General features: G+C 54.1%; 54 protein-coding genes and 1 other RNA gene (2 of these 55 cut by a window edge). 30 read left to right on the top strand and 25 right to left on the bottom strand.

Translation table 11 applies throughout. The features are described 5' to 3' along the window. The 3 genes from BC440_RS00540 to BC440_RS00530 all read left to right on the top strand — a co-directional run. On the top strand, nt 1-77 hold the 3' end of the coding sequence (locus tag BC440_RS00540; protein ID WP_071239358.1) for a DUF2470 domain-containing protein. 343 nt of this gene lie to the left of the window's left edge; the window shows 77 of its 420 coding nt (coding positions 344-420); its start codon lies beyond the left edge, outside the window; its stop codon occupies nt 75-77. Between the two features lie 209 nt (nt 78-286). Beyond that, the gene (locus BC440_RS00535) at nt 287-1,912 is read left to right on the top strand and encodes a phosphoenolpyruvate carboxykinase (protein ID WP_071239357.1); all 1,626 of its coding nucleotides are present in this window, start codon (nt 287-289) and stop codon (nt 1,910-1,912) included. Nucleotides 1,913-2,033: 121 nt separating this feature from the next. After that, nucleotides 2,034-2,414, top strand: a complete 381-nt coding sequence (locus tag BC440_RS00530; RefSeq protein WP_139192055.1) for a hypothetical protein — start codon at nt 2,034-2,036, stop codon at nt 2,412-2,414. Between the two features lie 50 nt (nt 2,415-2,464). Here the strand turns inward: BC440_RS00530 and BC440_RS00525 are convergent, their stop codons facing one another. Next, nucleotides 2,465-4,150 (bottom strand): EAL domain-containing protein, encoded by a 1,686-nt coding sequence (locus tag BC440_RS00525; RefSeq protein WP_071239355.1) that lies wholly within the window; start codon nt 4,148-4,150, stop codon nt 2,465-2,467. A gap of 427 nt (nt 4,151-4,577) precedes the next feature. Between BC440_RS00525 and BC440_RS00520 the strand changes: the two genes are divergently transcribed. The 4 genes from BC440_RS00520 to BC440_RS00505 all read left to right on the top strand — a co-directional run bounded on the left by BC440_RS00520 (nt 4,578) and on the right by BC440_RS00505 (nt 8,729). After that, nucleotides 4,578-5,276 carry a pyrimidine 5'-nucleotidase gene (locus tag BC440_RS00520; RefSeq protein ID WP_063093248.1) on the top strand — a complete coding sequence of 233 codons (699 nt, stop codon included), beginning with the start codon at nt 4,578-4,580 and terminating at the stop codon, nt 5,274-5,276. A gap of 191 nt (nt 5,277-5,467) precedes the next feature. Continuing rightward, nucleotides 5,468-6,313 (top strand): 2,3,4,5-tetrahydropyridine-2,6-dicarboxylate N-succinyltransferase, encoded by an 846-nt coding sequence (dapD, locus tag BC440_RS00515; RefSeq protein WP_007091836.1) that lies wholly within the window; start codon nt 5,468-5,470, stop codon nt 6,311-6,313. Between the two features lie 143 nt (nt 6,314-6,456). Then, the gene (gene dapE, locus BC440_RS00510; RefSeq protein WP_071239354.1) at nt 6,457-7,602 is read left to right on the top strand and encodes a succinyl-diaminopimelate desuccinylase; all 1,146 of its coding nucleotides are present in this window, start codon (nt 6,457-6,459) and stop codon (nt 7,600-7,602) included. 41 nt (nt 7,603-7,643) lie between these two features. After that, nucleotides 7,644-8,729: a 2OG-Fe(II) oxygenase gene (locus BC440_RS00505; protein WP_247643505.1), complete on the top strand. Its 1,086-nt coding sequence runs from the start codon at nt 7,644-7,646 to the stop codon at nt 8,727-8,729. A gap of 7 nt (nt 8,730-8,736) precedes the next feature. Here BC440_RS00505 and BC440_RS00500 read toward each other — a convergent pair whose 3' ends face one another. Further along, nucleotides 8,737-9,438, bottom strand: coding sequence for a TetR/AcrR family transcriptional regulator (locus tag BC440_RS00500; RefSeq protein ID WP_071239352.1), 702 nt, complete (start codon nt 9,436-9,438; stop codon nt 8,737-8,739). A gap of 170 nt (nt 9,439-9,608) precedes the next feature. Here BC440_RS00500 and BC440_RS00495 point away from each other — a divergent pair, with 170 nt between their 5' ends. Further along, entirely contained in the window at nt 9,609-10,277 is a 669-nt protein-coding gene (locus BC440_RS00495; RefSeq protein WP_071239351.1) for a glutathione S-transferase family protein, read from the top strand. A 135-nt stretch (nt 10,278-10,412) separates the two neighbouring features. Here the strand turns inward: BC440_RS00495 and BC440_RS00490 are convergent, their stop codons facing one another. Beyond that, nucleotides 10,413-11,021 carry a glutathione S-transferase family protein gene (locus tag BC440_RS00490; protein WP_071239350.1) on the bottom strand — a complete coding sequence of 203 codons (609 nt, stop codon included), beginning with the start codon at nt 11,019-11,021 and terminating at the stop codon, nt 10,413-10,415. Nucleotides 11,022-11,162: 141 nt separating this feature from the next. Here BC440_RS00490 and BC440_RS00485 point away from each other — a divergent pair, with 141 nt between their 5' ends. From BC440_RS00485 to BC440_RS00475, 3 genes are all read left to right on the top strand, one after another. After that, nucleotides 11,163-12,044, top strand: coding sequence for a LysR family transcriptional regulator (locus BC440_RS00485; protein WP_071239349.1), 882 nt, complete (start codon nt 11,163-11,165; stop codon nt 12,042-12,044). 43 nt (nt 12,045-12,087) lie between these two features. After that, entirely contained in the window at nt 12,088-12,675 is a 588-nt protein-coding gene (locus tag BC440_RS00480) for a DUF1801 domain-containing protein (protein ID WP_071239348.1), read from the top strand. 70 nt (nt 12,676-12,745) lie between these two features. Then, the gene (locus BC440_RS00475) at nt 12,746-13,126 is read left to right on the top strand and encodes a DUF1636 domain-containing protein (protein ID WP_065701888.1); all 381 of its coding nucleotides are present in this window, start codon (nt 12,746-12,748) and stop codon (nt 13,124-13,126) included. A gap of 20 nt (nt 13,127-13,146) precedes the next feature. On the opposite strand, the gene BC440_RS00470 is transcribed toward BC440_RS00475, so the two are convergent. Together BC440_RS00470 and nudC are read right to left on the bottom strand one after the other, a co-directional pair. Beyond that, the gene (locus tag BC440_RS00470) at nt 13,147-13,941 is read right to left on the bottom strand and encodes a transporter substrate-binding domain-containing protein (protein ID WP_175484447.1); all 795 of its coding nucleotides are present in this window, start codon (nt 13,939-13,941) and stop codon (nt 13,147-13,149) included. An 85-nt stretch (nt 13,942-14,026) separates the two neighbouring features. Further along, nucleotides 14,027-14,953 carry an NAD(+) diphosphatase gene (gene nudC / locus BC440_RS00465; protein WP_071239346.1) on the bottom strand — a complete coding sequence of 309 codons (927 nt, stop codon included), beginning with the start codon at nt 14,951-14,953 and terminating at the stop codon, nt 14,027-14,029. Between the two features lie 197 nt (nt 14,954-15,150). Here nudC and ffs point away from each other — a divergent pair. From ffs to recR, 4 genes are all read left to right on the top strand, one after another. After that, nucleotides 15,151-15,245: signal recognition particle sRNA small type (gene ffs / locus BC440_RS00460), an RNA gene on the top strand. Nucleotides 15,246-15,400: 155 nt separating this feature from the next. Then, complete coding sequence (locus BC440_RS00455; protein WP_071239344.1) at nt 15,401-17,302, top strand: DNA polymerase III subunit gamma/tau; 1,902 nt, start codon at nt 15,401-15,403, stop codon at nt 17,300-17,302. Then, nucleotides 17,299-17,622 carry a YbaB/EbfC family nucleoid-associated protein gene (locus BC440_RS00450; RefSeq protein WP_007091823.1) on the top strand — a complete coding sequence of 108 codons (324 nt, stop codon included), beginning with the start codon at nt 17,299-17,301 and terminating at the stop codon, nt 17,620-17,622. The genes BC440_RS00455 and BC440_RS00450 overlap by 4 nt, the downstream gene beginning before the upstream one ends. 127 nt (nt 17,623-17,749) lie before the next feature. Beyond that, nucleotides 17,750-18,343, top strand: coding sequence for a recombination mediator RecR (gene recR / locus BC440_RS00445; RefSeq protein WP_071239383.1), 594 nt, complete (start codon nt 17,750-17,752; stop codon nt 18,341-18,343). 1,141 nt (nt 18,344-19,484) lie between these two features. Here the strand turns inward: recR and BC440_RS00440 are convergent. The 7 genes from BC440_RS00440 to BC440_RS00410 form a co-directional block, all read right to left on the bottom strand. Next, nucleotides 19,485-19,934, bottom strand: a complete 450-nt coding sequence (locus tag BC440_RS00440; protein WP_071239341.1) for a type II 3-dehydroquinate dehydratase — start codon at nt 19,932-19,934, stop codon at nt 19,485-19,487. 28 nt (nt 19,935-19,962) lie between these two features. Beyond that, entirely contained in the window at nt 19,963-21,846 is a 1,884-nt protein-coding gene (locus BC440_RS00435) for a sugar phosphate isomerase/epimerase and 4-hydroxyphenylpyruvate domain-containing protein (RefSeq protein WP_071239339.1), read from the bottom strand. An 86-nt stretch (nt 21,847-21,932) separates the two neighbouring features. Next, nucleotides 21,933-22,586, bottom strand: coding sequence for a GntR family transcriptional regulator (locus BC440_RS00430; protein ID WP_071239338.1), 654 nt, complete (start codon nt 22,584-22,586; stop codon nt 21,933-21,935). Between the two features lie 11 nt (nt 22,587-22,597). Beyond that, nucleotides 22,598-23,446, bottom strand: a complete 849-nt coding sequence (locus BC440_RS00425; RefSeq protein ID WP_071239336.1) for a shikimate dehydrogenase — start codon at nt 23,444-23,446, stop codon at nt 22,598-22,600. Nucleotides 23,447-23,457: 11 nt separating this feature from the next. Then, entirely contained in the window at nt 23,458-24,726 is a 1,269-nt protein-coding gene (locus BC440_RS00420; protein WP_065701884.1) for a TRAP transporter large permease, read from the bottom strand. Further along, nucleotides 24,723-25,208 carry a TRAP transporter small permease gene (locus BC440_RS00415; RefSeq protein WP_037989435.1) on the bottom strand — a complete coding sequence of 162 codons (486 nt, stop codon included), beginning with the start codon at nt 25,206-25,208 and terminating at the stop codon, nt 24,723-24,725. The genes BC440_RS00420 and BC440_RS00415 overlap by 4 nt, the downstream gene beginning before the upstream one ends. A 139-nt stretch (nt 25,209-25,347) precedes the next feature. Continuing rightward, entirely contained in the window at nt 25,348-26,373 is a 1,026-nt protein-coding gene (locus tag BC440_RS00410; RefSeq protein WP_007088248.1) for a DctP family TRAP transporter solute-binding subunit, read from the bottom strand. A gap of 416 nt (nt 26,374-26,789) precedes the next feature. Between BC440_RS00410 and BC440_RS00405 the strand changes: the two genes are divergently transcribed. The 3 genes from BC440_RS00405 (at nt 26,790) to BC440_RS00395 (ending at nt 30,456) form a co-directional block, all read left to right on the top strand. Next, nucleotides 26,790-27,524, top strand: a complete 735-nt coding sequence (locus BC440_RS00405) for a Crp/Fnr family transcriptional regulator (protein ID WP_110252833.1) — start codon at nt 26,790-26,792, stop codon at nt 27,522-27,524. Continuing rightward, nucleotides 27,508-28,884: an adenylate/guanylate cyclase domain-containing protein gene (locus tag BC440_RS00400; protein ID WP_071239334.1), complete on the top strand. Its 1,377-nt coding sequence runs from the start codon at nt 27,508-27,510 to the stop codon at nt 28,882-28,884. The genes BC440_RS00405 and BC440_RS00400 overlap by 17 nt, the downstream gene beginning before the upstream one ends. 96 nt (nt 28,885-28,980) lie before the next feature. Beyond that, entirely contained in the window at nt 28,981-30,456 is a 1,476-nt protein-coding gene (locus BC440_RS00395; protein ID WP_071239333.1) for a DUF4139 domain-containing protein, read from the top strand. A 17-nt stretch (nt 30,457-30,473) separates the two neighbouring features. On the opposite strand, the gene BC440_RS00390 is transcribed toward BC440_RS00395, so the two are convergent. After that, a complete protein-coding gene (locus BC440_RS00390; RefSeq protein ID WP_007088252.1) occupies nt 30,474-31,085 on the bottom strand; it encodes a hypothetical protein in 612 nt (203 codons plus the stop codon). A 171-nt stretch (nt 31,086-31,256) separates the two neighbouring features. Here BC440_RS00390 and BC440_RS00385 point away from each other — a divergent pair, with 171 nt between their 5' ends. Then, nucleotides 31,257-31,832: a hypothetical protein gene (locus BC440_RS00385; protein ID WP_007088253.1), complete on the top strand. Its 576-nt coding sequence runs from the start codon at nt 31,257-31,259 to the stop codon at nt 31,830-31,832. A 44-nt stretch (nt 31,833-31,876) separates the two neighbouring features. Further along, on the top strand, nt 31,877-32,833 hold the full coding sequence (locus BC440_RS00380; RefSeq protein ID WP_007088254.1) for a D-glycerate dehydrogenase: 957 nt from the start codon (nt 31,877-31,879) through the stop codon (nt 32,831-32,833). A gap of 38 nt (nt 32,834-32,871) precedes the next feature. Here BC440_RS00380 and BC440_RS00375 read toward each other — a convergent pair whose 3' ends face one another. Continuing rightward, nucleotides 32,872-35,382, bottom strand: a complete 2,511-nt coding sequence (locus tag BC440_RS00375) for a PAS domain-containing sensor histidine kinase (protein WP_071239332.1) — start codon at nt 35,380-35,382, stop codon at nt 32,872-32,874. A gap of 275 nt (nt 35,383-35,657) precedes the next feature. On the opposite strand from BC440_RS00375, the gene BC440_RS00370 reads away from it, so the two are divergent. The 3 genes from BC440_RS00370 (at nt 35,658) to BC440_RS00360 (ending at nt 39,002) form a co-directional block, all read left to right on the top strand. Then, nucleotides 35,658-36,899: an HD domain-containing protein gene (locus BC440_RS00370; RefSeq protein WP_037989370.1), complete on the top strand. Its 1,242-nt coding sequence runs from the start codon at nt 35,658-35,660 to the stop codon at nt 36,897-36,899. Nucleotides 36,900-36,977: 78 nt separating this feature from the next. Further along, nucleotides 36,978-37,655, top strand: coding sequence for a TrkA family potassium uptake protein (locus BC440_RS00365; protein ID WP_007088257.1), 678 nt, complete (start codon nt 36,978-36,980; stop codon nt 37,653-37,655). 3 nt (nt 37,656-37,658) lie between these two features. Then, nucleotides 37,659-39,002 (top strand): TrkH family potassium uptake protein, encoded by a 1,344-nt coding sequence (locus BC440_RS00360; protein ID WP_139192054.1) that lies wholly within the window; start codon nt 37,659-37,661, stop codon nt 39,000-39,002. Between the two features lie 17 nt (nt 39,003-39,019). Here BC440_RS00360 and BC440_RS00355 read toward each other — a convergent pair whose 3' ends face one another. Together BC440_RS00355 and BC440_RS00350 are read right to left on the bottom strand one after the other, a co-directional pair. Next, on the bottom strand, nt 39,020-39,349 hold the full coding sequence (locus tag BC440_RS00355) for a DHCW motif cupin fold protein (RefSeq protein WP_007088259.1): 330 nt from the start codon (nt 39,347-39,349) through the stop codon (nt 39,020-39,022). A 154-nt stretch (nt 39,350-39,503) separates the two neighbouring features. Then, a complete protein-coding gene (locus BC440_RS00350; RefSeq protein ID WP_146216720.1) occupies nt 39,504-40,007 on the bottom strand; it encodes a hypothetical protein in 504 nt (167 codons plus the stop codon). A 326-nt stretch (nt 40,008-40,333) separates the two neighbouring features. On the opposite strand from BC440_RS00350, the gene BC440_RS00345 reads away from it, so the two are divergent. Next, nucleotides 40,334-41,269: a DUF294 nucleotidyltransferase-like domain-containing protein gene (locus tag BC440_RS00345; protein ID WP_071239329.1), complete on the top strand. Its 936-nt coding sequence runs from the start codon at nt 40,334-40,336 to the stop codon at nt 41,267-41,269. Nucleotides 41,270-41,289: 20 nt separating this feature from the next. On the opposite strand, the gene BC440_RS00340 is transcribed toward BC440_RS00345, so the two are convergent. The 9 genes from BC440_RS00340 to BC440_RS00295 all read right to left on the bottom strand — a co-directional run bounded on the left by BC440_RS00340 (nt 41,290) and on the right by BC440_RS00295 (nt 49,890). Further along, nucleotides 41,290-41,658, bottom strand: a complete 369-nt coding sequence (locus BC440_RS00340; RefSeq protein WP_071239328.1) for a 5-carboxymethyl-2-hydroxymuconate isomerase — start codon at nt 41,656-41,658, stop codon at nt 41,290-41,292. 111 nt (nt 41,659-41,769) lie between these two features. Beyond that, on the bottom strand, nt 41,770-43,065 hold the full coding sequence (gene ahcY, locus BC440_RS00335) for an adenosylhomocysteinase (protein ID WP_007088263.1): 1,296 nt from the start codon (nt 43,063-43,065) through the stop codon (nt 41,770-41,772). 246 nt (nt 43,066-43,311) lie between these two features. Further along, complete coding sequence (ptsP, locus tag BC440_RS00325) at nt 43,312-45,108, bottom strand: phosphoenolpyruvate--protein phosphotransferase (protein ID WP_063092124.1); 1,797 nt, start codon at nt 45,106-45,108, stop codon at nt 43,312-43,314. 82 nt (nt 45,109-45,190) lie between these two features. Then, on the bottom strand, nt 45,191-45,466 hold the full coding sequence (locus tag BC440_RS00320) for an HPr family phosphocarrier protein (protein WP_007088265.1): 276 nt from the start codon (nt 45,464-45,466) through the stop codon (nt 45,191-45,193). A 95-nt stretch (nt 45,467-45,561) separates the two neighbouring features. Then, nucleotides 45,562-45,966 carry a PTS sugar transporter subunit IIA gene (locus BC440_RS00315; protein WP_037989365.1) on the bottom strand — a complete coding sequence of 135 codons (405 nt, stop codon included), beginning with the start codon at nt 45,964-45,966 and terminating at the stop codon, nt 45,562-45,564. A gap of 18 nt (nt 45,967-45,984) precedes the next feature. Further along, nucleotides 45,985-46,920 carry an RNase adapter RapZ gene (gene rapZ / locus BC440_RS00310; RefSeq protein WP_063092123.1) on the bottom strand — a complete coding sequence of 312 codons (936 nt, stop codon included), beginning with the start codon at nt 46,918-46,920 and terminating at the stop codon, nt 45,985-45,987. Beyond that, complete coding sequence (locus tag BC440_RS00305) at nt 46,917-47,357, bottom strand: HPr kinase/phosphatase C-terminal domain-containing protein (RefSeq protein WP_063092122.1); 441 nt, start codon at nt 47,355-47,357, stop codon at nt 46,917-46,919. Before BC440_RS00305 ends, rapZ begins: the two co-directional genes overlap by 4 nt. 94 nt (nt 47,358-47,451) lie before the next feature. Then, complete coding sequence (locus BC440_RS00300) at nt 47,452-49,110, bottom strand: stimulus-sensing domain-containing protein (protein WP_063092121.1); 1,659 nt, start codon at nt 49,108-49,110, stop codon at nt 47,452-47,454. A gap of 63 nt (nt 49,111-49,173) precedes the next feature. Continuing rightward, nucleotides 49,174-49,890 carry a response regulator transcription factor gene (locus BC440_RS00295; protein ID WP_007088270.1) on the bottom strand — a complete coding sequence of 239 codons (717 nt, stop codon included), beginning with the start codon at nt 49,888-49,890 and terminating at the stop codon, nt 49,174-49,176. 324 nt (nt 49,891-50,214) lie between these two features. Between BC440_RS00295 and BC440_RS00290 the strand changes: the two genes are divergently transcribed. From BC440_RS00290 to BC440_RS00265, 6 genes are all read left to right on the top strand, one after another. Further along, a complete protein-coding gene (locus tag BC440_RS00290) occupies nt 50,215-52,011 on the top strand; it encodes an ATP-binding protein (RefSeq protein ID WP_063092120.1) in 1,797 nt (598 codons plus the stop codon). Beyond that, nucleotides 52,011-53,426, top strand: a complete 1,416-nt coding sequence (locus tag BC440_RS00285; protein ID WP_063092119.1) for a sigma-54 dependent transcriptional regulator — start codon at nt 52,011-52,013, stop codon at nt 53,424-53,426. The genes BC440_RS00290 and BC440_RS00285 overlap by 1 nt, the downstream gene beginning before the upstream one ends. Before the next feature lie 553 nt (nt 53,427-53,979). Next, a complete protein-coding gene (locus BC440_RS00280; RefSeq protein ID WP_063092118.1) occupies nt 53,980-54,945 on the top strand; it encodes a TAXI family TRAP transporter solute-binding subunit in 966 nt (321 codons plus the stop codon). Beyond that, complete coding sequence (locus BC440_RS00275; RefSeq protein WP_063092117.1) at nt 54,942-55,451, top strand: DUF1850 domain-containing protein; 510 nt, start codon at nt 54,942-54,944, stop codon at nt 55,449-55,451. The genes BC440_RS00280 and BC440_RS00275 overlap by 4 nt, the downstream gene beginning before the upstream one ends. Nucleotides 55,452-55,456: 5 nt before the next feature. Then, nucleotides 55,457-57,472 (top strand): TRAP transporter permease, encoded by a 2,016-nt coding sequence (locus tag BC440_RS00270; RefSeq protein ID WP_063092116.1) that lies wholly within the window; start codon nt 55,457-55,459, stop codon nt 57,470-57,472. 174 nt (nt 57,473-57,646) lie between these two features. After that, nucleotides 57,647-57,671, top strand: the 5' end (the start) of a protein-coding gene (locus tag BC440_RS00265) for an MFS transporter (protein ID WP_063092115.1). The gene runs 1,250 nt beyond the window's last position; the window shows 25 of its 1,275 coding nt (coding positions 1-25); the start codon lies at nt 57,647-57,649; its stop codon lies beyond the right edge, outside the window.

Raw genomic sequence — 57,671 nt, 5'->3', positions numbered from 1 at the left:
AAACAATCCGCAGCCCCGGCGAAGCGCGCGATATTCTGGTCGAAATGTGTAAAAAATCGCGCGGTCAGGTGTCCTGAATTTGGCAACGAAGATTTAATTATCACTTTCGAAAGGTGACTTTTCGCAAACGCAAAAACGTCTACGTTTTCCTTGGTATTGAGCCAAAGGACAGGTTGCTTTTGAGACACCTTTGTAACAATATGTCGCGACGCAAACGGTTAACCCACATACCGATTGTGTAGAATTGACTATTAACCCCAGACTCAATTCCCACCAGGAGAGATCCGTGCTGCAATCAGGACCCGTTGTCAGCCGTGTAGGCCTTGAAACCCATGGCCTCAAGAATCTTGGCGCCGTTCACTGGAATTTGGACGCTGCCGGCCTCTACGAACATGCAATCCGTCGTCAGGAAGGTAAAATTGCCAAGGGTGGCGCATTTGTTGCGCTGACAGGCGAGCATACCGGACGTTCCCCTCTGGATCGCTTTATCGTCGAAGAGGCAGGCACCAAGAATGACATCGACTGGGGCGACGTTAACCGCCCGGTCAGCCCGGAAGTGTTCGAGCGCCTGTATCAAAAAGTGCGCGCTTACTTCCAGGGCACCGAACTGTTCGTTCAGGACTGCTATGCCGGTTCGAATCCGCGTTTCCGCCTGCCGGTTCGCGTGATCAACGAAAATGCATGGCACAATCTTTTTGCGCGCAACATGTTCATTCAGCCGCAGAAAGAAGAACTTCGCGACTTCGCACCGGAATTCACCGTTCTGCACGCTCCTGGCCTGCAGGCTGATCCGGAAGTCGACGGCACCCGTTCCGAAGTATTCGTCGTCGTTTCGTTCGAACGCAAAATGGTGATCATCGGCGGCACCTGGTATGCCGGCGAAATGAAGAAATCGATCTTCTCTGTTCTTAACCATATTCTTCCGGCCAAAGGCGTCATGCCGATGCATTGCTCGGCCAATATGGGCAAGGACGGCGACACCGCGATCTTCTTTGGTCTGTCGGGTACCGGCAAAACCACCCTGTCGGCCGACGCATCACGCACGCTTATCGGTGACGATGAACATGGCTGGGGCGAAGATGGCGTCTTCAACTTCGAAGGCGGCTGCTACGCCAAGGTGATCAAGCTTTCCAAAGAGGCAGAACCGGAAATCTATGCCACAACCCAAACCTTCGGGACGGTTCTGGAAAACGTTGTGATGAATAAACAATCGCGCGAGCTTGACCTCGACGATGCCCGTCACACCGAAAATACCCGCTCAAGCTATCCGATCGAATTCATCCCGAATGCATCGGAAAACGGTCGTGGTGGTCACCCGAAAAACATCATCATGCTCACCTGCGATGCGTTTGGCGTTCTGCCGCCGATCGCCAAGCTGACCTCGGCACAGGCGATGTACCACTTCCTGTCGGGTTACACCGCAAAAGTTGCTGGCACCGAAAAAGGCGTCAAGGAACCGACCGCGGCGTTTTCCGCCTGCTTTGGCGCACCGTTCATGCCGCGTCATCCGTCGGTTTATGCCAAGCTGCTTGGCGAACTGATGGAAAAACATCAGGCAAATTGCTGGCTGGTCAATACCGGCTGGTCCGGTGGTGCGTATGGTGTCGGTTCGCGCATGAAAATCGCCTATACCCGCGGCCTTCTGAACGCGGCGCTCAATGGCGAACTCGAAAATGCCGACTTCGCGACCGACCCGTATTTCGGTCTGGCATACCCGACCGCGTGTGGTGACATCCCCGCCGAAGTCCTTAACCCGCGTGAAAGCTGGTCAGACAAGACTGCCTATGACAAAGCCGCCGCGAACCTGACCAGCCTGTTCGAAAAGAACTTCGCGAAGTTCGAAGAACATGTCGCTGCCGACGTTCGCGATGCTGCAATCCGCAGCAACGCCGAAGTCAAAGCCGCCGAGTAAGGCGACTGACACCCGTTATTTAAGAAAGGCCGGTGCATGCATCGGCCTTTTTGCTGAAAACAGAAAATTGATTCTCGTTTCAACCGACGGAACTGCCCGAGCTGTGCCGTCCTAAAATACGTTGACGTTTTTTCCTGAAGCCAGCGGTCGATCATCCGCTGGCTTTTTGATGCACGCTTTCTGTTGTTTGCATTGCCAGAGCGATCTGCGTGCAACACTGGCAAAGCTGCGTGCGCAGAAAGCCGATTTGACCCAATCGGTGCTTTTGATGGAAGAGATGGGGCAGACGCAAGTGGTTGTCGACTACAATTTTCAGTCGGCGGTAGATGACCCCCACGGACTAATTGCCCATCACGCGGTGACACAGGCGACATCGTACCAGAACGAATTAAATCAACATTCTGGGGGTCAAAAACATCATCGAAAGGCTCTCGCTCTTCCCGGCAAAATGAAAACACTCTCGCTTATGCAAAACCCCGCTAACAATCTAACGGGGTTTTGACACAGGCTCAGAATGGCGACCTTTACGGTGACTAACGGATACTGAACTTACTACCGTTTGGGATCATTAATATTGCGCCAGTAAAGCGTAATGTCCTTTTCGGGCTTACCGAAAAGATATCCTTGGGCATAGTCAAAACCGACCTTGGTGACCATTTCGCGCATGGTTTCGGTTTCGATCATTTCGGCCACGACCTCGACCTTCAGTTCATGACAAAGATCGACCAGCGATTTCAGGAATGCACGGCCTTTGGTTGCCTTCAATGACTGTCGGATCGATTCCCCGTCTATTTTGACATAATCAACATCCAACGCACTGAGATATCGGAAATTCGATGCTCCTGTACCGAAATCATCCAGACAGATTTCAACACCAAAATCGCGGAACCGTGAAATCCAGGTTGATGCGGTATCGATATCCGTAATCTCGGCCGTTTCGGTAATCTCGATCATCAACTGCCCCATCGTGTCGCGATTGCGTTCAAACAGTGCAATCACAGACCGGCAGAAATCCGGGTTTTCGATGCTATGACCCGAAACGTTGACCGCCACACGTGCATCGATGCCCTCGTCCAGCTGGTTACGGATCCATTTGAGGGTCCGGCGCATCATCGCCAGATCCAGCCTGTGGATCATATTGACCTGTTCGGCAAAGCTGATCAGTCGTTCCGTCGGAATAAGATTACCATCGTCATCATAAAAGCGCGCCAAGACCTCGAAATGATGGATTTCCGCAGATGGCAACCGCACGATCGGCTGATAAACCGCATCGAATTTCAGACGGTCAACCCGCATGCCGAAATCGCGCATTGCCGAAAAGGTATCATTCACCAGATTGGGGGTCTGGCCTATCAGGCGCGAAAATGTAAATCCGTGCTCCTGCCGGTCGCAGAACCGGCGGATAGAATAAAGCACCCCGCGAGCAAGATCGCCGGGCGGGATCATTTCGGCCGTAAAGTCGGTAACAGACGTGGAAATCTCCACCCCCTTGCCTTCCGGATCGGCGTCCCGCGCACAATCGGCAATCCGATCTTCAAGTTCGCCAACTGGCACATCGGGCCGGTGCAACATACCGAACTGATTGCCATTCAGGCGGCCCGCAGTATCCCCGGCAACGGAATGCGCCCTTAGAAATGCACCGATACTGGATAGCATTTCATCCCGTTCGATCTGCTCCATGCGTTTGCAAAGCGGATCAAAGGCATTCAATGTCATCAGGGTGAATTTGTGTTCTGCACCGGTTTCGCGTTGCGCCATCAGGCGTTCGGTCACCACCCGGGACAGACTTTCCTCGTCCATCAGTCCGGTTGCCTCATCGCGCCTGATTGATCGCGCCACATCATGGGGTAGCGTATTGATCGCAACGCGCAGGGCAACAAAGAAATGATCGCCAAGATCGGGCAGGAAATAACCACTCATGGAAACCGGGGCGCTTAACTGCTCATCCGGGCGAATAAACCGCACCTGGATATTGTCCATACGGCCACGACGGCGCGCCACATACAGCATTTCCTGAACCAGCGGCCGGAATTGCGAGGCCAGAACCGATTGCAGACTATGTCCTTCAAGGTCGGCTGCGGACCGGCCCATCATGCCATCTGCCGCCCCGGATGCGAACACGATCCTCAGATCGTCATCCAGTTCAAGCAGAAGATCCCCCCACACAAACGCAAGTGCAGCGAAACGATTCCGTTCGTTCCGAAGTGCCGTCGTTCGACTTTTGAGAAGCTTTTCCAAAGGGTCCTCTTGCGCTGCCTCGAAATCCTTGCGCCTTCCTGCCCCCAATTCAGGAAGTCACATCATCCGCAAAGACGAATTCGCCTATCATCTGCATGGCACCCTTAATAACGCCTTTACAGCACCGACAGATTTCGAACTTCGCGAATACATTTCCGGGTGCGTAACGCGCCGAAATTCGGAACATTCCCCTGGCACCGCCCGGTTCCAAACACAGATTGACTATATCTTTGTTCAGGCTGCGCTTTTTAAACCCCTACCCCGAATTATTCGAGCCTGAAATTGTTGCAAAAACCGCATGCCTACAATGCTGGGCCATGAAATCACCGTCGGCACCTTTGCAAACCGGATGTAATCCCATAATAAAGAATGTCGTGAACGCCGCGTAGCTTTGTGCCGCCATCGCCCATAACCGGAATGCTTCAACATGCCCTCGATCGTTTCTGCCACTGCTGTCATTCCGCGTATTGCGCCGGACAATGTCCTGATCTTTGATCTCGACAACACGCTCTATCCCTCGGCATGCGACCTGTTTTCGCAGGTCTCGAATCTAATCGGGCAATATGTGCGTGATACATTACGGATTCCGGCGGACGAGGCCTATGTGATCCAGAAAAGCTATTTTCACCGCTATGGCACGACGCTGCGCGGTCTGATGACCGAACATGACATTGATCCGGCGGATTACCTTAACAAGGTTCACAATATTGATCTGTCCGTGATGGATCCTGCGCCGGAACTGGCGGCTGCTTTGGATGCGCTGCCATGCCGCAAGGTGATCTTCACAAACGCGTCGCGCGGGCATGCCGAACGGGTGATGGATCGCCTTGGCATTGCCAGCCATTTCGAAACCATCTTTGACATCGTCGACGCCGACTATATCCCCAAACCCGAACGCCAGCCCTATGACCGATTGCTTGCGCGCGATGCAATTGATCCAACGCGCGCGATCTATTTTGAAGACATGGCCAAAAATCTGCTTCCGGCAAAGGACATGGGCATGACGACCGTATGGGTCCATACTGACGAGGAATGGGCGCAGGTTGGCCGCGACGATCCCAGGATCGACCACGAAACCAACAATCTGGTGCATTTCTTACGCGAACTGGGCAAGGGTCCGGCCTAAAACCGGGTTCGGGCAAATTTGTCATGGTTCCAAGATTGAGCTTGGTGCCGTGATCGGGTAATTCTTGCGCGGGTCAGAATCAGGGAACCCAAAAGCCGGAACTACGTAAACTGGCGGAGTTGACTTCACAGCAGGCTTTGACCATTCTCCGCCCGACATGAAATTAAGGCTGACCGCAAGGACTTCTGAAAATGGACAGAACAGAACTTGAAGGCGTGATCAACGTCGCATGGGAAAACCGCGACGAAATCGGCTCCGCCACCCAGGGTGAAATCCGCAAGGCCGTCGACCAAACGCTTGCCGCACTTGATAGCGGCAAACTGCGTGTTGCCGAAAAGACAGACGGCAAGTGGATTGTCAATCAGTGGGCCAAGAAGGCGGTTCTTCTGTCCTTCCGTCTCAATGACATGACCACCATTTCCGGCGGCCCCGGCGAAAACACCAACTGGTGGGACAAGGTCCCGTCAAAATTTGAAGGTTGGGGTGAAGCTGAATTCAAAAATGCTGGCTTCCGGGCCGTACCGGGCAGCATCGTGCGCCGTTCGGCCTATGTCGCACCGGGCACCGTTCTGATGCCGAGCTTTGTGAATCTTGGTGCCTATGTCGATACCGGCGTGATGGTCGATACCTGGGCAACTGTCGGTTCCTGCGCACAGATCGGCAAAAACGTTCATCTTTCCGGTGGTGCCGGTATCGGTGGCGTGCTTGAACCCCTTCAGGCCGGTCCGGTCATCATCGAAGACAACGCCTTTATCGGGGCGCGTTCGGAAATCGTCGAAGGTGTTATCGTCGAAGAAGGTGCCGTGATTTCGATGGGTGTATTTATCGGCGCTTCAACCAAGATCATCGACCGCACCACTGGCGAGACCTTTGTCGGCCGCGTTCCGGCATACTCGGTTGTGGTTCCGGGCAGCATTCCGGGCAAGCCATTGCCCGATGGCAAACCAGGGCCGAGCCTGTATTGCGCGGTCATCATCAAACGTGTTGATGAAAAAACCCGTTCGAAAACCTCGATCAACGAATTGCTGCGTGACTGATTTCTATCACCGGATTTTCTAATGATCTATAAGGGGCGAAGCGGAATGCCGTTTCGCCCCTTTGCACATCAAATGTTTCACTTGAAACATCCATGATGGATTTTTAATCCTACTCATTCATCAAGAAGCCAAGAGAATATCAAATGTCCGCCGCCCTTGATCTTGCCCAATCCCTGATCCGCTGCCCGTCCGTTACCCCTGCGGATGCCGGTGCGCTTGATGTCTTGCAGACAGCCCTTGAAGCACGCGGTTTTGACTGCAAACGGAAAGTGTTTCACGAAGACGGCTGGGACAGCATAGACAACCTTTATGCGCGGCTGGGAACCAAAGGGCGCAATTTTTGTTTTGCCGGGCATACTGATGTGGTTCCGGCGGGCGATGTCGCGGCCTGGACGGTTGATCCATTTGGTGGCGAAATCAAGGATGGCCGTCTGTTCGGGCGCGGCGCGGTTGATATGAAAACCAACATTGCCTGTTTCGTTGAATCCGTTGACGCCTTTCTGGCGACCCATCCCGATTTTGACGAAAGCATCAGCTTCCTGATTACCGGTGATGAAGAAGCCGATGCGGTGAACGGCACGATCAAGCTGCTGGACTGGTGTGGCAAGCATGGCGAGAAACTTGATGTCTGCCTTCTTGGCGAGCCGACCAATCCGACATATCTCGGCGAGATGATGAAAGTCGGTCGCCGCGGTTCCATCACCGGCTGGCTGACGATCTATGGCGCTCAAGGCCATGTTGCCTATCCACACCTGGCAGATAACCCGGTACCGCGCATGTTAAAGGTCCTCAATGCACTGACCACGCATGAACTCGATCAGGGCACCCCGCATTTCCAGCCAAGCAATCTGGAAGTTACCACCATCGATGCCGGGAATCCGGCGACCAACGTGGTTCCGTCAAAGGTCAGTGCTGCATTTAATATCCGTTTCAATGACCTGCATCAGGGCGTCGATCTGGAAAAATGGATCCGTGAAACCTGTGCTGCACATGCCGGTCCCCATGATCTTAAAGTCAAGATTTCCGGCGAAGCCTTTGTATCCGAGCCGGGCAGACTGGCAGCCCTTATTTCCGATGCCTCGGAAAAAGTCACCGGCCACCGACCGGATATGAGCACAACAGGTGGCACTTCGGATGCGCGCTTCATCCACAAATATTGCGAAGTCGCGGAATTTGGCCTTGTCGGGCAAAGCATGCACAAGGTCGATGAGCATGCGATGATCAATGATATCGAAAAACTGGTCGTGATTTACGCCGATATTCTTTCGGGGTACTTTGCGAAAGTCTGATAAAGGCCGGATAGATTTAAATGGATCGGGGGATCAGGGAAATGGCAGAAACACCAAAGGCTGCAACCAGTTCAACTCGGATTGCCAAAGGTGACATTGTCCCGAAAATCGTCCTGCCCGATACCGCCGGACAAACGGTCGACCTGACAGATCAACTGATCGCGGGAAACACACTTGCGCTTTGGTTGCTGGATGAAAAACCGACCAAGGAAACATGGCAGGAAATTGATCGGTTTCTCGATCAGGTCGCGGGTTGCGAGACCCTGACTTTTCTGATCATCGGCGGCACTAAAAGCCCCAGGAAGGCAGCAAAGTCAAACGCCAAGGCAACCGAGCTTTATGACGCGGAAAACGCGGTCAAAAAGCTGTTTGGCGTTACTGGCCCCTCAATGCTTCTGATCGATCCAAATCATCGGCTGGTGTTCAACGCATCGTTTGCGGATGTTGATAACGGCATTGACGTCTGCAAGGCAATCCACGCCGGAAGCAAATCAGACGTGATCAATCGCCAGGCACCGGTCATGTTGCTGCATGACATTCTGGAACCGGAATTGTGTCAGGAACTGATTTCCTATTGGGAAGCCGGTGAAAAGCGTGCGGATGGTGTATCCAAGGGGACGGAAAACAGCAGCACGGCGAAATCCGACATCAAAAAGCGCAATGACGTTGTCCTTCTGGATGAAGTGCTGTTTGAGAAAGTCAAAAGCCGACTTGTGGGGCGGGTTATCCCGGAACTGTTCAAGGCATTCCAGTTCAGAACTGCAAGCATGGAAGCCCTAAGGATCGGGTGTTATGACGCCGCTGACAAGGGACATTTCGGTCGCCACCGGGACAATCGCACCGCATTTACCGCACATCGTCGATTTGCAGTGTCGCTGAACCTGAACCCGATAACTTACGAAGGCGGGCAGGTTCGTTTTCCCGAGTATGGTCGCGGCCTTTACGCGCCGCCTGCCGGGGGTGCCGTCGTATTTTCCTGTTCACTGTTGCATGAAGCAATGCCGGTGACCAAGGGACGCCGATTCGGGATATTTACCTTCCTAACCGATGAAGCCGGTGCGATTGCAGAACAGAAAATGATTGCACAACGCAAAGGCCAGGTTGCAGCACTTGCGATGAAACGCTGATCGATCGTTAGATAGGGCTTTCAGCGGATTGGCGCGCAGTATTGTCCACGCTTTCTTGTAGTGACTTGAGACGCGGCACGGATTTTCGCACGGAGTTCAGGATCAGTTCGGCCGTTTCGTCATCGACAGCCCGGCCAAGCACCATCGCACCAACCATCATCGACAGCATCGCGGTTGCATTGATGCGGTGTTCCTTGCTGATTTCATCAAGTGGCGGGTTTTCAAACCATTCATCGGCTTCTTCGCGGGTCATCGGGGCTATACCGCGTTCTTCGAGTGCGAGTTTTCCGGCAAGCCTGCCACACGCCCCGCGGATCACCTTGGAAAAGGCTTTTTGCGCCCGCTCGCCCGACCGGGCAACTTCGGTTGAAAGCGTCGGCAACGCACATCCCTTGCCAGGATGATTGAGGTGCTGGTTCGACAGATATAGATCAGCAAAGGCCGTGGTCCAATCAAGGCCGAATTTTTCTGCTTTGCGCAAACGCGACAGGATCGGTTCTGACAAAAGGTTAATACCGCTATCTACAGTGGCGACAAACAGGTCTTCCTTGTTTTTGAAATGCGCGTAAAACCCGCCGCGCGTCAGTCCCGCATTGGCCATCACCTGATCGATCGTCACATTTTCATAGCCGACCGTTTTGAAAAGCTTGGCTGCTGATCGGATTATTTTCAGCCGCGTCTTTGGTTTGTGATCCGGACTGTAAGGCATGATCTGGCTCCGATTGAGGTGACGGGAAACAAGGCTCGCACATTTTTATAATATGTTCTTGAACATATTATGTCGTGCGTAATCCTGTTGGCAACTCTCGCGCAGCGGGGCGCTGATTCAGAGCCGCGCAACCGCAACGACACGCCACTATAGATGCAAAGGATTTTGCGATGTCCAAGGTGATCATCTACGGCATGCCGCGCAGCAGTCTCTCGCGCACGGTACGGATTGCCTGTATCGAGAAACAGATTTCGTTCGAGTTCCGCACCAAAGGCATTCAATCCCCAGGCGCAGAGCCGACACCGGAATTGCTGCAATTCAATCCGTTCGGCAAGGTGCCGGTTCTGGTTCATGACAATCTGGTTCTGTACGAAACCAGTGCGATCTGCCGTTACATTGATGATGCGTTTGACGGACCGCTATTGCGTCCGGTGCGAAAGGACAAAGTGGCGCGCATGGAACAATGGATCAGTGTCGCCACGACGCGGCTGGATACACAAATCCTGCGGCAATTTGTCATCCCGATGGTTTTTGCCGATACAGAACAGCGCAATGACCCGGGTTTTGCGGTCCGAATGAAGCGCATGGGCGATCTTATTGCTCATGACCTTAAAATTCTTGATCCGCATTATGATGATGGCTGGTTATTCGGCCAGCGTTTCACCATTCCAGATATGCTGATCATGCCCATGATCCACTATCTCAAAGCAATGCCCGGGGGACCGGAAATTCTGGCAGAAGTACCAAATCTGGATACGGCGTTCAAAAATTTTCAGGCACGCCATTCTGCGGCTGTGACCGACCCGCTGTTACCGGACCGTATTTTGCGGACGGCATAGAGGCCCCCCGCACCTTCCTTTTCCTTACCCCTTTGCGCTAACTGGATCGCGCATTTGGTGTTGCAGCCGCCCCATTCCGGATTCCCCCAATATGTTTTCCGGCGTCGGGGCGGTTGCTTTTTTATCCCCGGAAAATCAGGGCTTCCACGTGATCGGAATATAGCCCGGCAAGGCCGCAACACGATCAAGCCACGCACGGATGCCTGGATATACCGAAAGGTCGATATCGCCTTCTTCAGCGACATGAGTATAGGCATACAGGGATATGTCTGCGATCGACAGTGCGTCCCCGACCAGCCAGTTATGCCCCGACAACCGCTTTTCCATCAGATCCAGCGCCTTTTTCGCACCAGCCCGCTTCATCGGCACCAGAATATCGGCATGTTCAGGCATGCCCTTGACACCGACCCATGAGCGCAAAACAGCAATCGTTGGTTCATGATCATATTGTTCAAAGAACAGCCATTGCATGACCTCGGTGCGTTCCCACGCATCGGTCGGCAAATAAGGTGTTCCTTCGGCAAGGTGGATCAGGATCGCATTGCTTTCGACCAGAACCCGGCCATTGTCAAATTCCAGCGCAGGGATTTTGCCATTGGTATTGATGCGCGACAGAAATTCGGGCGTGCGGGTTTCACCCTTGGTGATGTCATGTTCGACCAGATCAAATGATTTGCCAAGCAGGGTCAGCAGCAACCGAATCTTGTAGCCGTTTCCCGACGGTAAAAAATCGTGAAGTATCATTCCGGTATTCCTTTGGCACATACGGTTTCGTATTGGCCGGCCGAGGGAGATAATTGGTTCTGGCCCAGGATCAAACAATCGAATAGTTTTGACCTGACTGTTCAATTTTATTGATCTTTTTTACTGATCAAAGGAAGTCACATGGATTCCGATCTGCTCCGAAGCTTTGTCGCCTTTGCCGAATGTGGCAGTTTCAACCGTGCTGCGGATCGGATCGGCCGCACTCCATCGGCATTTTCCATGCAGATGAAACGGCTGGAAGATCTTGTCGGAAACAAGCTGTTTGAACGGGAGGGCCGCAATGTTTTGCTGACAGCGGACGGCATCACCTTTGTCGGTTATGCAAGGCGAATGCTGTCGTTGCAGGACGAAGCCATGGGAAAGATGCGCGGTCATGATAGCAGCCGTCCGATCCGGATCGGATGCCCGGATGATTACACTCAGAAAATCCTGCCGGTGGTGCTGCGTGCAATACGCAAGGTCCATCCCGATGCCAAATTCTTCATTTCCGTCAACCCGACGATATTGCTGCGCCGGATGCTCGACCAAGGAGAACTTGATATATCCGTCATCAGCCGGTCGGAACAGGGTGAAGAAGGATATTTCTTGCGTCATGAGCCCGGTGTCTGGGTTTCATCCCCCATCCACCGACAACATCTGGCAAACCCATTATCGCTTGTTCTGCCTGCGGAGGATTGCAAATTCCATGCATGGGCAATTGATGCGATTTCCAAGGCAGACCGGCCATATACCTTGCTTGCGACCACACGACAGGCCGCATCGCTTTTGCATCTGGTGCGTGACGGTTTGGGTGTCGCCGCCCTTGCAGCGGCAAGCGTCACCGATGAGTTTCAGATTCTTGAAAGTCGCGACGGTTTCCCACCATTACCCGCAGTCGGTGTAGCCCTGATGATGTCAGATACGTCCCATCCGCTAGTGGATCGCCAGCTTGCCGCAACAATACAGAATTTTGTAAGCGACCATGTGGTTGATGACAGCTTGACCAAACGCGCAGCAAGCTGATTTTATTCCGACTGGGAGACGCATCCACCGGAGATTCAACAAAATGAACAGTCTGACATCAAAGATTGAGGCCTTTCTGGCACAGGAAAAATGGCACGAAGAACGCAAGGCCCTGCGAACGATCATTCTTGAATCGGGCCTGACCGAAGACGTGAAGTGGGGTAATCTTTGCTACACGTCGGAGGGCAAAAATATCCTTATGATTTACGGGATGAAAGATGATTGCGCGCTTGGATTTTTCAAGGGCGCGTTGATGGAGGACCCTGAGGGTGTTCTTGCGAAACCGGGTGAAAATTCGAAGGCAATGCGCCGCATTCATTTTACGTCGGCTGAAGAAATCAGAGCAAAAGAAAATGCTCTGAAGGCCTATATCAAAGCGGCCATCGAAGTCGAAAAATCCGGCCTGAAGATTGATTTCAGCGAAAAGGAAAATCTTGAGCTTCCGGCTGAACTTTTGGATGAATTTGCAAAAAATCCTGATCTTGAAAAAGCGTTCAAGGCCCTGACGCCGGGTCGGCAGCGGGGATACAATCTTTATTTTTCTGGTGCCAAACAATCGGCCACACGCAGATCCCGAATTGAAAAATCTGTTGCCGGAATTCTTGTGGGCAAAGGTCTTCAGGGTCGATAGAACCACCAGATGATTGCTTGACCCGATAACCGGCAAGCTGGTTTTATGCGCCCCCGCAAACACCATAATCATGACGGATACCATGTCCCCAAAAGCCCGCCTGAATATCTGCACGACCTGCACCGCATCCTCGACCGAAGGGGCAACGGAGCCACGTCACGGTCGGATACTGTTTGATAAAATGGTCGAAAACGGGGCGACGCTGGACATACCGTTTGAAATCAGGGCAGTTGAATGCCTGACCAATTGCAAGTCGGGCTGTTCGGTTGCGCTGAATGGCAAGGGAAAATGGGGTTATGTTTACGGAAATATTGATCCGGAAAACATGATCGCTGATCTGCAGGAACTTGCCACAAAATACGCGGAAACCGATGACGGCATTGTGCCGTGGCGTGAACGCCCTGAAAGTCTGCGTCGCAATGTGATTGCCCGAATCCCGCCACTAGACTGACGGCAATTGAGGCCAAAAGCTTAACCTGTTGGCAAATTTCCGTGCATATCGCGCCATTCCTGCGCGATATTTCCTTCCCTTTTCACTATCCGGATTAAATCATTGAACTCAGCCAGCGATATCGCCGACTGTTTTGAAAGAACCGCAACCAGCTCGTAGCTGAAATCAGGGCTTGGTCCAATAAATACTCTCTGACTCAGTTCCGGATTTTTTGCATAGGCTCTTGCCAGAAATCCTGCCGAAACAATGCCAACGTCACCTTCTCCGTCCAACAAATGGTCGAACAATTGTTGTTCGTCATAGTGGAACAAAACACCGAAATGATCTTGCAAATACTCAGGATTGGCGTTGAAAGAGGCAAATTTATAGTGGAACCCCAGTACGCAAAGAAGCTCATGTCGGGTTATATCGTCGAACCAACCTGGCCCCGGAACGTCCTCCTTGCGGGCAATGAATAAATCATATTCGACAACAATGGGATCAGAAAACAGAACATCCTGATCTCTCCAATCCCAGTCGGGACTTTCCATCAAAATGAGATCGAAGCCCCCCATCGCAAGATCGTTGTAGCGACGACGTGACGATGTTTCGACCAACTCGAAAAAGTATTTCGATTGGATGGCATTGAGGTCTGCAATCAATTCCGGGGTGAAACCTGAAGGTTTATCATTTTCAAAAAAATAGACGACGCCATATTCATAGGCGCCAACCTTAACAGGTATCGCGTTCTTGGTGTCAGCATTGGCTACTGTGGCAACTACCCAACAAACCAATACGCTCGACATATGACAAAACCAACGAGATATCCCCTGCATCAGAAGCCTCTCCCTTTTCGCACACTTTAGATCGCCAATGCGCGTCGGCCCCGGATTTTGCATCAGGATATGACGCTGATCCCTTCTATATGCGGCCTTCGCGCCAATTTTCCAGAAGGTAACGTGCAATAGAAATCGGACGGGGAAGGTTGATGCCCTTTTCGGGAAGCCCGGCAACATCGTCGCGATGCACCCACATCGCAAATTCAATTTCCTTTTCATCAATGACGATGTCGGTCGTTTCTGCCTCGGCGACGAAACCCAGCATCAATGAACCGGGGAAAGGCCATGGTTGAGATGCAATATAACGCGCACGTTTGATGCGTATCCCGACTTCTTCGAACACTTCGCGCGCAACGGCCTGTTCAAGGGTTTCGCCCGGCTCGACAAACCCGGCAAGCACGGAAACGGTCCCTGGAAGAAACTGTGGTGAGCGCGCCAGCAACACATGATCATTGTGATGGATCAGCATGATGACCGCAGGATCAGTCCGCGGGAAATGCGGTGTGCCACATGCCGGATTACTGCATTGCAAACGGTAACCGGCTTCCATCACATGGTTGGGGTGACCACAAACACCACAAAAACGGTGCTTGTGGTGCCAGTTGAAAATGGCACGGGCCTGGGCAGCCAAGGCGGCTTCGTCTTCCGAAAGGGCTGCCATGCGGCTTCGCATATCGCCAAAACCGCCCCCAAGCCGACGAATGGCATCATCACGGTCGGAAATAACCGGTTCGATATCAATGGCAATGACCGCTTCGCCGCCCTGTCGACCGATATAGATCCAGTTTGCCCGTTCGATTTCGAGATCAAGATGCGGCAAGGCCGGGCCGCCCACAACGACCAATTCATGCTCGTTCATATCTTCAGGCCAGGCAAAAAGCGGATCACCACCATGACAGATCAGGATTTTGACGTTTTTCTCGGCCAGCAACAACTCGCGCCAGTTTTCCCGGGTGCGCAACTGGGCATCGCGATCCAGATCTGTTGCTTCGTAAAACAGCCTGTCCATTTCGGGGCAATTCCTTGGTTGGGTCCACCAGAGACGGGATCGAGTCCCGTAATTCAATATGGTGGGTCAGCATATTCAGGTGACGGGTACCGACATTAGCGCGACCAAACCCGCCGTCAAAGCCACGATCATGCGATTTATCAAAAAATCAAAGCCGGGCCTTGCGTTTTATGGTTCCTTGCGCGATATAGGGGGCGAGAGGCTGGCCGTGGACGGACCGCTCGCCAACCCGGTCAGGACCGGAAGGTAGCAGCCGTAACGAGTTTTTCCGGGTCGCGGTTCAGTCTCTCACCCTTTATATCCCCCCAAAAATCACCTGTTTCCGCCATGCTTTGCAGCATCATGCCTGCTATGGAATTTTGTGCGGGAAATTTCCCACTTGGTCTTTCCCATGCGGGGGCGAAGCTGCTAAAACCAAAGCACATTGAAACATGCCGGACCGGATGAATGACGGATCAGATCGACAACGCCGAAACGTCAGCACCAGAAACGCCCGAGGCTGAGGCGCCAGAGCTTGATATGGAGCAGGAACCCGCCGCGGCGGCACCTGCATCTGTGACTGCGCCAAAGGCCGAAGAGGCGCCCAAAAGCGAATATCAGGTTCTTGCCCGCAAATATCGCCCGAAAACCTTTGACGAGCTGATCGGCCACGGGCCGATGGTCAAGACGCTGTCGAATGCGCTTGAAAGTGGCCGACTGGCGCATGCCTTTGTTCTGACCGGGGTGCGCGGGATCGGTAAAACCACAACCGCCCGCATCATTGCGCGCGCGCTGAACTGCATCGGACCGGATGGCAAAGGCAATGCCACCATCGAGCCATGCGGTGTTTGCGAGCATTGCCGCGCGATTGCCGAAGACCGTCATGTCGACGTTCTGGAAATGGATGCCGCGTCACGCACGGGTGTTGACGATATTCGCGAACTGATCGAAGGCGTCCGTTATCGCCCGACATCGGCGCGCTACAAGATTTACATCATCGACGAAGTGCACATGCTGTCGAAAAGTGCGTTCAACGCGCTTTTGAAAACGCTGGAAGAACCGCCAGAGCATGTGAAATTCATCTTTGCGACCACCGAAATCCGCAAAATTCCGATCACCGTTCTGTCGCGTTGCCAGCGTTTTGATTTGCGCCGGGTTCAGACCGATGAACTGGCCGCCCATTACAAACGCATCGCAACCCTTGAACATGCCGATATCGAGGACGAGGCGCTGGCCCTGATCGCGCGTGCTGCTGACGGATCGGTTCGTGACGGTATGAGCCTTCTGGATCAGGCGATTTCGCATGGTGCGGGCAAAGTCACCACCCAGCAGGTCCGCGATATGCTGGGCCTGTCAGACCGGTCGCGGATTTTTGATCTGTTTGATCAGACCATGAAGGGCGCAATCAACGAAGCGCTGGAATTGCTGGGGGCGCAATATGCACTGGGCGGTGATCCGGCGGTGATGTTGCAGGATATGCTTGATCTGACCCATTGGCTGACACGGGTGAAGCTGTCGCCCGAGGCGGCAAATGATCCCGGCGTGTCGCAGATCGAACGTGACCGCGGCAAGGAAATTGCCGCCAAGCTTGCCATGCCACAATTAACCCGTGCGTGGCAGATGCTGCTTAAAGGGCTGGAAGAAACACGCATTGCACCAAGCCCGATCCAGGCTGCCGAGATGATCCTGATCCGGCTGGCTTATGCCGCGGAAATGCCGCCACCCGGAGATCTGATCAAGAAACTGCGCAATGATCTGAATAAATCCGGCAATGCCCCGCAAGGCGGCGGTGGCGGCAATGGTGGCGGCGGACCAGGGCCGCGCATGCAGGTGGTTAATGGCGGTGCTGCGGCAGTTGCCCATGCGCGTCCCGATCCGCTGGGTGAGCCAGAACAGGCCCCGCAGCAGGTTTATGCCAAGCTGCCCGAAACCTTTGCCGAAGTCGCCGAATTGCTATCGAAAGAGCGGGAAACAACCGCACTTGCGATCCAGCTTAAAAATTATATGCATCTGGTGAAATATGAACCGGGTCGCATTGAATTCCGTCCGGCGCTCGGCGCGCGTGCGGATTTGGCAAGCCAGTTGATCAAGACCCTGAACAATCTGACCGGTCATCGCTGGATGGTCAGCGTTTCGGAACGCGAAGAAGGTGCGCCGACGCTTAAGGAACAGGAACTCGAGGACCTTGAACAGCGCAAGGCGGATGCATCACTTGATCCGCTGGTCAAGGCGATCCTTGACGGATTACCCAAGGCAAAAATCGTTGCCGTCCATCTGCCACCGGGACAGGAAGAAACCGAGGGCGAGCAGGATGACAGCGGTTCCGTTTACGATGATGCGTTTTATCTCGAAGGAGACGACGAGCTATGAAGAACCTTGCAGGGATGCTGAAACAGGCCCAGCAAATGCAGTCCAAAATGCAGGAAATGCAGGAAGGACTTGTGGCACTTGAAATCGAAGGCCAGTCCGGGGCGGGCATGGTCAAGGTCATGCTGAACGGCAAGGGCGAGATGCGCGGCCTGAAACTCGACAAAAGCATTGTCGATCCCGAGGATACCGAAGTCCTCGAAGACCTGATCGTCGCGGCCTATAACGATGCCAAGGTCAAGGTCGAAGCCGCTGTTCAGGACAAGATGAAGGATGTCACCGGTGGACTGAACCTGCCGGAAGGTTTCAAACTTCCGTTCTGATCGGCAAAACCGATATCAAATTGCGGTCATGCCGCATAAATCAAAGGGTGGCATTGCGCCGCCCTTTGTTTTTGATACAAGCTACCAGAGACACCAATCAAAAGATCAACCGCAAGACGGGACCATCATGAACGGACGGGAAATCGAAAATCTGATCAAGCTTCTGTCACGCCTACCGGGGCTTGGCCCGCGGTCAGCACGGCGTGCGGTTTTGCAGATGCTCAAAAAGCCCGAAACCCTGATGATCCCGTTGTCCCACGCACTGGAAGAAACCGCGAATGCCATGACCAATTGCGGCATTTGCGGCAATATTGATGTTGTCGATCCGTGCCATATTTGTGCTGATCGCAATCGCACCCACGATGCGATTTGCGTGGTCGAGGAAGTTCAGGACCTTTGGGCACTTGAACGCGCCGGGGCGTTCAAGGGGCAATATCACGTTCTGGGCGGGACATTGTCGCCGCTTGACGGGGTTGGGCCGGATGATCTGCGTATCGACCAGTTGATCGAACGGGCACGCGACGAAGCCGTGACCGAAGTAATCCTTGCGACCAACGCGACCGTTGATGGCCAGACCACCGCACATTACATTACCGAACGCCTGATCGAAACCGGGGTCAAGGTTACACGCCTGGCGCACGGCGTCCCGGTTGGCGGCGAACTTGATTACCTTGATGACGGCACGCTGGCCGCAGCCCTTCGATCACGCAGCGCAGTTTGATCGCGAACCGTTCCTGAAAACAGAAGGGCAGCATTCAATTCTGCCTAGGATATTGATAAATATATCTTTTTGGTCACGCAGAGCATCGGCCGAGAACTTTTTCCGTTTTTTTTGAAAAAAGTTCTTGATTTGTTCTTTTCGTTATGTCATAAAGATGAAGTCAACAGGACAAATGGGTCCGGAGACAAAACCCGCAAGGCGTGATCCGCTTTTGCGGGTTTTTGCGTTTCGGGCGGCAAAACAGGAATGAGACGATGACAGGGCAGCGATCTGACGGGATGAAAAGGCGGCGGCGGCGTCGCCAAAGGGACGTCAATGGCGCATGGAAAAGCCATTACGGCGGTGGTGTGTTCTTGCCGTAAGGCCACGCGAAATTTGCGAAAAACGGGTGTTTATCATGACGGGAGAAATGTGTCCTTAGGGCAAGGGCGTTTGTTCGGGGCAGCGAGAGCCGGGGCGAAGTTAGCCCGGTCCGTTCAGTCCGGTCGGTGAAGCGTGACAATGACGAGAATCAGCAGGCCCGAATTGCGCCCGGATTGGATCGGCACGGGATCGGCGGCCGGGGAGCCGGGATTGCTGGCGGGATCGATTGCCATCGAACCGATGGATCGTTCGGAGAGGCCAAAAGACCGATCATCGATGGTGGGACGAGTGCCTGACGTGCGACAACGCCGTTGCCCTTGGGGTGAGGTGCGTTTGCGATGTAAACCGGGAGCAGCGGGTGTTTGGAGCAGCAGGGTCCGGGGCGGGGTCCGTCCGTTCGGTGACGTTTGGCGATGCCGGGGGCAACGACTTGGCTTGGCGGGATTGGGCCGGTTTGCCCGGAGCGGCGGGCTGGATTGGATTGGTGGCGGGGCCGATGGTGCGTTCGGACGTACCGAAAGGTCGGTCATCGATGGCGGCTTGTGGGCTTGGCTGGCGCGATTGGTTTGGCGATGGATCAAAACCGTCATTCCGGGCGGAGCAGAGCGCAGACCCGGAATCCATACCCTGTTGCAGGAGACGAGATTGCCGCCCCCGCTTTCACGGGGGCAGGCTTTACGGGAATTGTGTCTTGAAGGAATGTTATCTGTGAGCTGTTCAGCAGTCCGAGGCAGCATTCGATGCTGCCTTTGTTGTTTCGGACCGGGGCACCATCATCCTATTTGGTCTGCGCAATCTTTTCCGCGGCAAGACGCGTTGCCAGTTCATAACCATAGGCACCGGCACCTGCCATCACGGCATTGGCAGCCGGGCTGATCCAGCTGTGGTGGCGGAATTCTTCACGGGCATGCGGGTTGGAAATATGCAGTTCGATGATATAGCCATCGAATGTTTTAAGCGCGTCATGAATGGCGGCCGATGTATGGGTATAGGCCCCGGCATTGATGATGATCGCCGCCGATTTTTGCCGTGCATCATGGATGAAATCGACAATGCTGCCTTCGTGGTTTGACTGTTCAAACCGGACGGAAACCCCCAGCGTTTCGGCAAGGGACGCGCATTTATCCGCGATACTTGCCAAAGTGTCATAACCGTATATTTCCGGCTGCCGCTGCCCCAGAAGGTTAAGGTTCGGGCCGTTAATGACAAGAATTTCCGAAACGCTCATGGTTTCCTGATCCCCTGAAATGGTTTGCTTATTTCGACGTCTGACTGCGTCGGTTCATACGGGTTTGCGAAGCAAGGCGGATCGGTGCATTGGCCGCACCAAACCCGCGATAATCGCGACGTTCGACCAGTTCAAAGAAGAACCGGTTGGCGAAGGTCTTGGTATAGACCTGAAAATACTCGCCGTCATCATCACGATCATAAAGGATGTTGGCAGCCTTCAGTCGATCCAGAAGATCGGGATCAAGTCCAAAGCGCGCCTCGATGTCATCATAGTAATTTTCCGGGATTGGCAGAAATTCAACACCATTTTTCCGGCAAAAATCGGCACTGGCAAAAATATCGCCACTTGAAAGTGCGATATGTTGCACGCCGCTTCCAAAGAATTCGCTTAGGAATTGTGAATGCTGGGTATGGGGGCTTTGCGATCCGTTCAGGATCAGCCGCACCCCGCCATCCTCACCCTGAACCACCTGACTTTGCACAAGCCCGCCGGGATCGGGCACATCGACCGTTGGCATTTTACCAAGATCGAAGATCGAGGTGAAATACAGCACCCAGGTCAGCATTTCCTCGTACTGCATCGAATAGGACACATGATCGACTGCCTTCAGGCTGGCGTCATTTGCCGGTTTGTCGGCAGTTTTCGATGCTTCGAATTCGACATCCCAGATGCGCGCCAGTTCGCTTTGATCATCAAGAAAATAGACCAGACTGCCGCCCACACCGCGGATGGCGGGCATTTCGATTTCGCCCGGGCCAACGGACTGGACAAAGGGTGATGCCAAAAGGGATTGCGCGCGTTTAAGCGATGCGTTTGCATCATCGACCTTAAGCCCCACCGCGCAAACCGACGGGCCATGCACGATGTTATAGGAATGCGCGAAACCATCCTTGTCGCAATTGATCACAAGATTGATATTGCCCTGCTTCCACCATGTGACGGCCTTGGATTTATGGCTGCCGCGTTTTTCAAATCCAAGCCCGGTAAACAGGGCCGCAAGCTTTTCGGCGTTTTCTTCTTCGACCGCGAATTCAACAAACTCGACATTGCGGGCATGCGCCTTTGGCGGCAGGGCAACCGCCTTTTCCCCGACTTTTACACCCTCAATGCCATCCCCCAGATAAATCAGGGAACGCAAGCCATCCTTGGCAACGTTTTTGGTCGAGCTTGAGCGGAACTGGTCATTGAAAATTTCAAGTGATAGCGGCCCGTCATACCCGGTCCGGGCCAGATTGCGCATGAATTCATCAAGGGGAAAATCGCCCTGCCCCGGAAAGCACCTGAAATGGCGGCTCCATGACAACGGGTCCATTTCAAGGATCGGCGCATCGGCGACCTGCACAAGAAAGATCCTGTCGCCGGGGATCGATGCAATCGCATCAAGGGGCACCTTGCGCGCCATGATGTGGAAGGTATCAAGTACCAGACCAACATTGGGGTGATTGGCGCGCCGCACAACTTCCCAGCTATCGCGATAGTCGCTGATATGTTTGCCCCAGGACAGGGCTTCGAACGCAATGCGAAGCCCACGTTTTGCCGCGCGGTCGCCAAGTTCGGCCAGATCTTTTGCCGCACGATCAAGCCCGCCAAGTGAATGTGGCGAGACGTTCGAGCAAACCATCAAAAGATCGGTACCCAGTTCTTCCATCAGGTCGAACTTGCGTTCGGCACGTTCAAAGGCCCGGGCCCGTTGGGGTTCGGGCATGCCTTCAAAATCACGGAAGGGCTGGAAGGTTACCAGCTTCAGACCAAGGTCACGGATGGTCTTGCCAACATCTTCGGGGGAGCCATCAAAGGTCAGAAGATCATTTTCAAAAATCTCGACACCGTCAAAACCAGCAGCGGCAATGGCATCAAGTTTTTCCTGAAGATCGCCTGATAGCGATACGGTCGCGATGGAAGTCAGCATTTTATCCCTCCGGGATGGTCGTGTGGCGCATCGGCACCGTCGCGCGGAAGGACTTCCGGGCACGTTGCCCGGCAGGATCGGTTCGATCAGTCCTGCGAACGGCGCCGATATGTTTCAATGTGATCGGTCAGTTTTGCCAGTGCGGCAGTTTTGTCGCGTGCCAGTGCCAGATCACAGATGCCTCGATGTTCATCAATTATCTCCTCGGCACGGAAACCGTGCGTTTTCAGTTCGATCACCACGTAACGGCGGAACTGGTCAAAGATTTCACGATGCATCCGCAAATGCAGATCCGACCCACAGGCAGAGATCAGCGCCTGATGAAATTCGCGGTCATACTGGCTCCAGCGTACTGTCAGTTCTCGGCTTTCTTCGGTCAGCATGCGTTTTTCGATGGCGGAAAGTTTGTGATGGGCGGCAGCAACACGGCCTTCCCATTCGACATCCCCGGCATCAATTGATTTCGCAAGCCCGTTGGTTTCAAGCAGCAACCGCATTGCGGTCAGTTCCTTGAAATTCGAGGGCGATGTTTCGACAACCCGAAAGCCTTTCTGGCCTTCGACAAAAACAAATCCCGACGCGACAAGACGGTTCAGCACCTCGCGGAGCGTGTTGACCCCGGCATTATAACGATCCCGCAACGCATCAAGCTTCAGCTTCACACCCGGCTGGAGTTCGCCATACAGGATGTCATCGCGGATTTCGTTATAAACGGTCTCGGCAACTGTGCTGCTGCTCATGGACTTTCCCCTTACCCCGTCAATGCCTCGGGATAGGCATTGAAATATTCGACCCGGGCCGCATCCCCGTCGATCTGCGTGCCACTGAAAACCTCGAATGCTTCAATACCCTGAAAAAAGAACAGTTCAAAGCCGGTCATGACAGAAAGCCCCGCCTTTTGCGCGGAATGAAGGAACGCGGTTTCAACCGGTGTATAAACCGCGTCAAACGCCCATTTCTGTCCGCCCAGCAAGGCAGCATCAATCGGACTGCCCGGATACTGGTTCATTCCGACCGGGGTGCAATTGATCAAGCCGTCCGCACTGCGGATCGCATCGGAAAGTTCAGGTTCGGTAACAAAGGCAACGTTGGCCCCGCCCGCCTTCAGGGTCGCAACCAGCGTATGGCCGCGATCGGCATCCTTATCATGGATAAGGATGCGTTCCGCACCAAGCCCGTGCAACCCGAATGCCGTGGCAAGGCCGACGCCGCCCGCCCCCATCTGCAAAACCGTACCCGGTGCCTGATCACCAAACTGCCCGCGATAACCGCGCATGAACCCGACATAGTCGGTATTGTCCCCGCGCCAGCCATCTTCGCGGAACACCACCGTGTTCACCGCACCAAGGGCTTCGGGCAGACGTTTGCGACGCTGGATCAGCTTGCGGGCCTCGGTTTTGTAGGGATGGGTAACATTCACCCCGGCATAACCAGCCTTGGCACAGGTTGCAAGTTGCCCGATCAGATCGAAATCGGCGATCTTTTCACTGTCGAGATAGTCATAGGTCACATCAATTCCGCACATCCGGCCAAGCAAGACATGCAGTCTGGCCGATTGGCTGCGTGATATGCCTTTACCGATAAGACCGAGTTTCAACATGGGGCGAAATCCTAAAATCCGAACAGGTTGGGCATGAAAGTGACAAGTTGCGGCACAAAAGTGATCAGGATCAAAACCGCCAATTCAACCAGGAACAACGGCATGATCGATTTGATCATCCGGGCCATACCAACATTGGCGATGGCATCCGCAACAAACAGGCAAAGCCCCATTGGTGGTGTGATCAGCCCGATCATCAGGTTGAAGATCACGACAATGCCGAAATGGGTCGGATCAATACCAAGGCTGATCGCAATCGGATGCAGGATCGGCACCAGAACCAGCATTGCGGCAATGCCTTCAAGCACCAGACCGACACCAAGCAACATGATGTTGATCAGGATCAGGAACATTGTCGGGCTATCTACATAGCCTAGCACAAACGAACTGACCGCCTGCGGAATCCCGGCAAAGGTCATGAACCAGTTCGCCGCGGCGACCGTGCCCATAATGATCAGGATGCTTGAAGAATCACGCATTGAGTTGGCAAAAATACCCGGCAGGTCTGATGGTTTGAGTTCGCGAAACACAAACAGTCCGACAACCAGTGCATAAAAAACGGCAAAGCTTGCGGCCTCGGTCGGGGTCACGATCCCCGCCAGGATTGATCCGATCACGAAGACCGGCATGAAAAGCGGGATCAATCCATCCCAAAGGGCGCGCATCTTTTGGCGCATATTCATCCGGCCACGCGGTGTGGCATAATTGGCCGCAAAGATGCGGACATAAACCGACAACGCAATCGCAAGCAGGATGCCCGGAACAATCCCGGCCAGAAACAGCGCCGGAACCGACACATTGCTGGTAATCAGCGCATAGATAATCACAGGAATACTGGGCGGAATAATCGGACCGATTACGGATGATGCCGCCGTCAGAGCCGCGGCAAAATCGCGCGGATAACCTTCTTTTTCCATCGACGGGATGAAGATACGCCCGATTGCCGATGTATCGGCCACCGCCGACCCCGAAAGACCCGCAAAAATCACCGAAGACCAGATATTGACCTGGGCCAGACCGGCTTTGGCATGGCCAACAAGCGCATTGGCAAGATTGATGACCCGCGACGTGATTCCACTGGCATTCATTAATTCCCCGGCCAGAACAAAAAGCGGAATGGCAAGGATGGTGAAGCTGTCAAGCCCCGCAAAAATGCGTTGGGGCAGAAGATCGATGCTGAATGTCGCACCACCAATATAGATCGCAATCGCCAGCGCAATCGCAAAAGCCACCGGCGCGCCAATGGCAAGCAGAACAAAAAGGCCAAGCCCCGTGATCATGATTCCTCACCCCCTGAAGATTTGCGGGTGAAGAAAGCAATGAGACGAAACAGTGCCGCAATGACAAGGCAGACCCCGCCAACCGTCATGGCGATTTGCGCCCAATACATCGGAATTCCGATGCCCGATGCCATAATCCCACCGCGCTTGGCGGCAAAGATCAAACCGGCATGGACCAGAATGCCCCCCAGTATCAGCGTTGCGACATCGACACCCAGCGCAAGCTTGCGGCGGATCGGGGCAGGAACGGCATCAATGAATATGCTAAACGTAATCTGTGTACCTTGCAGATAGGCAAAGGCCATTCCGAACATGGTGCCATAGATCATCGCATATTTCGCGACTTCCTCGCTCCATTGCAGAGGCGCGGAAAACAGGTAGCGGCTGACACTGCCAGCAAAGACGACGCCAAAGACGACAAGGATGCTAAATCCCGAAAGCCCGGCAAGCAGATGCCTGAAAGCATTTTCTGCGCGTTGCATAAGTTCCTCTGGATGAACACGGGAAGCCGACAACATGACCGCGACAATTGTTGGTGCCTGTCGCGGATGCGATGATCACTGAACAAAAAGGGCAGGCCGGGCTCAAAGGAGGTCTGAGCACCCGGCCTGCCAATGCCGGTTACATAGAGGCTTCAGCCTCACCGACAGCAGATTGCAGTTTTTCGATCCATTCAGAACCGATCTCGCCCGACAGCCAATTGATAACTGCTGGCTGGGCCACATCACGGAACGCTTTCAGTTGTTCCGCTGTCGGGGTTGTGACTTCCATCCCTTCGGCAGCAAGTTTCGCGACACCTTCGGCCGAGTTGAACTGCTGGACCGCACGACCAACATTCGATGCAATCCCCGCCGCGCGCCGCAGAAGCGCCTGATCGCCTTCGGTCAGGCCCTGATAAACGCTTTCATTGATCAGGATGAAGTCGGTTCCATATACGTGACGGTCAAGCGTCAGGTATTTCTGCATTTCGTAGAACTTGTTGGCATAGATCACGCTGATCGGGTTTTCCTGACCATCGACCGTACCAGTTGTCAGTGCCGTCGGCACTTCGGGCCACGGGATCGGGGTGGGATCACCCCCAAGTGCCTTGACCATTTCGACGAACAGCGGAACCGTCATGACACGGATTTTAAGACCTTCCATGTCTTTCGGCTCGGCAATTGCGCGCTTGGAATTGGTGAAGTTGCGGAAACCGGTTTCGCCATAGGCCAAGGTGCGCAGACCGGTTTTTTCAAGGCAATGCTCCGCAAGCTGTTTTCCGAAATCGCCATCCAGAACCTTCCATGCGACATTCGCATTCGGGAACATATAAGGGATGTCGAGAACAGAAGCTTCGGGGCAGACTTTCGAGAACGGACCGGAAATCATCGACATGGCAAGCGTGCCATCCTGGGTATTCTGCAGCAGGTCGGTTTCCCCGCCAAGCGAACCGGCCGGGAAAAGCTGAACTTCGATGCGGCCACCTGATTCAGCTTCGACAATGTTTTTAAAGACCTGTGTTGCGGCACCCTTCTTCGAGGTCGTCCATTCAGCCGGATCAACATGGGCAAAATTCAAAGTGATGTCCGCAGCCTGGGCAGGTACGGCGAAAGAAGCAGCAGCAAGCGAAACAGCGCCCAGCAGCGTGCTTTTGGAAACGAATTTCATTTTTTTCCTCCCGAATGAAAACAATCCCGCTGGCCCGATATTATTCATGGTGTTCTGCATCGGCCCTTATCGGAATAGGGAGACTTTAAAAAATATAGGAGATTTTGTCAAACATTCTAGAATCAATATAATTTAGAACATGTTCAGCAAACCCACATTCCCAAATCCTAACCGCGCCGATGCCTGTTTGATGTTATGCACCTGTCGGTATCAATATCGGCATCACGCCATCCATCTTTCCACGACAAAGACGGATCAATTCGAACTTTTTGGATGCTATTCCTTCGCCATCCCCCTGCCGTCACAATGGAATTTGCTGTAAAACACTTGCGATGCAGCCGGTATTTCATGCTACTTTGGCCCAGCAATGCATCGATTCGATGATCGAAACGACGCCCATTTCAAAAGTGAACTCAGTGAACAGCGTTACCGGTACTGCAACACCCCAACTGGCCAAAATTGCCTCGCGCATTCTTGCGGGCAGTTTCCTGTTCGAGGATCTCGATCCCGAACTGCTTGCCCAACTTTCGAATCAGGCAAGTGTCCGCCGGATGGACGATGGTGAATTGCTGTTTGAAAAAGGCGCGCCTGCCGATGGATTATACGCTGTCGAGGCCGGGAAAATCCGCATTTCGACCGTTTCAGACACCGGCAAGGAAATCGTTTTGAACGTGTTGGCCCCGGGTGCGGTATTTGGCGAGATCGCGCTTCTGGATGGTGAGCCGCGCACGGCAACCGCGCGTGCTGTCGGCCCGACACGGCTTTTGTTTATTTCACGTGATGATTTCTTTGAAATCTTTGACCGCGAGGCACCGCTCCGCCGTCATATCACGGCTCTTTTGTGCCGTCGCCTTCGCTGGGTCAGCGACCTTTTGGAAGACGCCAATTTCCTTGATCTTACCGGACGACTGGTCAAGCGCCTTTTATGGCTGGCTGAACGTCACGGTGGTCCCGACCCGGAAGGCATCCGCATCGCCCTTCCGCTGTCGCAACAGGAACTTGGCCTTATGCTGGGTGTGACACGCGAAGCGGTAAACAAAAAGCTGCGCGACCTTGAAAAACGCGACCTGATTACTCGCCGTGACGGGCGTTTGGTGATCCGCGATACAGACGGCCTGAAAAACCTTCTCGCCGATGCAATCAAAAGCTGATCCTTCTCCCAGTTCCCTGTTTGATCGACTGGTCGCCCGCGAGGAAAAGCGTGGCCTGATCCTTGTGGCGTTTCTACGCATATGCATGCTTGCCTTCATCCTGCTGCTGTTTTCCAAACCGGATTCGCCAACAGGTGAGCTGTATTCGCTACTGGAAGTTCTGGGCTGGTTCATCCCGGGTGTTCTGGTTCAGCTTTTTGTCGCCTTTCGCGGCGGCAACTGGCGCTGGTTGCTTTATATTCTGGCAATCGCCGATGCGGCCCTGATCGTTTATGTGTCGGTCGTTCCAGACCCGCTGAACCCATTTGCCGATCATCCGGCATGGCTATACAGCTTCGTCGTTCGGGATCGGGGCGTTGTGTTTTCCATGATCATGATGGCACTGGTCATCATGACCTTTTCACCGCGCCTTATCATCTGGTTCGGGTTCTGGCTGTTCGCCGCATGGAGCACCAGTATTGTCTGGCTGATGACCCGGCCCGGTGTCATCGTTTCGCAGCATTTCGGCGATGACTGGACACCAACCCAGGACGAAATCATCACGACCTATACCCTGCCGGAATTTATCGACATTTCGGCATTGGCCGAGCAGGTCGTGATTGTCGTGGTGTTTACGCTGGCCTGTGCGGTGATGGTTTCGCGGTTACGTGTCCTGATCAATCAGTTTGCCGCCGCCGAACGCGCGCATGGCAATCTGGCACGATATTTCCCGGCGGCCCTCGCTGACCAACTGGCAGATCGCGATGAGCCGGTTCGCGTTGGCGCGCGACGGGAATGCGTGATCCTGTTTGCCGATATCATCGGGTTTTCCGGTTATGCCGAAAAACGCGATCCGCAGGATGTGATGCGGCTGTTAAACCAGTTTCACCAGATCATGACGACGCAAATCGGGGCCTATGGCGGGATTGTCGAAAAATATATCGGCGACGCCGTCATGGCCAGTTTTGGCGCATTTGACGATATGAATTGTCCGGCGGCAAACGCGTTATCGGCCGCGCAATCCATGGTCAGCCATGTCCGGGACTGGCAAAACGGTGATCTAGCAGATAGCACAACGCCACTTCAGATCGGTATCGGCCTTAATTTTGGCCCGGCGGTTGTTGGTGATATTGGCGAAGGCGAGGCCGTTACGCCCGCTGTTATCGGCGCCAGCGTCAATCTGGCAGCCCGTCTGGAACGTGCGACCAGAACCCTTGATACCGACATCATTATCAGTGACAGCTTTGCCGACAAACTTCGGTCCGAGGCACCCTCAGCCACATCCATCCTGATGCGCAGCTTTACCAAGCAGGATGCAATTCACGTTAAAGGTTTCAGCCAGGCGATACCTGTTCATTTCCAGCACGAAACTTTAAACTAGAGCCTTCCGTAATCTTGATACGTCCTTGATCCTGCCACTTTTTCGCGTAAAGCTTGTTGAAGAACAATACGCACCAAGCGACACAAGGGATTCGAGATGTCATCAGAATTGCGCAACCGTTTTGCCATGGCCACGCTTCTTAGCGCGGCCCTTTTTGCAGGTCCCGTCATCGAACCGGCATCCGCCCAATCCGGTGACGAAAAAGCGGAAGAAACCATCACGCTTTCCGGTGAAAGCCGCAGTAAAATTCAGCTGACCGTTTACCCCGGAAACCTTGGCATGATTGCTGAACAACGTAACGGCACGATCCCCAAAGGGGTCAAAACACTCCGGATCGAAAATTTGCCGCAAACCATCATGGACGAGACCTTCGTGATGGGCGCGCAGAAAGATGCCAATCTTGTCTGGCATTCGTTACGCAATACGGCAAACGGCCCAGCGACCATGTATCGCCTGTTGCAAGATCAGGTTGGCAAAACCATTTCCATCCGGCGCAAGGATGACGAACTGGTTGAGGGCACGTTGCTATCGATTGACGGTGGCGCACTTGTTCGGACCCTTGATGGTATTGAACAGGTTCCTGTTGAACAGATCATCATCTCCGACCTGCCCGGCAACTTCGCTACCAGCCCGGCAATCGAAGCCACCATTGGCTCGGATGCGGCACTTGATCACATCTCGCTTGCTTACCTTTTAGGCGGTGTTTCCTGGCAGACGGCCTATGTCGGGCAGTATGACAGTGTGGAAAATGTCCTGAACCTTTCGGCAATGGCACGCATTACAAATCAGACGGGCTCGGCAATCAACAATGCCCAGCTGCGTCTGGTCGCCGGTGATCCCAACCGGGTCAGCTACACCCCGATGGCAAAGGCTGCCCGCGGGGAAATGATGATGTCAGCCATGGCAGATAGCGCACCGGGTGGCGGCGCGCCGGATCGCGAAACCATGGAAAACCTGCATTTATATGGGCCGTTCGACGGGCTTTCGATGCGCAATGGTGATGTCGTGATGATGCCGTTGATCGCATCACAAAGTTTGCCTGCAACCCGCAAGGTCACCTTTAACGGCAGTGCCAATCTTTACTATGCCGGACAAAGTGACGTGTCCGAATTTGTCCGTCCTGACCTTGAAATCGAAATTGAAAACGATGGTGGTCCGGACGAAAAAAGCCCATGGCCCGCAGGAACCGTGCGTGTCTTTGGCCAGTCCAAAAGCGGTGTGACCGGTTTCCTTGGTGAAGACAATCTGTCTTTGACCCCGGTCGGACGCAAGGCAACCATCCGCCTTGGCCAGGCCAGCAATATTTCCGGTACGCGCAAAGTCACGGCATTTGATCGCAAGGCACGCCCAAATCTGCCTGATGAAATCACCGCCAACATGGAATGGTCGATCACCAATGGCGGTGAACGCACCGAAACCGTTACGATCCGTGAAAATGTTCCGGCCGACTGGGTTGTTACCGGCGAGGACCACAAACACACCAAGCCGCAACCAGACCTGATTGTCTGGACCATCGAGGTCCCGGCAGGCAAGGAAGTCAATCTGAGCTGGTCGGTAAAAAGTACCCGATAACCTTTAAAACCGGCCACTTATCCGGTCTGGTTGCTATCATAAAAGGCCTTGGCCAGAGGCAGCAGCAGGACCGGGTCGGGTTTCTCGCCGGTGATGCCGCACAGTTCGGTATAAAGACAAATGAGTTTGGCCAGCAGGATAAACGCCTGCTGGTTTTTCTTTCCGGCAAACACCGCAAGATTAACCAAGGCCTCGCCACATATTTCACGTGCGGTCCCGAACTGCCCGGCCCCTCGCAGTGCCAAAACAAGCGCGCCTTGCGAATATCCAAGATCAAGCCGGGCCGCTTCGCTTTGCTCTGATCGCAACCTTGCAAGCCGATCACGACGAAGTTCAACAGCCTGGCATGCGGCATCAACTGCATCCGCCCATTGTCCTGCACCGATTTCAAGGGCTGCCCTGTTATTAAGGCTATGGGCCAATCCGGCACGGGCGGCATCCGGAGCCGTTTGCAGGTGGGATGCAAAGATTTGATCTGCCTCGTCAAACAGGGAAAGGGCTACCATCCGTTCGGATTTATCGAGTGCGGTTGCCATTTCAAGACAAAGACGTGCGAGCGTTAACGAACCGGGTTCCGTCGCCCGCAGGAATGACAGGCGCGGCAAATATCCGGCAAGTTTGTCCGACATGTCTTTTTCCTGCTTCTGCCTGAATTCCGGGACCAATGTGCGCCGGTTAACAGACGGGCAAGCACCCGTCTTGTGAAGACGGGTCAAACAGGGATAAGCTGTGATTAAGATCCCTGTTCAAGATTTTCGTCCTGCTTATCAGCCCCATTTTATGTGAAACGACGACCCTCCATGACCATGTCGACTGAAACCCTGCGCGCACTTTACGGAACCTGGCGCATTGCACGTGGTGACGCCAAAGGCCTTGCTTTCTTTGATTATTCCATCGAAGCGTTCTGGCGTTCTTTCTTTGCCGCCGTGATTGTCTTTCCGGCCTTTGCGCTATTGCGCTGGCATGATCTCGACACGGTTCCCGATGAATTCCCGGTTGGTCGTTACATGCTGGTGGAAACCATCGCCTATGTGATGAAATGGTTCGCCTTTCCGCTGCTGATGCTACATGTCGCGCCAATGATTGGCCGCGCCAATCGCTATATCGCGTTTATCACCGTCTATAACTGGTCAAGCGTCTTGCAGATGGGCGTTTATCTGCTGGCACTGCTTCTTGGCGCGGCGTTTCCGATGCTTGGCGTTGGTGGATTTGTGTTGATTGCCGTGATCGCGATGCTGATTTACGGGGTTTATATTGCGAAACTGACACTGGCGGTCCCGATTGCCACGGCAAGTGCCATTGTTGCAGCCGATTTCCTGCTATCATTAACCATCACGACAATCGGCATTCGTCTCGCACTTGGCCAGCTATTCTGACACAATCAACAAACAAGTCTTAAAATTCAGGGAGATGCATCAGAATGAAACCGGTTCTCGCCATCACCAGACGCCTGCCGGAAGCTGTCGAAAAACGCGCACGCGAAAGTTATGATCTGCGCATGCAGGACGGCGATGATCCGCTGTCACGCGATCAGATTCTTGACCTGTGCAAAGACGCAAATGCCGCCCTGGTTTCGGTTGGTGATCCGATTGATGCGGCCTTTTTTGCAGCCCTGCCCCAAAAGGTCGGCATCATTGCCACCTTTTCGGTGGGCACCGACCATATTGATCTGGCCGCGGCAAAAGCCAACGGTTTCGTCATCGGCAATACCCCCGGGGTTCTGACCGATGCAACGGCGGATATTGCGTGGCTTCTGATTCTGGGGGCTGCACGCCGCGCCAGCGAGGGCGAGGCCGAAGTCCGCAACGCAACCTGGTCAAGCTGGCGGCCGACCCATCTGATGGGCACACAAGTGACCGGCAAGAGACTAGGCATTGTCGGCATGGGACGGATCGGACAGGCCGTCGCGAAACGTGCACGCGGTTTTGATATGGAAGTCCATTACTTCAACCGTCGCCGCCTGCCCGAAGATCAGGAGTTTGGCGCGACCTATCATGCATCCATCGATGACCTGTTACCCCATTGCGATTTCCTGTCGCTGCATTGCCCGTCAACACCGGAAACACGCGGTATGGTCAATCGCAATTTTATCGCCAAGCTGCCAGATGGGGCGATCATTGTGAATACGGCACGCGGTGATGTCGTCAATGACAAGGACCTGATCGCGGCACTCAAATCGGGCAAACTGACCGCCGCCGGACTTGATGTTTTTGCCGGGGAACCGAATATCGAGCCGACCTATCGCGATCTGCCCAATACGTTCCTGTTGCCCCATCTGGGATCGGCAACGGTGGAAACCCGCAATGCCATGGGTTTCCGGGCACTCGATAACATCGATGCCTTCATTGCCGGCAGGGAAGTGCCGTTCAAAGTTTGATGATGTTGGAACAAAAGGCGACCAATGGACGCCTTTTGTTATTCCAGATCGCTTTCTTCGCCTGCGGGCAGAATACAGGAAATTTCATGTCCATCCCGGCTGACCTTGACCCGGCCGCCGTGGATTTCGACCACTGCGCGCACCATCGCCATGCCAAGTGCGCGGCGCGCGGATGGTGATTCTCCCTCGCGCAATCCTTCAAACAGCATCGGTTGCGGTGCTTCGTCCGACAGTGAAATGCTGATATCGATATCCTCGCCCCGACGACGGGCAACCACGGAAACCTCACTGCCTTCGGGGGCGGTACGCAGGACGTTGGTCACCAGAATGAACAACGCCTGTTTAAGGCGGCGTTCATCGGCAATCATCCAGCCGATATTGCGCGAACAGTAAAGACGTAGCGAAACGTTAAGTTCCGCCAGGCGCGCCCGTGTCAGTGCTTCGAGCGAACGTAACAAACGCCTTGGATCGACCGTATCAAGTTCAAGCGCGACCTGCCCTGATCCCAGCGTTGCCAAGTCCCGCATGTCATCCACCAGTGCCAGCATGCTTTGGGCTTCGGCCCGGATGGTTTCAACCGACTGCGCGACATTGCCCTGCAGATGGGGGATAAGGCGGTCTGCCTCGCCATTGATATGGTCAAGCGGCCGGGTCAGTTCACGCGACACGGTCGAAATGAAGTCCGACTTCATCTGATCGGCGGTCCGCAGCGCTTCGTTGCGTTCGCGAAGCGCCCGTTCGACCCGGATCGTGTCGGTGACATCGATATAAGACATCATCACCGCCCCGTCAGGCAGCGGTACAATGGCAAAATCGATGATGCTGTTATCGGCACGTTCGATACGACCGCTCATGGGTTCATGATTGGTGATACGCGCGACCATCCGGCTTTTGAATTTGTCCCAGTCTTCGCGCTCGTGCCAGTAATCACGGGCTTCTTCGACCACTTCGCTGATATGCGGCGCACCTGAGAGGAAACTGTCTTCAAGGCCCCAGACATCGGCAAAACCGTGATTGTAAAGCCGCAACCGGCCATCGCCGCTGATCACGCCTACCGCTTCATGCAGGTTTTCAAGCGTCTCGCGCTGAACCGCGATCAGGGTGTTGTAACTGCTTTCGAGAACCAGCTTGTCGGTGACATCCTCGAACGCGAACATCAGTCCGCCAAACGGATGCGGCGAAATGAACCGGCGCAAGGTCATGCCGTTTGGCAGATGCATCAAATCTTCTTCTGGCTTGAGAAGATCGGTAAAGCGCTGGTTTTCAATATTGCGGAACTGCGTGAAGTCGGTGACTTCGGGCAATTTGCGCTCATCGCGCATCCGGCGCAGCACATCATCAAGCGACGGTTCCGCCCAGAGCCAGTCCTCATCCATATCCCAAAGTTTGGTGAACGCCGTGTTAAAGAAGATAAGCCGCTTGTCCCCGCCATAAATCGCAATCGCGGTTCCAAGGTTTTCCAGAACCTCGGCATGGGCACGAATATGACGCGACAGGTCGGATTGCAGTTCCTCGATCGCGGTGCAATCAATCGCAAAGCCGATCAGACCATCAAGGTCTTCGGGCGTTTGCGACGGACATTCGGTAATGCGAAGAAGCTTCCGGTCACCCTTGATCACGATATGATAATCGCGTGTCATGGTTTCGCCGTTGCGCAATGCCGACGCCGCCAATGACCTGCCCTTATCGGGGATCACCCCGCCGCCCAGTTCCGCCTGTCTGGCAAGGGCATCCTTGACCGTGTCGAGTTCCACCGCAGTCGCATAGGCCGCATTACAATCAATCAAACGCAAATCGCCATCGCGCCGCCACACCGGAAACGGAAGACTGTCGATCAAAAGCCGCAACCCGCTGACTTCGCGTTTGAGCGCGGTAAAATCGCCGAACTGGCTTTCGCGTTCACGGGTATGGCGGGTTTCATCACGGAACCAAAGCGCATGGGCCAGAACCGGCGAAGTCCGGTCCTTGCGTGCCATCGCCCCGGTGACGTGGAATTTGCGTTCATCAACCGCAGTTACCCAAAGCTCAAACCGCTCATGGGTGGATTTCAGGTTTCGCACACGTTCCTTAAGGGTCCTGGCATCATCATCGCGCAACTGGTCAAGCACATCGGGGAAACGCCCATCCTTGCCAAGCTGGAACGCACGTTTCAGCGACGGGCTTGCCCCCTCGGCAAAGCCGGCCTGGCTCCAATAATAAACCGGGTCCGGCCCGGCAAAGAACAGATGGGTAAATTGTTCGGTCGAATCCGCCAATTCGGATTCGTGATCTTCCGCCTCTTCAAGATGGCGGCGCATGCGCAGCGATAATCGCCACCCGATTCCCCCGGCGATTGCCGCACCACCAATTGCCGCCAAACCAACAACCAGCCAATCGCGATCACTCAGATCAGCAAAACTGCCTAAGATCGAGGCCCCGTCTGGTACAGCGCCTGCGTTCGGCGCGGCTTCCGGTGCGCTGCCAACACGGAATTTTTCCTGTGCATGCAGGTCGGCTGCGATGAAAAGCGACGTCAGACCATAGCATCCCCATTGCCACAGTCTGGACAAACCAAACCTGTTTGATCCCCCTTTGCGGGAACCAATTGGTTCTTTCCCCCTTTGATGGTTGGATGTAGCCCGTGTCACGTGTTGTTAACCGTTTGTGTTTATGAGCTATTATTATGGTGAAAACGTCTTGCTTTTACCACTGTTTCACGACGTTTTCCCGATACCCGGCCGAACGCCCGTGATCGCAGGAAAATCCGCGATGACATATACCCCAAATCGGGCTATGTCTGCGCTATTGTCGAAACAACAGCTATAACGATCTCGTCATTTCAAAAATGAGTCCCAAACCGCAGCTAGACCTTTTTACGCCGCGCGTGGCCGCCAAACCGGTCGCGCCCCAAAAGGAGTCTGCCGCGGCCAAACCGGCGGGACCGGAAATGCGCGATCTGTTCGACACCAATTTCAGCGCCGATGACATCGCAGAATGGGAACTGCTGTTTCGCGATGCGCCACAATACAACTATCATTTCAAACGTTCACAGATCGCATCGGCTTTTGATCGTCCGCTGCATAAAAAACTGATCGCGTCACACGCGTTTGAACGGCTGCGCGAAATTTCGTTTCTGGGTGCGATCGATTATCTGTTCCACCCCAACGGTCGCCCGGCCAATATCCGCCATTCCCGATATGACCACACCATCGGTGTTGCCCTGCTGTCGCAGCAATATTGCCGTCTGATGGGCCTGTCGGAGGCTGATCGCGATCTTCTGGGGGCAGCGGCCCTTTTGCATGATATCGGCCATGGCCCGTTTTCGCATACACTGGAACCGGAATTTGCCCGGCGGTTCAACCTGAACCATCACCAATTGACCGAAAAGATCATCACTGGCGAAGTTCAGCTTGATCTGTCAGTCAATCATCTTCTGGTCAAACACGGTGTTGATCCGGACGAGGTCATTGCCTTGTTATCGAAAAAATCGACCCACCCGCATGCCAGCCTGCTGTCGGGTCCGGTCAATATCGACACACTCGAAGGCATCAGCCGGACCAAGACCTATGTGCATCCGAACTATGTCCATTGCCATCCGCGCCTGTTGCTTGAGGCGGCGGTAAAGCTTGATGAAGATGCCCTGAAACGCCTTGATAAGTTCTGGCAGCTTAAAGAAGACATCTATCGCAATTTCATTTTCGGCCCGATGTGTTTTGCCACCGATCATCTTTGCCGCGAATTCGTTGTCAAAAATGCACCCGACTTTGCCGCCAATGATTTCCTTCTGACCGAAAAAGCATTTTTGCAGCGCCATCCGGCTTTCAAAAAGTTTCTGTTCAGTCTGAAAAACCGCATCGAGCTTGACGGTGTTGCCGATGTTATCGATCCGGAAATCAGCGCGGTCCTGATGGATGAAACCGCAACCAAAGTGCCCAAACGCGAATTTCACATCAATACCAATGCCGAGGTCAAAAGCTTTGCCGATCTTGGCAAACGCTATTACGAGGAAAAGAACTCGTTCCTGCGACGTGTCGGCAATCTGACCGATCCGGCACAACAGGCTGCTGCAGCAAGCCTGTTTGACTGATATGCTCGTCCGTCGGACGTAAAATTGCCGTGCGAATTTCGCTGCATCGGACAATCCATTGCAAAGGGAGTAACCGATATGGCCCCCAAAACCGAAAAGAAGCGCAACCGAACCTTTGTCATCATCGGGCTTGGAACCGTTGGTAGCACGGTTGCGACCGATCTGGCACGAAGTGGCAATCACGTCCTGGGCATCGACATCAACGAAAAATCCGTCGCCGCCCTTTCGGATATCCTGTCCGAAGCGATCATCGCCGATGGCCGCGATGAAGAAGCCCTTCGCGAGGCCGGGGTCGACAAATATGACGTCGCCCTGATTGCCATTGGCGAAGACCTTGAAGCCAATATCCTGTGCACGATGAATGTCAAAATGCTGGGGGTCAAAACCGTCTGGGTAAAGGCGATCAACAAAACCCATCATCGCATCCTGACCAAACTGGAACCCGACCGGGTCATTTTACCCGAACAGGAAATCGGCCAGCACATCGCCCAGAAACTGCATAACCCCGCCGTACGCGATTACCTTAGCCTTGGTAACGGCATGCATGTCATCAATCTGGAAGTCCCGGAAAGCATGGCGGGGAAAACCATTGAGTCGCTTGATCTTGAAAAGTCCCACGAACTGCGTTGCCTGGGTATTTTACGCGGATCGGAATTTATCGGCTGTGATACCGGGACCGTCACGATGGAAGCCAGTGATAAAATCCTGATCCTTGGTCGCCGCCAGAATTTGCGCGACTTCAGCGACGGCATCTGAGCCATGCCCTTTTATTTTCCGAACCGCACCGGAAAACCGATCCGAATACCACCGCCGCTTTTGCTCGCCATCCTGTATCTGGCCTTGATCCTGATCGGCGCGGTTGTTTTGGTCCTCCCTGTTGCGGTCACCCATCCGATCAGCTTTTCCGACGCCTTGTTTACGGCCACGTCCGCCGTCACCGTCACCGGCCTTGCCGTGGTTGATACCGGGTCAAGCTTCACGCTGTTCGGGCAAGCCATGATCCTGATCCTGATCCAGCTTGGCGGTCTTGGTCTGATGACATTTGCAGCCCTTGTTTTATCCGCACTTGGCTTGCCAATTGGGCTGCGTCATCACAATTTCCTGCGCGAAGATTTGAACCAGACATCGCTGCATCAGCTCGTGGGTCTGGTCAAAACGATCCTTGCCGTTGTGCTTTTCTGCGAATTGATCGGCGGCATCCTATTGCTGACCGTTTTTGTCCCCGATTTTGGCTGGGCACGCGGAACGTGGTTTGCGGTATTCCATTCGGTATCGGCCTTCAACAATGCGGGCTTTGCCCTTATGCCCGACAGCCTGAGCAGATGGGCTACAAACCCGGTGATCAACCTCACAATCCCGACATTGCTTCTGATTGGCGGGATCGGGTTCAGCGTGATTTCCGATCTGTGGATTCATCGCGGCTGGCGTCATTTATCCCTGCACAGCAAATTGATGCTGACCGGCTCTGCCATTCTGATCGTCTGGTCGGTCACGATGTTTGCCATCCTTGAATGGCACAATCCCGACACGCTCGGGGCTTTTTCCAACCCGATCGACAAGCTTCAAATCAGCTGGTTTCAGGGTCTGACAACCCGCACTGCCGGGTTCAACACGGTCGATATCGGATCCATTCACGACACCACCGCATTGATGTTCATCCTTCTGATGGTGATCGGGGCGGGCAGTACATCAACAGCCGGCGGGATCAAGGTCACCACCTTTATCGTACTGGTTCTGGCAACCATCGCCTTTTTCAAACGCCATAATCAGTTACATGCCTTTGGGCGCAGCATCGGCCTTGAAGAAGTGATGAAGGTGCTGGCCCTGACGATGATTTCAATGTTCGTCGTCATGAGCGGTATCTTTCTGATCACCATGTCCCACGACGGCGATTTTCTTGATCTTGTCTTTGAAGTGACGTCGGCCTTTGGCACGGTCGGTCTTTCGCGCGGGACGACCGGCGAACTCGATACACTGGGCCGGATCGTGATCGAACTGATCATGTTCATTGGCCGTGTCGGCCCGCTGACACTGGGATTCTTCCTTGCCCGTCGTGTTCCGCCGCGCATTTCCTATCCGTCAAGTCAGGTGTATCTGGGCTAATTCCCAAAACCGTCAGTTCAGTCAACGACAAACAATGTGGCACCCGGCTCTGTTGATGAACGATGGGCTTCCGCATTGTCTGCCACCTGATAACTCATGCCCGGTTTCAGGGTGAAAACCCGCCCGTCTTCCAGTTCGGTGACCAGCTCACCTTCAAGGCACAGCAGGATATGGCCCTTCTTGCACCAATGATCGGCAAGATAGCCCGGCGTATATGTCACCATCCGCACCCGGATCGGACCAAATTGCTGTGTGCGCCAATATGCCATGCCGGTATCGCCGGAATGCTCGGTTGGCGTGATTGACGACCAGTCGGTCGTGCCGAACGGGAGATTGGAAATTTCCATGGTAATCTTTCAAGAGATATGTGGGGCAACTGCCACCAGGAACCGGATAACAATTTCATGACGCTATCGCGTTTCCAAACTTTCCGTCAACACATCCAGCCAAAGACAAAGCCCGGCACGCGGACCGGGCTTTTATCAATCTTCGTAAAATGATTTACCGGTTTTCCAGCCCGTTTTCTTCGCGCTGCTTGCGGATTTCATCTGCCTTGGCGACGATCATTTCACGCAACTCGTCCAGTCCGGCGCGCTCGGCAGTAATGACCTGTTCGCATTCGGCTTTGGCGACATAGCCATTGGCATGCGCGGCATCCCATTCTAGGACATCCTCGATCGTGCTGCTCAGTTCATCCACATCCCCAAAGGCATATCCATTAAGGGGGCGACCGACGGTTTCGTTCAGGGACGCAAACAATGCCGGGTCCTGATCCGGTGCAAGGTCAGGTTTGCAGCCCAAAAGCGTGCGATAGCGCAACTGACCGGTATAGAACCAGAAAACTGCATCATCACGTTCGCCTGCATTAAACTGCTTGGCTGCCAGAATGTAATAGGCCGATGGATGGCGGTTTTCGATCCCGTCGCGCAACGCATCGGGTTCCATATCCTTCATCTCCTCGGGCGATTTCATATCGGCCGACTGGGCAAAGGCAGGCATTGCCATCAGGCCAAGAAGCGGAACGGCAAGCAGGGTACGATGAAGATTTTTGATCGGACTTCTCCATAATCCAGGGTGATTTCCAATCGGGGAAATATGCAAAAGGTCTTTTGGCCAACGGCCCCGACAAACGACATATGGCACATGGTTATTCGCCTTTAAGGCCGTTTTATCGGCAAGTAATGGCAATTATGTGCCAAGCCTCTGCCGGATTGTGAAATCCGGTCCGGTTTTACAAGGGACTCCGCAGTTATCCCATAAACGCGGTTTTAATCTTTCACCTTTAGGTCGATACTGAATTAATTGCCGCATTCAACGGAATCATTTCAACCTTGTTGCCAGATACCATCGCCAGCAATCAGGCCTATACCGCAAAGCGGCTCGACGAGATGCGAAGCGCACTCGCCAATCAGCTGCATGGCAGCGCTTTCTGCGTTGTTGTTACCGGGTCGTTCGGTCGGCACGAGGCATCAGAACAATCGGATCTGGATTACTTCATCATCGGTCGTGAAGTTGACCGTGATCTGGCCCCCCACCGTGACGTTTCCGAAATTCTTGGTGCCATGGTGACCAAAAAGGCGGCCGTTAACGGCCCGTTTTCATCCTATGTCCCGGCCGAGGAACTGGTCAACCGCATCGGCCTTGATGGCGACACCAATTCGATCACCACACGCCGCCTGCTGTTTCTGCTGGAATGTGAATGGCTTTATAACGAAGTCGGCAAACGTGCCTTCTTTGACGAACTGATTGCCAACTATGTCACCGAAACGGTTACACGGGAATCCATCGCACGCTTTCTGGTCAATGACGTCATCCGCTATTACCGCACCATCAGCGTCGATTTCGAAATCAAAACCCGCGAAGGCGATGCCAGCAAGGCATGGGCACCAAGACGTCTTAAACTCGTCTTTTCGCGTAAGATGCTTTATTTTGGTGGTATTATCGCGGCGGCAGAAACCGCAGGTCGTGATTATATCGGTAAACGGGCGAAACTATCGGAACTTTTGCAGTTATCGCCGATCACACGCGTTCAAACGGTTTTTGGCGATAAAAGCCTTCCCGCACTCGAACTCTATGACCGGTTTCTGCGCGAACTCAGCGATCCGGATGTCCGCAAACGGCTTGAAAAAGTCGGCCCGAATGATCGCAGTGACACCGAACTCCGTTCCCTGCTGGATGCAGGCAAGCAGTTTTCGCGCGAGCTGATCAAACTGATGAATGATCGTTACGGCCCCGATCACCCGATCCATGAAGCACTTTTGATGTAACTGCCAACCCGATCGGGCCGTCAGGCGTTTGTAACATGCTTGTGGTAATTGGCCCGGTCCAGATCATGTACTTCAACAGTAAACTGTACATCGAAATTCCCGACCAGATTTTCCAGATGCGCCCGCAGGGTTTCAAGTGCGATGGAACCAACGGCATGTTTGACATCGTCAGAGCGCCCCGACAACAGCCGCACATCAAGATGCACCATGCCATGCTTTGGCCCGCCATCAGCAATCACGACATTTTCAAGTGGCGATAAACGTGTTTTGAAACTTTCCAGATCGGCATCGGCTGCCCTGGCAATTTCACGATGCAGGCTGATCGCCAACCCGCGAAGCTGTTCGGTGATTGGCAAATTGGCGGAATATTCGATTTCAAGCTGGGGCATGGCTTGCTTCCCTGTTGTGGTGTTCTCTTTCTTACCCGAACGCGTCGTCGCAAAACACAAAAAAGCCGGTCCGAATGAACGGACCGGCTTTGATGCAAAACGCGATTGCGCTTAGTAGCGGTAATGATCCGGCTTGAACGGACCAGCCTGCGGCACGCCGATATATTCGGCCTGTTCGTTCGAAAGCTTGGTCAGTTTCACGCCAAGACGGTCGAGATGCAGGGCGGCAACTTTCTCGTCAAGGTGTTTCGGCAGGACATAAACCTTGTTTTCGTAGTTGGCGTGGTTTTTCCAAAGTTCGATCTGGGCCAGCACCTGGTTGGTGAAGGATGCCGACATCACGAAGCTCGGGTGACCGGTTGCGCAACCAAGGTTGACCAGACGGCCTTCGGCCAGAACGATCAGACGTTTGCCATCCGGGAATTCGACTTCGTCGACCTGCGGCTTGACATTGTCCCACTTGTAATTACGCAGCGAACCGATCTGGATTTCGGAATCGAAGTGACCGATGTTGCAAACGATTGCACGGTCTTTCATCGCACGCATATGGTCGAGCGTGATGATGTCGATATTGCCCGTGGTGGTGACGAAGATGTCGCCAACCGGTGCAGCATCTTCCATGGTGGTGACTTCGTAACCTTCCATTGCGGCCTGAAGCGCACAGATCGGATCGATTTCGGTCACAAGAACACGTGCACCCTGGCTGCGCAGCGATGCAGCCGAACCTTTGCCAACATCACCAAAACCGGCAACCACACCGATCTTACCGGCAACCATGACGTCGGTTGCGCGTTTGATGCCATCAACAAGTGACTCACGGCAGCCATACAGGTTGTCGAATTTCGACTTGGTGACCGAGTCATTGACGTTGATCGCCGGGACCTTCAGCGTACCTTTTTTCGCCATTTCATACAGGCGATGCACACCGGTGGTGGTTTCTTCGGAAAGACCTTTGATGTCTTCAAGAAGTTCCGGATACTTGTCGTGGATCAGCTGGGTGACGTCGCCGCCATCATCAAGGATCAGGTTTGGTTTCCAGCCGTTCGGGCCAGTGATGGTCTGCTCGATGCACCACCAGAATTCTTCCTCGGTCTCGCCCTTCCAGGCAAAGACAGGAACGCCGGTTGCCGCGATCGCTGCTGCAGCCTGATCCTGGGTCGAGAAGATGTTGCACGACGACCAGCGAACTTCAGCACCAAGTGCCGTCAGGGTTTCGATCAGAACCGCGGTCTGAATGGTCATGTGCAGGCAACCGACGATGCGTGCGCCAGCAAGCGGCTTGGCCGCACCGTATTCTTCGCGCAACGCCATCAGGCCCGGCATCTCGGTTTCGGCAATCGCGATTTCCTTGCGGCCCCAGGCGGCCAGCGAGATGTCTGCGACCTTGCAATCGGTAAAGTTCGACATGTCGTCTCCAATCAAACAAAAACAGCGCAACCGCCGACCACATGGATCTTGCAGATACGCCCGAAAATTCCTGTGCGACGGTTTGCCCGTTCGCGATGGAAGACATATAAAGATTTCTTTATATCGATTTCAAGTCTTTTCTTCGATGAATTTTCAATGCCGGAAAAATAAACGCAAATACACAGCGCCCATGCTGCATGGACCCATCTCATAACCGATTGATTTATTAAGTATTATGATCGCCGGTCAGGCAAGATCGTTGAAATCATCCAGCATCATGGCGATGCGTGCAGAATCCCATTGTTCCATCACACGCGCGGCTTGATGTTCGGTATTACGCGTATCAAGACGGCGCAGGCGCTGCTTGACCGGCAAAAGGCTGACCGGGGACATCGAAAGATTGCGCAGCCCGAAGCCAAGGAAAAGCGGTGTATATCGCGGGTCACCGGCCATTTCGCCACAAACACTGATCGGGATGTCGCGATCCCGCGATGACTTGATCACATCACGGATCAGACGCAAAACCGATGGATGCAACGGGTCATAAAGCCCCGCCACCTGATCGTCGGTACGATCAATTGCCAGTGTATATTGCGTCAGATCGTTGGTGCCGATGGCAAAGAAATCGCTTTCGCGCGCCAAGGCATCAATCGCCAGTGCGGCGGCTGGTATTTCGATCATCGCGCCCAGTGGCGGTAAAACATCCGGTATGGCATGGCCTTCCTTGCGCAGGCGCCTTGCAACGGCTTCGTAAATCTGACGCGCCCGGCTCATTTCATGAACGCTGACCACCATCGGGATCAGAACCCGGATTGGCCCGTGCAGGGATGCCCGCAGGATGGCGGCCATCTGGGCTTCCAGCAATTCGGGCTTACGCAATGACAAACGGATGCCACGCAATCCCAGTGCCGGGTTTGGCCCGGACCCGATTTCTGCCTGCAATGACACCGCAAGCTTTTCACCCCCGATATCAAGGGTACGGATCGTCACCGGCTTGCCATTCATCCGGGTCACGATATCGGCCAGTTCGGCATATTGTTCGTCTTCGTCCGGCAGATAGTCCTTGTTCATGAACATGAACTCGCTGCGCAGAAGTCCGATGCCGGTCGCCCCGTTTTCCAGTGCCGCCGACAGTTCGATGGGCAATTCGATATTGGCATGCAGGTCAATTTCGACCCCGTCGCGGGTCGCCGACGGGACATCGCGCAGGCTGGCCAGTTTGGCGCGTGCCGCCCGCCAGTCTTCGCGACGCTGGCTATAATGGGCCAGATCATCCTCGGTCGGACGCAGGATAACTTCACCCCGACCGCCATCAACAATGATCAGATCACCGCCCGAAACCCCGCGAATGATATCGGCCGCACCCAAAATCGCTGGAATGCCAAGCGACCGGGCCATGATCGCGGTATGGCCTTCCGCCCCGCCAAGCGCGGTGACAAAGGCTGTAATCTGGCCGGGTTGAAGGCGCGCCATATCGGCCGGGCTGACTTCCTCGGCGATCAGAATGGCACCTTTGGGCGCAGTTTCAAATGCCCGGTCAGTTTCCCCGATCAGGCACCGCATCAGACGCAGGCCAACCTCGCGGATGTCGGACGCGCGTGCTGCGATGTAACGATCATCAATACCGGAAAACTGGGTCGCGATGGCATCAATGACCTCGCTGACCGCGTGTACCGCATTCATATGGCGCGTCTGGATCAGTTCTTCGGCCCCGCGCACAAGGCGCGACTGGGTGAGCATATGAACGTAGGCATCCAGCAGGAATCCAAGCTCCTCGGATGCGGCACCGCCGACATTGGCCGATTGGGATTTGAGGCGTTTAAGCTGTTCGATACTTTCCGAAACGCCTTTGTGCAGGCGTTCGGTTTCGGTCGGGATGGCCGCCGCATCGATACGTGTGCGACTGACATCGACATATTGCCGGTCCATGACAAAGGCCCGACCGATTACAATCCCGCCCGATGCCCCAAGCCCTGTAATTACCCGGCGGTCGGACGGCGACTGGTCATCGATTGTGGTCTGGTCTTTTGGTGGAACTTGCAAGCCTGGTTTGCTGCCAACTCGTTCTTGTTGTTTCCAGAAATTCCCGTTCCCGCCTATGCGGAAATCCTATTCATTCTGCGGCTTATTCTTCGTGGAACTTGGCATCAACAAGTTCGTTAAGCGCATCAATCGCCTTTTTGGCATCCGGGCCTGATGCTTCGATCTCGATTTCCGTGCCAGTCGATGCTGCAAGCATCATAAGCCCCATGATCGATACGCCTGAAACCTCTGTTCCGCGATTGCGAACCATGATCCGGGATTCGAATTCACCGGCAAGTTTAACAAATTTTGCGGCCGCCCGCGCGTGCAATCCGCGTTGATTGCTGATGGTTACGATCCGCTTTTCCGTCTGCGCCATATTTGTCCCGCCTTAGTCCCGACTTCAAGTCCCCGTCGGCAAACTTTCAAAAGATCCGGGCCATCCCCGATCGCCCGAACTTCTGTTTTTGTTGTTTATTCCTCGCCGCTTAGCAGGCGCGACGCCACATTGATATATTTCCGGCCCGCTTCCTGCGCTGCATTGACCGTTTCGGCCAGCGTGCCATCGATGCGCACCGATGCCAGTTTGATCAACAAAGGTAAATTAACCCCTGCAATCACTTCGACATTGGCCTGTTCCATGATGGAAATTGCCAGATTCGACGGCGTGCCGCCGAACATATCGGTCAACAGCACAACACCTTTGCCATCGTCGACAGCCTCGACACTCGCAAGAATGTCGGCACGACGTTGTTCCATGTCGTCGTCGGGTCCGATGCAGACGGCAGCGACATTTTCCTGTTCGCCGACAACATGCTGCAAGGCCGATACGAATTCCTTCGCGAGATCGCCATGGGTGACGAGCACCATCCCGATCATGCCGTTTTCTCCATCAATTCACTCCCCCGGTTTCGGTTCATCTGGCTTGTCACGATGACTGAGATGAACATCATATCCCAGACCGGCAATCCAGTCGTTTAGCATGCGCGCGATGTAAACGGAACGATGCTGACCGCCCGTACAACCGACCGCGATGGTCAGATAGCTTTTCCCTTCCTGCGCATAACGCGGCAGAACAGGGCCGATAAGGCCTTTTAACCGATCCATGAAACCGGCGAAATCCTGATCCTTCTCGATATAGGCACCAACCCGGTCATCAAGCCCGGTCAGCAAACGAAGCTCGGGATCATAATGCGGGTTACGCAGAAAACGAACGTCAAAAACAAGGTCGGCTTCGCCGGGCACGCCCTGACGGAACGAAAAGCTTTTGACAAAGATCGCCATCGCATCCTTTTCGCCAATCGCAAACTGGTCCTGAAGGATCTTGCGAAGCTCGGCCGATTTAAGCCGCGAGGTATCGATAATCATGTCCGCCGTCGCCGCAATCGGCGCCATCAGGCGTTTTTCATGTTCAATCGCATCGACAAGCGGCCGGTCATGGGTCAAAGGATGGGGCCGTCTGCTTTCGGTAAAGCGACGCTGCAAAATGCCTGTCTCGGCATCGACAAAAACCACCATCGGGTTAACGCCGGGCTGTTCGCGCAAAGAGCTGACGATGTTGACGAACTGATCGACACCGAAATCGCGCGTACGGATATCAAGGCCAATCGCCAGCGGCTGATCAAGGTCGGTCCCCCCGCTCAGCAGAGCTGGCAGCAACCGCAACGGCAGGTTGTCGACCGCGTCAAAGCCGAAATCCTCAAAGATTTTCAGCGACGTCGTTCGTCCGGCACCAGAAACCCCGGTCACCAGGACAAGTCGCGTATCCTCGCCATTCTCGCCGGTGCCGCCATCGGCGTTTATCGGGCCTATTGCATTGTCTGCATCGGTCATGTTTCGAGCTGCATCTCACCTGTTGCCAAGGACAAGGCGACCTCAATCTTGGCGTCGACTGCCATATCGAATGGCCAGATTTTCCAGGACGGAATCGAAATACCATAAAACGTTTCAAAACGGGGCTCGGGCATCCGTTCCACCTCGACCGGGTCGGCCACCAGATCGAACAAAACCCTCACATCGCCTGCTGCCTGATGGGCAAGCCCGCGGACGATACCAATCCCGCGCACTTCGCACAATCGTGCAATCTGTATCGGCGCGCTGGCAATCAGTTTGCCATCGCGCGCCAAAATGTCGGTCCTGTCATCGGAAACAAGCCGCCCTCCGGCCCGGACAAGCCGCAGCGAAAGGTTGGATTTGCCGCTGCCTGATGGCCCGCGCAACAAAATCGCATAGGACCCAAGCGCGACACAATTTGCATGGATTTGTGTCATAGCGGACAAAACGATGCGCGGGTGATACTGGCTTGTCAAACGTGAAACATGCAGGTCTATCCTCATGGATAGAAATTATCGGCAATTCGACGGATTACGCACCTTCTTCAAGCGGCAAGCGCAGGGTAAAGATCGCGCCCTTGACCTCGCCATCGAGGATTCGGTTTGTCGCTGTCAGGTCGCCGTTATGCGCCCCGGCGATGCGTTTGGAAATCGAAAGCCCCAGACCGGAATGCTGACCAAATTTTTCGCCTGATGGGCGTTCGGTATAGAACCGATTGAAAATTGCTTCTTCCTTGCCGGGCGGAATGCCGGGTCCATCATCCTCGACCGTCACCACAGCCTGATCCTTGTCACGCCATGCGCGCACCCGCACCGATCCGCCTTCGGGGGTAAAGGTGATCGCGTTTGAAATCAGGTTGCGGAACACCTGCACCAATCGGCTTTCAAGGGCCGGCACAATGAGGTTTTCAGGCACCGATGCCTTGACCGGCGGGCCATCCGCATCGGCGTTATAAAGCTCGCAAAGGGTTTGCAGCAAAACACGCAGATCAACTTCTTCGGTTTCAGCGCGCGACAATTCGGCATCCATGCGTGAATAATCGGAAATATCGCTGATCAGGCGATCAAGGCGCTGAACGTCTTCGGCAATGATTTCCATCAGACGGCGCTGGCGTTCCGGGTCTTTCAGACGGGTAGCGGTTTCAACCGCACTGCGAAGCGACGTCAGCGGGTTCTTGATTTCATGGGCGACGTCGGCGGCAAAACGTTCAATCGCGTCCATACGATCCCAAAGCGTTTCGGTCATATCGCGAAGCGTCGTCGACAGATCGCCGATTTCATCGCGACGATCCGAAAGATCGGGGATGGTAAACTGACGGTTCTTGCTGCGCCGGACCCGTTCGGCCGCACGCGCCAAACGGTTTAACGGGCGCGTAATCACCCCGGCCAGATAAATCGACAGCAGAACCGTAATACCAAACGCAAAAACAAAGATTTTCAGAATATCAAGCCGAACCGCATGCAGGGCATTTTCGATCGCATCACCATTCTTGGTCAGCATGATCGACGCCAGAACCTGCTTGAAACGCTGCACTGGCACCGAAACCGACAAAACCCGGCGCCCCTGGCTATCCACCCGGACCACGCCGCGTGAATATCCGGCAAGGGCGGCACGTACTTCCGGATAATCACTGGCACTTGCGACCGGGGGATCGACATAAAGCGGAAGCGGCTGCTCGCCCTCAAAAAGCGAAAGAATTCCCTCGGTCAGTTTGCGCATGATTTCGGCAAGCTGGTCATCTTCACCCGGTGCTGGCAGCTCTTCTGCCTGAACCGCACCGCTGCCAAATGTCCGGACATTGCGGCTATCAGCGATCAATTGGCCATTCGCCCCGAACAGCCGTGCCCGTGCCCCGGTAATCCCGACAAGTCGGCGCACCATTTCGCGCGCGACTTCAAGCTTCACCCGATTGGTTGCATCATCACCCTGTCCGACAGCCGATGTCGACAATGCGGCGGCATACATTTCCGCCTGCACGGCCATGGCTTCAAGTTCGGAATGGATCAGTTCCTGCTTGTAACGGCCAAGATAAAGGATACCCGCGACCAGCACAAAAAGAGCCAGCGCATTCACCGCCAGAATGCGCCAGGTTAACGGGGAAAAAAGCCCGTGGCGTTCCTCTATCCGCGCAACACGGGTTTCGTGTTGCGGCACGGATTGCTGTTCAGCCGAGGCAGGTAAATCGCTCATTCAGACCCGCAATTCTGGCCGGGCCAATATCGGCCCGGCACTGCGACAAGAGTGTTCAGGACTTCAACTCGCAACCGTCGCTGTGTCGCGGTAACGATAACCAACGCCATACAGGGTTTCGATTTCCTTGAATTCCTTGTCTGTCTCGCGGAATTTCTTGCGCAGACGTTTGATGTGACTGTCGATGGTACGATCATCAACATAAATATGTTCGCCGTAAGCCGCATCAATCAGCTGATCACGGTTTTTCACGTGGCCCGGATGTTTTGCCAACGCCTGAATCAACAGGAATTCCGTCACTGTCAGGTTCACATGCTGGCCTTTCCAGCTGCACATGTGGCGTGATGGATCAAGAACCAGTTCCCCGCGCTGAATAACGTCTTCCGAACCGCTCGGGCGAACACCGCCTGCGCGCATGATTTCGGCACGACGCAGCAAGGTCCGGATACGCTCGATCAGCAAACGCTGAGAGAACGGCTTTTTGATATAATCATCTGCCCCAAGTCTCAGACCGGTCAGCTCGTCGACCTCGTCATCCTTGGATGTCAGAAAAATCACCGGCATCTGGGTCTTTTTGCGAAGATGCGTCAGAAGCTCCAAGCCATCCATGCGCGGCATCTTGATATCGAGCACGGCAAGATCGGGCTCTTCCTTGGTCAAGGCATGCAGCGCTTCAGACCCGTCGGAATATGTCTGGACCTCATACCCTTCTTCTTCAAGCGCCATCGAAACCGATGTCAGGATATTACGGTCGTCATCAACAAGTGCGATCTTACTCACCTGAACCTCGTCAGTTAGACAGATTAAAATTTGAAACAAGCCTAACAAAATACATCCCATTGTGGCGAAAAAATAACCACTTGAGGCATATTTGAGGCTTTGTTCATGTACGACACCAAGACCCTACCTGATTTCTGCCGTTCCACCCCATGGGAAAGCGACATTCAATACCGGTACTGCCCTGCGTCTTTATTGACTCCCCGTCCCGATGCCACATAACTATCGTGCACCCGAACAGGAAGCCGGACACCCCCGCCAACAGACCGGGCGCCAAAACGCCCTGTATGAAGCAAAAGACCAAACTCTAACGCGCGAGAGGCAGGATTGTTCTACTGGTTAAGCACCTATAGTCGCGCATCGTTGAGTTTTGCCGGGATTGTCATTGCCGGACTGGTCGTCTGGCTTGCTGTCAATTCGACCGAAACCCTTGCCATCAGCCAGTTACAGCAAACATCCCAGGCCCGCCTTGCACTTTATGAAAGCACATTGCGCGCCGCTGTCGATCGCTATCGATATCTGCCCTATGTCGTTGCCCGAAATCATGAAATCGTCAATGTCGTCACCGGAAACGGCACTGTGGATATTGCCAACCAATATCTGCAAAAGGTCAACGGACGGTCGGGCGCGGCCGCACTTTATGTCATGGACCGAACCGGCAAAACGGTCGCGGCAAGCAACTGGGGAACGCCCGACAGTTTCGTGGGTCAGGATTACAGTTTCCGCCCCTATTTCACCGAAGCTTTCGCCGGGCAGGAAGGATTTTTCTACGGGATCGGTGTGACCACCGGGCGATCAGGCCTGTTCATTTCCCATCCGATATCGAAATCCGGCGAAATTGTCGGCGTGGTTGCTGTCAAAATTGAACTCGATGAGCTTGAACGGAACTGGCAGGACGGGGGCGAAACAGTCTTTGTTTCAGATGCCGACGGTGTGATCATGTTAACCAGTCGCGGCGACTGGAAATATCGCACCATTCGCCCGCTGACCGAAACCGACCGTGAGCGCATCTTGCGCAATCGCCAATATTCCGGTCAGGAACTCCGGTCACTGAACATTGCTGAAAATCCTTCTGGCGAGGATGGCTTGCTTGAAATCGGTAATGAACGCTTCCTGTTTGACATCAAACCGATCAGCGGCAGTGAATGGAATCTGTTTTATCTGACTCCGATGGACTATGTCGCAGAGCGACGCACAAGCGTCATGCTGATCACCCTGATCGGGTCGGGATTGATCATCCTGATTGTGCTGTTCCTGCGCGAACGTGAATTGAAACTGGCATCCCAGCGCAAATCCATGGAATTTGCCCGCATTCAGGCGCTTAACACACGTCTTGAACAGGAAATCACCGAACGCCGCAAGACCGAGGCCGAATTGCGCGGCACGCAGGATGAACTGGTTCAGGCGGGTAAACTGGCCGCCCTTGGGCAGATGTCCGCCGCAATCGCGCATGAAATCAACCAGCCGATTGCCGCAATCCGAACCTTTTGCGCCAGTGCCAGACTGATGCTGGAACGGGGAAAGCCGGAAAATCTGGGCACCAATATCGAACAGATTTCTGCCCTGACCGAACGCATGGGATCGATCACCGGGCAACTTAAAACCTTCTCGCGCAAATCAACCGGCGTGCTTGAACCCGTCAATATCCGGGCTGCCCTTGATAATGTGATACAATTACTGTCATCACAGCTGCACAATGAAGGCTGTGTGCTTGAACAGTCGGCATTTGACGGTGATCTGATTGTCCATGCCGATCTGGTTCGGATCGAACAGGTTTTCGTCAATATCATCCGCAATGCCCTTGATGCCATGGCCGAAATACCGGGAACGGATAATGCGAACGGCAAGACGGAAAAACGCATCATCGTCGATCTTACGCAAACCCGGGATAAAGCCACCATTCGCATTTCCGATACCGGTCCTGGCATCGGCGAGGAAAGCCTGGCTTTGCTGTTTGACCCGTTCTTCACCACCAAGGACCCGGGACAGGGTGTGGGGCTTGGCCTGTCGGTCAGCTATGGAATTGTTCGTGACTTTGGTGGAACGATCCGCGCCTATAACCGGGCGGGTGGCGGGGCCTGCTTTGAAATACAATTACCATTGATGCGGGGGACGCAGACGTAATGCCGCACTCGAAAATCGATACCACCAGCGCAAAACCACAAACGGCACAGGTGATCATCGTCGATGATGAAGAAGCCCTGCGTGTTTCCCTGTCGCAATGGCTTGACCTGTCAGGCTACACCATCTGTGTTCATGCCGACGCGATTTCAGCCCTTGAAGATATCACACCCGATTTCGCCGGCGTCATCCTGACCGATGTCAAAATGCCAAAGCTTGATGGCATCGCCTTTACCAAATCGGTTCTGGCGATCGACCGTGACATTCCGGTGATCCTGATGACCGGTCATGGCGATGTCCCGATGGCGGTCGAAGCGATGAAAAGCGGGGCCTATGATTTCGTTGAAAAACCGTTTGAGCCGAACGACATCCTCGAAAGCCTTGAGCGCGCAATTGAAAAACGCAAGCTTGTCATCGAAAACCGCGCCCTGCGCACGCAAATCGCCCAACAGGGCACGCTTGACAGCCGCCTGATCGGCAACAGCCCGTCGATGCGTGCCCTCAAGGCCGAAATCGCCAATATCGCCCCGACCGAAGTCCCGGTTCTGGTTTCCGGAGAAACCGGTACCGGCAAGGAACTGGTCGCGCGTGCCATTCATGACCTCAGCACCCGGAATGATCGGCGATTTGTTGCCGTTAACTGCGCGGCAATTCCAGAAAGTACCGCCGAAAGCGAGCTTTTCGGTCATGAAAAAGGGGCCTTTACCGGCGCAACCAACCGCCGGATCGGCTGGATCGAACATGCCGATAATGGCACCCTGTTTCTTGATGAATTATCAAGCATGCCGCTGGCCTTGCAGGCCAAGCTTCTGCGCGTCATTGAACAGCGCGAAATCGTCCGACTTGGGTCAAACACCCCGGTAAAAGTCAATTTCCGGCTGATCTGTGCCACCAACGAAGATTTGCCGACCGCCGTTGCTGATAAGCGTTTCCGCGAAGACCTTCTGTTTCGGATCAACACATTCGAACTGCAAATCGCCCCGCTTCGCCAGCGCAAGGATGACCTGCCGCTGCTGTTTGACATTTTTGCCGAACGGGCGGCCGAAAATTTTGATCGCCCGTATGAAAAACCGCCTGCAAAACTTTGGGGCGGACTTCTGGCTCATGAATGGTCGGGAAATGTGCGCGAACTTAAAAACCTCGCGGAACGCTATGTGCTCCTGACCGGCAACGCCGAAGAACGCTGGGCACGTCTGTTTGGCAACAGCATTGGCAATGGTGCCGCCGACCCTGCCGACAAAACCGGATCACTCGCAGATCAGCTTCGCCATTTCGAACAGCACATCATCCGCGATGCTCTGACGCGCCATAACGGCAACGTCAAAACAGTAATGGACGAACTCGACATTCCGCGTCGCACCCTGAACGAAAAAATGAAAAAGCTGAACATTCGCCGTGATACCATTGAAGAGCGATAATTTGTCCCGCAGCTTTAAAGTGTTAGGATATTTGTGAATCGGGTCTATCGGCAAAAATCCGCCGAAAAAGAAATGGTACATCGGCAATTTTCCGCCGATATGATCTGGCTGATTTTTGTATCTGTTTGATATATAAATAGAAAAATAGAATCCCCGGTTGGCATGATGTTTGCCAATCACTAGGGCAAAACAATAAACAACATTCGTCAGGGAGAATAACCAATGTCCGGGAAGGCATGCTTTCATCGCATGACGCTTGATCGGCCCGATAACGGGTCAATCGCATCTGAATGCCACCGCATTTTGTCGGATTTCTGACAGCATCCTTGTGAATCAGTTTCACGGGCGATTTGCGCGTGCCGTATTTGGCGACCGGATCGGACACTGCTTTATTATCCCAACGACCTGTTAAGTGCCTACCCGACACCATATTCGTTAGAGAACAGGACGACCAACAACTGAGGAGATACCAAAAGATAACTGCCAATATTTCTTTATTGACCGTTTCTGTTGTTATCAACGCAGTAAACACTAATCCTAGGGAGGACTAAGTATGAAATTGCGGAATCTGCTTTCTGCAGCGGCAGCACTGATGATGTTCGGTGCCCCGGCATTCGCCCAAAGTCAGCTTTCCATCGCGACCGGCGGTACCGGTGGCGTTTATTATCCGTATGGCGGCGGTCTTGCGGAACTGATCAGCAAATATGTTGACGGTGCGACCGCAGTTGCCGAAGTCACCGGTGCATCTGTTGAAAACATGGGCCTTATTTCCCGTGGCGACAGCGACATTGCAATCGGTTTGGCCGATACTGTTTATGCCGGCTTCACGGGTACAGGCAAATTCGAAGGCCGCAAACTTGACAATGTTCGCGCCTTGGCTTCGATCTATCCGAATGCCGTTCAGATCGTGACCATGGCAGATAGCGGCATTACCAGCCTTGCCGATCTTAAAGGCAAACGCGTTTCTGTTGGTGCGCCAGGTTCCGGCACCGAAGTTTCTGCCAAAACCCTGCTTGAAGCCAACGGCATTTCTTATGATGACATCGAAGAACAGCGCCTGAACTTCAACGAAACCGCCGACGCACTTCGTGACGGCGATATCGATGCAGGTTTCTGGAGCGTCGGCCCGCCCACCAGCTCGATCCTGAACCTCGCAACCACGCGTGAGATCAAGCTGATCGCTCTCAGCGATGAGGAAATCGTTGCTGCTCTTGATGCCGAACCGACCTTCGCACCCTATGCGCTGCGCAAAGGGCTCTATGACGGTGTAACCGCACCGGTAAACACCGTTTCAACCCCGAACGTTCTGTTCGTGAATGCAGAAATGGATGACGAACTGGCCTATCAGATCACCAAAACCCTGTTTGAAAAAGTTGATGAACTGATCGCCATTCACCCGGCTGCCAACGACACCACCGTTGATTTCGCTCTGAACTCGACGCCGATTCCGATGCATCCGGGTGCCCTTCGTTACTACGAAGAAACCGGTTCACCGATTCCGCCTAAGCTTTATCCATGATTTCACTAAATTGGGGGCGGCCAGCATTGGCCGCCTTTACCCTTCTGATATCGGCATGTAGCGGGCCAGCTCGTCATGCTGAAACCACGCCGGGTACGGCAACGGACCACCTGGAAGTCATTGCCGCTGACGGATCGGTTTTGGCCAGAACACCAATTCCACGCCAATCTGGCTGGTGCCTTTACTGGAACCATTCGGTCACTGGTGACGGGGTTATCGATTGTTATGTCGATGATCTGGGCAGGATGGTCCTGCATCGTACATACCAACCCGATTTTGCAGCAGGTCTTGGCCATTATCCGGGTCGTGGAGTCCTGACCAGCGCCAAAGGTGGCGGATACTGGATCGAGGACATCGACGAACCTGTGCCGGGCAATGCCTATGCCCTGCGCGTCGGAAGTCTTGCAGTCGACCATCGTATCGTCACGACAGAGGGTGACGAAATATATCTTTCAAAGATGGCTGAACACACCCGTGTCACCATCCGCCTTGATACCGGGGAATAAGTTTCATGTCTGAACCGGCACCGCTTCCGTCCTTGGCGGACAAACTGCCACAACCCAAACTGGTTGTACTGGCAATTTCTGTTGTCGCCGTTGCACTTTCACTGTTCCAGATGTATGGCGCTGGGATCGAGCCGCTTGGCCTGTTTTATCAGCGTTCGATCCATCTGGCCTTTGTGATGTTTCTGGCCTTTCTGATGTTCCCCGTTTTCGGATCGAACCGCAAACGGGGCGTTCTGGGTTGGGTCATCGATCTGGGATTTCTGGCTGGTGCGTTCATTACGGGATTCTATCTGTCCTTCTATCTGGACGAGATTTTCAACCGTGCGGGTTTCTGGACCAGTACCGATCTGATCATCGGCATCATTGCAACCGTCACCGTACTCGAAGCCAGCCGTCGTGCTGTTGGCCTTGGCATGACTGTGATTGGCATCATTGCAATCGTCTATGCACTTTCCGGTCCACGTGGTGCATTGCCATGGCTTGGTGAATGGCTGCCCGGCATCCTTAGCCACCGGGGCGCTGATGTGGATCGCCTAGTCGGTCAGCTTTATCTTGGTCAGGAAGGCATTTATGGCCTGCCGATGGGAGTTGCAGCGACCTACATCTTCATGTTCGTCCTGTTTGGCGCATTCCTTGAAGTGACCGGTGCGGGTAAATTCTTTATCGACATGGCCTATGCGGCGACCGGCAGAAAGGCTGGCGGTCCCGCAAAGGCCGCGGTGCTGGCGTCTGCCGGTATGGGATCAATCAGCGGTTCGGCGATTGCCAACGTTGTCACCACCGGGGCCTTTACCATTCCACTGATGAAAAAATTGGGTTATCGCCCCGCACAGGCCGGTGGTATCGAAGCCGCTGCCTCGACCGGCGGCCAGATCACGCCACCTCTCATGGGGGCAGGTGCATTCCTGATTTCCGAATATACACAGGTTCCGTATCTTGAAATCGTCATGGTCTCGATCTTCCCGGCGATCCTGTATCTCGGCACGGTTTATCTGTTTGTCCATATCGTCGCGCTGAAAAACGGTATGCGTGGCATGCCGGTCGAAGAACTGCCCGATTGGAAGCAGGTGCTTAAGGAAGGCTGGCAATTCATTCTGCCGCTTGGCGTTCTGATTTACCTTCTGGTGCTGAACATTTCACCGATGCGTGTCGGTTTCTGGGCGATCATTTCCGTCCTTGCGGTTGCCGCCCTGCGATACGTGATCTGGTTCTTCTATGTCGCGCCGCAGAACGGCGAAAAGGCAAGCCATGATCGCCTCAAGGTTGCCCTTGCCAATGGCGTCAGGATTACAATTGCCGCCCTTGAACTCGGTGCAAAAAATGCGGTTGCGGTCAGCATGGCCTGCGCTGTTGCCGGTATTATTGTCGGCGTCGTCGGACTGACCGGTTTGGGTCTGAAATTCTCGTCGATGATGATCGCTTTCTCGGGCGGCCATATTGTTCTGGCACTGGTTCTGGTGTTGATCGCCAGCCTGATTCTCGGCATGGGCCTGCCGGTGACGGCATCCTATATCGTTCTGATCGTTCTGGTCGGACCGGCACTGTCCAACGAGTTCGGCATTCCGTTGCTGATCGCTCATCTGGTGGTGTTCTGGTATTCTCAGGACAGTAACGTGACCCCGCCCATTGCGCTTGCCGGTTTTGCCGGGGCCGCGATTGCCGGGGCCAGTCCATTGGAAACCAGTATGCAGGCCTGGAAATTTGCCAAGGGCCTCTATCTGATCCCGGCCTTCATGGTGTTCAATCCGGAAATCATCACTGGTGGCCCGCTGCCGCTTGTGCTCTGGACTGGTTTTACCGCGATCCTGTCGCTGGCGGCTTTTGCCGCCGCACTCGAAGGCTTCATGTTTGCCAAGATTGATCTGGTGTCACGCATTCTGATTGTTCCAGCGACAATTGGCATCTTCTATCCTGACATTCGGGCAGAGATCGCAGGCACGGTCGTCATTCTGGCGATACTGGGCCTGAACTGGTGGAAAAGCCGTCATTCGGATGGTCCGGCAGCCAAAATAGCTGCCTGATTTCACCGCTGAAACGACTTACTTTTGATCCGAAAACCCCCGCAAGAACATGTTCTTGCGGGGGTTTTTTCTTATTATTTGCTTACATAATACCTATGCATTCGGGCAGTAGACGCTTTTCACCGCCCTAGATAATATCGCCGGAAGAATTCCTCATACTATTGATTGAACCTCATGCAATTCCTCAGTCTTTTGCGTC

Origin of the sequence: Thalassospira sp. MIT1004, from assembly GCF_001858545.1 — a bacterium.
GTDB lineage: Bacteria > Pseudomonadota > Alphaproteobacteria > Rhodospirillales > Thalassospiraceae > Thalassospira > Thalassospira xiamenensis.
Note: the sequence above shows the minus strand (reverse complement) of the source record. Positions and strands in the feature narration are given on the sequence as shown.

Bases quoted from the DNA above. Each gene is read 5' to 3' on its own strand.
- BC440_RS00520 (WP_063093248.1), top strand. From the start codon at position 4,578: ATGCCCTCGATCGTTTCTGCCACTGCTGTCATTCCGCGTATTGCGCCG.
- dapD (WP_007091836.1), top strand. From the start codon at position 5,468: ATGGACAGAACAGAACTTGAAGGCGTGATCAACGTCGCATGGGAAAAC.
- dapE (WP_071239354.1), top strand. From the start codon at position 6,457: ATGTCCGCCGCCCTTGATCTTGCCCAATCCCTGATCCGCTGCCCGTCC.
- BC440_RS00505 (WP_247643505.1), top strand. From the start codon at position 7,644: ATGGCAGAAACACCAAAGGCTGCAACCAGTTCAACTCGGATTGCCAAA.
- BC440_RS00500 (WP_071239352.1), bottom strand. From the start codon at position 9,438: ATGCCTTACAGTCCGGATCACAAACCAAAGACGCGGCTGAAAATAATC.
- BC440_RS00495 (WP_071239351.1), top strand. From the start codon at position 9,609: ATGTCCAAGGTGATCATCTACGGCATGCCGCGCAGCAGTCTCTCGCGC.
- BC440_RS00490 (WP_071239350.1), bottom strand. From the start codon at position 11,021: ATGATACTTCACGATTTTTTACCGTCGGGAAACGGCTACAAGATTCGG.
- BC440_RS00485 (WP_071239349.1), top strand. From the start codon at position 11,163: ATGGATTCCGATCTGCTCCGAAGCTTTGTCGCCTTTGCCGAATGTGGC.
- BC440_RS00480 (WP_071239348.1), top strand. From the start codon at position 12,088: ATGAACAGTCTGACATCAAAGATTGAGGCCTTTCTGGCACAGGAAAAA.
- BC440_RS00475 (WP_065701888.1), top strand. From the start codon at position 12,746: ATGACGGATACCATGTCCCCAAAAGCCCGCCTGAATATCTGCACGACC.
- BC440_RS00470 (WP_175484447.1), bottom strand. From the start codon at position 13,941: ATGCAGGGGATATCTCGTTGGTTTTGTCATATGTCGAGCGTATTGGTT.
- nudC (WP_071239346.1), bottom strand. From the start codon at position 14,953: ATGGACAGGCTGTTTTACGAAGCAACAGATCTGGATCGCGATGCCCAG.
- BC440_RS00455 (WP_071239344.1), top strand. From the start codon at position 15,401: ATGACGGATCAGATCGACAACGCCGAAACGTCAGCACCAGAAACGCCC.
- BC440_RS00450 (WP_007091823.1), top strand. From the start codon at position 17,299: ATGAAGAACCTTGCAGGGATGCTGAAACAGGCCCAGCAAATGCAGTCC.
- recR (WP_071239383.1), top strand. From the start codon at position 17,750: ATGAACGGACGGGAAATCGAAAATCTGATCAAGCTTCTGTCACGCCTA.
- BC440_RS00440 (WP_071239341.1), bottom strand. From the start codon at position 19,934: ATGAGCGTTTCGGAAATTCTTGTCATTAACGGCCCGAACCTTAACCTT.
- BC440_RS00435 (WP_071239339.1), bottom strand. From the start codon at position 21,846: ATGCTGACTTCCATCGCGACCGTATCGCTATCAGGCGATCTTCAGGAA.
- BC440_RS00430 (WP_071239338.1), bottom strand. From the start codon at position 22,586: ATGAGCAGCAGCACAGTTGCCGAGACCGTTTATAACGAAATCCGCGAT.
- BC440_RS00425 (WP_071239336.1), bottom strand. From the start codon at position 23,446: ATGTTGAAACTCGGTCTTATCGGTAAAGGCATATCACGCAGCCAATCG.
- BC440_RS00420 (WP_065701884.1), bottom strand. From the start codon at position 24,726: ATGATCACGGGGCTTGGCCTTTTTGTTCTGCTTGCCATTGGCGCGCCG.
- BC440_RS00415 (WP_037989435.1), bottom strand. From the start codon at position 25,208: ATGCAACGCGCAGAAAATGCTTTCAGGCATCTGCTTGCCGGGCTTTCG.
- BC440_RS00410 (WP_007088248.1), bottom strand. From the start codon at position 26,373: ATGAAATTCGTTTCCAAAAGCACGCTGCTGGGCGCTGTTTCGCTTGCT.
- BC440_RS00400 (WP_071239334.1), top strand. From the start codon at position 27,508: ATGCAATCAAAAGCTGATCCTTCTCCCAGTTCCCTGTTTGATCGACTG.
- BC440_RS00395 (WP_071239333.1), top strand. From the start codon at position 28,981: ATGTCATCAGAATTGCGCAACCGTTTTGCCATGGCCACGCTTCTTAGC.
- BC440_RS00390 (WP_007088252.1), bottom strand. From the start codon at position 31,085: ATGTCGGACAAACTTGCCGGATATTTGCCGCGCCTGTCATTCCTGCGG.
- BC440_RS00385 (WP_007088253.1), top strand. From the start codon at position 31,257: ATGACCATGTCGACTGAAACCCTGCGCGCACTTTACGGAACCTGGCGC.
- BC440_RS00380 (WP_007088254.1), top strand. From the start codon at position 31,877: ATGAAACCGGTTCTCGCCATCACCAGACGCCTGCCGGAAGCTGTCGAA.
- BC440_RS00370 (WP_037989370.1), top strand. From the start codon at position 35,658: ATGAGTCCCAAACCGCAGCTAGACCTTTTTACGCCGCGCGTGGCCGCC.
- BC440_RS00365 (WP_007088257.1), top strand. From the start codon at position 36,978: ATGGCCCCCAAAACCGAAAAGAAGCGCAACCGAACCTTTGTCATCATC.
- BC440_RS00360 (WP_139192054.1), top strand. From the start codon at position 37,659: ATGCCCTTTTATTTTCCGAACCGCACCGGAAAACCGATCCGAATACCA.
- BC440_RS00355 (WP_007088259.1), bottom strand. From the start codon at position 39,349: ATGGAAATTTCCAATCTCCCGTTCGGCACGACCGACTGGTCGTCAATC.
- BC440_RS00350 (WP_146216720.1), bottom strand. From the start codon at position 40,007: ATGGCAATGCCTGCCTTTGCCCAGTCGGCCGATATGAAATCGCCCGAG.
- BC440_RS00340 (WP_071239328.1), bottom strand. From the start codon at position 41,658: ATGCCCCAGCTTGAAATCGAATATTCCGCCAATTTGCCAATCACCGAA.
- ahcY (WP_007088263.1), bottom strand. From the start codon at position 43,065: ATGTCGAACTTTACCGATTGCAAGGTCGCAGACATCTCGCTGGCCGCC.
- BC440_RS00320 (WP_007088265.1), bottom strand. From the start codon at position 45,466: ATGGCGCAGACGGAAAAGCGGATCGTAACCATCAGCAATCAACGCGGA.
- BC440_RS00315 (WP_037989365.1), bottom strand. From the start codon at position 45,966: ATGATCGGGATGGTGCTCGTCACCCATGGCGATCTCGCGAAGGAATTC.
- rapZ (WP_063092123.1), bottom strand. From the start codon at position 46,920: ATGACCGATGCAGACAATGCAATAGGCCCGATAAACGCCGATGGCGGC.
- BC440_RS00305 (WP_063092122.1), bottom strand. From the start codon at position 47,357: ATGACACAAATCCATGCAAATTGTGTCGCGCTTGGGTCCTATGCGATT.
- BC440_RS00300 (WP_063092121.1), bottom strand. From the start codon at position 49,110: ATGAGCGATTTACCTGCCTCGGCTGAACAGCAATCCGTGCCGCAACAC.
- BC440_RS00285 (WP_063092119.1), top strand. From the start codon at position 52,011: ATGCCGCACTCGAAAATCGATACCACCAGCGCAAAACCACAAACGGCA.
- BC440_RS00280 (WP_063092118.1), top strand. From the start codon at position 53,980: ATGAAATTGCGGAATCTGCTTTCTGCAGCGGCAGCACTGATGATGTTC.
- BC440_RS00275 (WP_063092117.1), top strand. From the start codon at position 54,942: ATGATTTCACTAAATTGGGGGCGGCCAGCATTGGCCGCCTTTACCCTT.
- BC440_RS00270 (WP_063092116.1), top strand. From the start codon at position 55,457: ATGTCTGAACCGGCACCGCTTCCGTCCTTGGCGGACAAACTGCCACAA.